This window comes from Rothia sp. P5766 (assembly GCF_048513555.1).
GTDB lineage: Bacteria > Actinomycetota > Actinomycetes > Actinomycetales > Micrococcaceae > Rothia.
The window spans coordinates 1-57,671 of record NZ_JBLXXS010000011.1 but is presented as its reverse complement, the minus strand read 5'-3'; the positions used below and the strand labels follow the sequence as shown (position 1 = coordinate 57,671).

Below are 57,671 nucleotides of genomic sequence, written 5' to 3'. Positions count from 1 at the left end.
TTGGCATGGAAGGCGTCGAGGGCGTGCTCTGGTTGGGAACTATCACCTCTGAACCCAGATAGACTTGGTTGAAATCGAGGGAGCGCGGCGGCTAAGTTGGGAACTATCACCTCTGAACCCAGATAGACTTGGCTGCGCGGCTCATACGTTTCAAGCTCAGTTGGGAACTATCACCTCTGAACCCAGATAGACTTGACCCAGGAAGGCAAGGTAACTGAGGACGGTTGGGAACTATCACCTCTGAACCCAGATAGACTTGAATTCACACTCCTAAACCGCATAGAAAGGTTGGGAACTATCACCTCTGAACCCAGATAGACTTGGCAAGGACTTCATCCAGATTGGCCATAAGTTGGGAACTATCACCTCTGAACCCAGATAGACTTGCTGGGAAAAGAACAACGATGCTGTCACAGTTGGGAACTATCACCTCTGAACCCAGATAGACTTGGGCGGCATGTTCTGGACTGATCAGGCAGGTTGGGAACTATCACCTCTGAACCCAGATAGACTTGAGTCTCTCTGAAAAATAACTGGTCAGAGCGGTTTTCTCGCCACTTTTTCGGCAGAAAAAATGGTAAGAAAACCTCTCCATCTGGAAAGATACAGTCCACTGGCGGAAAATCTGCTAGAGTAGGGAACTGTTAAGGATTCAGAGGTGAAAATTCCTAACAAGAACATGCTGAAAAGCATGATTTGACTTATCAGCCCCTGGTAACCAGCAATGGTCACCAGGGGCTTCGTTTACCCTAAAAAATAGTCAACTGCTCCGGCGGCGGCTCCGCCTTCTTCTGTTTTGGCCCCACAAACATAATCGTAGAAGCCCACTGATTATCAGAAACCCTCAAGACACGCACCTGCCCACCCACCGGCACATTAACCTTCAACATCCCCAGGTCACGCTCAGTAGAGTTCCCATTCAAATAATATTTGCAGTACACGCTCAACTGAATCCGGTCAAAACCACGGTCCTTGAGCAAATTACGGTACTGATTTGCCAACCTCATCTGAGTCTTAGTCTTCACCGGCAAATCAAACATCACAAGCAACCACACAGGCTTAGCCATCCACTCCCTCAGTTCCCCAGGCAAACTCCCGACCCTGCCAGACCGGAACCAGCAAGACCTCCCGTTCCCCCTCCGCGTACATAGCGAAGTTCTGGCACAGTTTCTCAATACCGGTACGCACAGAATACGCAGAATCCTGCCCCGAAGCGCCTAAGACAGAAGCCAGCACGGTTTTTTCGGCCTTACCCACCTCACAAGCACCACCAGCAAGCAAGCCCAGGACAGCCTCATCCACCGCAGGGCGGAAAGGCTCAATGAGATCATCCGCCAGCGCAAAAACGTTGCTCCTATTCCGGTGGAAAAGAGACAGAGTAGGAGATAAACCCGTAGCAACCAGGCGAGTCAAAACACGCCCCCGCAAAATGGTGTAGCCATAGTTAAGCAAACCATTGGCCACATCATCAGCCTGCGGGTCACGGTAGATACGCCCCTCAGGCAGAAAAGCAGACCAGTAGAGGCGGGCCGCCTGAGCCTCCATATTGGTGGGGTCCCCAGACCGCACTGCCCTAGCGCAGGCCTCTAGTTCCTGGGCTACCACAGGGTTATGCGAACGCAGAACAAAAGCCTGCCCGCGAATCTTTGCCTTAACCAGCCGCATCCACGCATTTTTGCGTCTAGGAACGCTGAGGTGAGCCTGAGCCTCGTGGCGGGCAAAAACCCTCGTGTTCTCTGACCAATGGTAGAGCACAGAGATAGGCTGATTCCGCCAATCGCACACAGCCATAGCTACATCAAAACGCTCCAGCCCAGCCACCAGCCCATAGCCCCAAGTGCACTTCTGGCCCACCAGAATAAAGTCCACCTCAGCAAGTGGCACAGACTGCTCCCCCACTTTGATACGCCCCCTCTCATAGGAAAGGAAACCCTCATAAGCCGTAAGGTCCAGAATGCGCCACTTACTATCCATCTTAGGCTCCTAGAACTTCCTGTGCCCTGCGCTCAATATCAAGTGATACAGGAACAGCACCGTTCTCACGCCAGCGAGGAAAGCCCAAATGATTGCGGCGGATGACTTTGGTTCCGTGAGCAGAAAGGACTCCACCAGCCGAAACGATAGCTCCCTTCTCAAGAATCTCCTGTACCAGTGCTAGCTCTTCATCGGTATAGATGCCCTGAGGTAGCTCCTCATAAGACAGTAATAATGGCCTCAACCGTAGCTGTCTGCTCATCGGGAGTCCGTCAACTTTCCAACGGCTCTCAGGGATAATCCTTAGGAATTGGGCAAACTTATCGGAACCGTCCACAAAGCTATCTACCTCAATCTCTAGCTCATCGCCCTGAGTAATCCACCCAATTTCCTGAGCCCTACCTGCCTCGATCTGCTTGCGCACGGTACCCTGCAAGTCCCGGTAAGACTGCGAACCAGGGTGAATAGGCACCCGCAAGGCATCCCTAGTTCCATAGAGCTTAAAGAGCCAGGGGAACTCAGCACCAAAGACACGGAGCATACCCACCTCAATGCCCTTCTTACTCGGCCAGGCATACAGGCGAGCATGGTGCAAAGAATCACCAATCTTCACGGCACCCGTACCCGCAAGAATCGAAGCAGCTTTTTCGGGGAAGATAACTACCTGCTCCTGAGCAGTTAGTTGGTGACCCCGTTCAGTGCGCAAGCAACGGTTGCTATCGGCTTCTAGTACCTTCTGCTTACCCAGTTGCTCTTGCAACGCCAGGTAAAGGTAAGGGTCAGCGACCTTGTCAATATCACCAGCCGACCACTCATCGCCCACCAGCTTATATTCCAGCCCCAACAAAGTATCCTTGTGCACAGAACCGTTGGCTGGTGTCAGACGCAAAGGATTAATAACCGGAATAGAGTCCTCAGAGATAGCCTCCCCCAGCACATCAGCAAGCGCTTGACAAGTCTCCTTCCACCTATGGAACTTCTGCTGGCTCGGTGAATCAAGACCGGTAAAATCTTTCCAATCATTATCACGGCTTGAGTAGCGCCGCTCAGTCAGCAACAGACGCCGTTGCTCCAAAGTTCTAGCAACAGAGGGGTTCAACAAGGTCATGACAGCGGCATCAATAGCATGATGGCGCACATCAAAACGGTTCTTCTCTTCCTGACCCCTCAGAAGAATCTGTTCATCAATCTGACCCGCACGGCGAGACTGGCGAGTCAAAGACCCAGAGTAAACATCAATATGAACCCGGTCCCCACCGCTGCGTGCAGTACCGGCATTAAAATAGGTCTCTAAACGGTGACGGACAGAAACCGCAGAGTAAGCTGTAGACTCCAAAGAACGCTCATCAATCGGCGGGTCTTCTTCTTTCTGCTTAAGTCTGCGGGCAATCTGCTCTTTCAAGCGGCGCCCTGATACGCCCTTGAAGACACCCACCTTATCGAACTCCCACAGGCGGCCCAGAGCCTCTTCCAGAGAAACTCCCGAACGGGTCGTTCTGGCGGCCCACACGGCAAAAGGAACCCGCCCCTTATCGGCATTACACCCACGGCATACCGCTACCAGGTTATCCACCCGGGACGACCCTCCACCGGCACGCGGCACAATATGGTCAAGTTCAGCAGTTTTGGTGGTAATCATGGCACCACAGTAGAGACACTTACAGCCCTGGTTCTGCACAATCCGGTGACGGCGGACATCAGCTCGCGTGGGGCTCTCCAACTCGCCACTGTCACGCAATTCTTGGCGCACACGGTCATTCTCAGTACGGTTGCGCGCAATCTCACGCAGAACCTCCGCACGCTGGGTGGGGCCCATCAAACCTGTACGGGCGTGCTCAATCACAATCCGATCCGGCCGCCCCCACTTACGTTCACAAGCCAGCACAAACCGCCGCACAATAGTCAGCACCCGATCCACCGCTGGCTGGCCGGTAGGCTCATGCAGATTCTCACGGGGCGGCTGCCAAGAGTCATCAACACCAAAAACAGCCTTACGCGCCGTATGCAAATCTGCCTGATGCTCAGCCATATAGCTATTCAAATCAGTCAAAGACTGCACGCTGTATGCCGCACGGCCCGACTCAAAATCAAGCCCCTCCAGCTTTTCACGTTCTTTCTCGGGCCAGCTCTCAAAGACAGCGCTCAGCCCACATTCATCGGCGGCTTCAACCGAGAACTCCGTCGGGTCGCTCAAGAGCATAATCAGCAAAGAACGAAGCGAAACATCCGCTGTCTGCCACCACTTGACCACCTGAGAGCTCTTAGGTAGAGCCTTCAACAAGACAAAAGAAGAATGGTCATAGGGTGCCTTATTCAAACGCACATCGTCAATAACGGGTGCAATCAGGGCGTGAGGTTCTACCCCGATAGCCTCAGCAACATCACCCCAAGTAGGAGGCTCTGCCTCCGAAAAGTTCATCAAATAATTGACTGCCGCCATGTACTGGCCGCTCGATAGCTCAATAGCTTGGCTCCCCTGCCGCACCCGCAAGTTACGGACAGCCTGCCGAATTCTGAACTCGGTGAACTCAAGACAGGCCCGTGGAGCGCGCGGTAGATTCCCACGCCCAGGTAACGGATCACGGCCAACGTTTTGGGCAGGAACATGAGGGCGCATCTGGTCAAAAAGTGCCTCTACCAGCACATGGTAATGACCCTGAGGCAACCCCTGGACCGCCCACATCTTCTTGACCTCAGCAAGCAAATCTTCCTGACGGACTCTGCTGTCAAGGAGTGCTTTCTGGCCCTGGTGGTGCAAACCGTTCTTACGTTTATCACTGGTGCGCGGGCGCAGAAGAATATCTTTAGAGGCTGCAAGCGCCCCAATCTCACCGACCGTAGTGTTATCTGTAATGTAGTCAGGCCAGCGCAACCGAGCCTGCTCCAAGTTCTCAAGCATAGTAACGGATGGAACCGGTGCCTGGTCCAACTGGCTCAAGCGCCACCAGGGGTTACGCCAACCACGGTGACGTGCCATGTGCCGTAAAGCCCTCACCAGGTGCTCAGCCAGCTCAACCTCATTGTCAATTTTCTGGCTGGTAAGTTTAGCCCTGGAGAACCAGGCCTGGTAGGTCTGTGGTTCTTCCGCCGCGGGCACCGGGTAGCCCAGCGAGATGAGCGTAGCATCTAGCTTCTTCAATCGTTGCACCCTACGGCGACGCATCCTCCGGACCCTGCGAGCAACACCAGCTGTCTCTTTACGAGACTTGGGGCTCTTATTCTGGGTTGGGTCAAGGCCCCCATCATGGCGGTAGGTCACCAAAGCCAACTTTTTGATGGGGTAACCAGCATCGTCAAATTCGATGGCAGCCAAACCAACTGACCGATCACCAACGTCAACACCAATACGGTATTTAAGCGCCTCAGATTGCATCATTTCTCCTGGAAAATATCTGGATAACTTAGAACCAATATACTCGCCAGTAAGGTAAGACACACCGTTGCCTATAAAAGGTGCACATCCCGCACTTTTCTTATTCCTGTAACAAACCAAGTGCGGGGTTTCTTTCCAGGTGTGAAGGTTAACCCCGCCTAGGGAAAGATAGCCCGCATCTTGGCGGTGGCAGTTGTGGACAGGCCGGTTTAGCCGCCACTGATGTCCAGTTCAGCGCCCACTAAGCCTAAACGTTCTGCGTCGCCCAGCAGGCGGGAGTCCAGCCAGCCGTCCGGCAAGTGCGGTTTCTTGGGGTTGCCCGCGCGCCCGCGCGGTCCCTCAACGGCCTCACCCGGGTAACCAATGGAATGGTCCAGCTCGGCCAGGTATTCGCGGAAGGCCTCCAGGGTAGGCACCGTGGACATCTTGGCACGCAAACGCCCGCCCACCGGGTAGCCGTGGAAGTACCAGGCCACATGCTTACGGATCTCCCGCAGGCCACGAGTCTCGTCCCCAAAGGTCTCCACCAGTAGTTCCGCGTGCCGGTAAATCATGTCGGCTACCTCAGACACAGCCGGGCGGTGGCGTTCCTCAGAGCCCTCAAAAGCGTTCTGTAGGTCGCCAAAAAGCCAGGGTCGGCCCTGGCAGCCACGCCCCACCACAATACCGTCCACTCCGGTCTGCTCGACCATGGCGATCGCGTCCTCGGCTGAGAAAATATCGCCGTTGCCCAAAATCGGCACATCGGGAATGGCCTCACGCAGGCGCGCGATAGAGTCCCAGTCAGCCTTGCCGGAATAGTGCTGGGCGGCGGTACGCCCGTGCAGGGCAATCGCGGCGACCCCGGAGTCGCGCGCAATCTTAGCCGATTCCAGGTAGGTCAGGTGGTCCTCGTCAATGCCCTTGCGCATTTTGATGGTCAGGGGAATATCCTTGCGGGAGGCCTCGCGCACAGCGGTCTGCACGATGGCGGTAAAGAGGTCAGTCTTCCAGGGAAGGGCCGAGCCGCCGCCCAGCTTGGTGACCTTGGGGACGGGGCACCCAAAGTTCAGGTCAATGTGATCGGCGCGGTCTTCTTCAACTACCAGGCGGATCGCCTTACCCACGTTCAGGGCATCCACACCGTAAATCTGGATAGAGCGAATCTGCTCGTCCCCATCGTGCTCGATGATACGCAGGGACTCCGGGTTACGCTCCACCAGGGAGCGGGCGGTCACCATTTCGGTGACGTAGAGGCCACCGCCGTACTCGCGGCAGAGCCTGCGGAAGGCCTTGTTAGTGACCCCTGCCATGGGGGCCAGAACGACCGGGGTGTCAATGGTGTGCTTGCCTAGCTGCAGGGGCGGCAGCTTGAGCTGTTTGGTGCGAGCCTGAGATTGAGTAGGGTGAGTCGTCTGGTTAGTCATAGCCATCCAATTCTTGCACATGGTATCTCCCTCTGCCTCACCCAAGGGAGTAGTTCCCGAAAAATAGAGGTAGGTTTTTATGTCTAGTTCAAGTTTGGGTCACACAGGCAAGAGGCCCGGTGGCAAGCCACCGGGCCTCAAAACCTACCTGAAGTATGACTATCAGGTGTAGAGAGGTCTACTTATCGCCCTCTACGACGATTTCTTCCTTGCGCAAATCAGCTGAAACGCGTTCGGTCTCTGAGTGTACTTCCTTACCAACGGAGACACGCTCAGTTGCAACAGTTTCAGTTGATACTACAGGGCGCTCTTCGTGAGCGGTTACAGTAACATCAGCTTTAGCTTCTGCGGAATCAAAGTCGTAGTTCTCTACAACTTCACCGTCTTTGAGGTTAGTACGCTCAACAACGATTTCTTCCTTGCGAACGGGAACCTCCACTGTCTCCTTTTCGGTGTGAACTACCTTACGCAGGCGGACCTGGCCGGTCTGAGTTGCGCTGGTGGCGTTAGAGACGTTCAGACGCTCCTCGTGAGCAACGACATCGCCTCCCTGCTGAGTGGAGTGATCGGAGGTGGATGCCTGAGCCTGGCTCTGCCCAGCTACCTGCCCGTCATGGCTTGCGCCAGTCACCTGAGCTTCATTCTGGCCCAGTGAGTAGTATTCGTAGAGGCGCTGCTCCTCTTCCGGTGACAGCTCGCCATCTTCATCTACATTAGGCGCGTCTTTAACGAAATCCTTGTCAAAGGGAACGTGAATTTCGCCGTCCTGGAAACGTGCCCTATCAACGGGAACGAATGACTGCTTAGTGCCGAAGAAGCCCGTATTGACAGTTACAAACGTTGGCTCCTGGGTTTGTGCATCGAGGTATAGCTCACCTACGCGACCGATTTTGTCGCCATCAGCGCCATATACAGTGCTGTCACGAAGAGCTTGAATTGTTTCATTGGTAGTCATTGGCTAGATGCCTTTCATTAGTAAATACCCCAAGGGGTAGGCCGTTCACTCCACCCCCTCTGAGCTCTTGGCTCAAAAAATTAATAAGGGAGCTGAACAACTTACTTAAATAATATGCCCAGAGAGGGCCCCACTCAAGCAATAAGCCTACTTTTTAACATGAAAATAAATATTGCATATAATAAATGTATTTATTTATGGAATATAAGCAATCAAGCGAACCAAGCCTGTAAGATCTTTTTGACTTGGTGAAACTTTAACTCTTGGTGACCGCGCTGAGGGTATCGGCAGGAGCTAAAGTTCAGATAGACCGCCCCCTCTAGCCAAAAATGGCTATTTCCTGGGAATTATCCAAGAAAACGCCCCAGCTATCTTCCGCCCAACCTTGAAACAAGATTGGGCATCCCCTAGAATTTTGAAAAGTCAATCTTTCTTGACAATTCCCCAGGAGGGTTTATGGATTCCAAAGACCCGCTCATGCTCGCGGTAGGCGCAGCCCAGGCCGAGGTCACCCGCGCCAACCAGGCCCTTGAACAAGCAGTAGAGGCCGCCCGCGCAGGCGGTGCCACCTGGCAGCTCATCGGCTCAGCCATCGGCGTGACCAAACAGGCCGCCGCCCAACGTTTCTCCGACTCGGTCTATAACGCACGCTCACTGCCCCAAATCGAGACAAAACTGCAACAGATAGCCGAAGCCGTCTTTGCCGCGCTCGCCCACAGCGACTACCAACACGTCCACCACCACATGACCTACACCGCCGCCCGAAAGCACTCCAAACGCAAGCTGGCTAAGGTCTGGCAGCAGGTCCTTGAGGCAAACGGTGACTTTATAGAGGTCCAAAGAACCGTGATTGAACTGGCCACCTTAGGCTATACCCTCACCTACCGGCTACGCCACCAGCGGGGCGAGCCGGTCGGCCAAATCTCCTTTAACTCAGCCCACAGGATTACAGGATTGGTGATATTCAATGATGATTCAGCCGAACTCCCCTGGTAGCGGCTCCTACGCACCCATGTCCATGGTAGCGCTCTGGGGTTTACATGGGCTTATCGCCTGGTACCTGAGCCGGGACCTCTACATGACGGCCTTTGGGGTAGGCATTTTGGCCGTGGGTACTGTACTGACTCAGTTCTTCTCCAAACCCCAAGGAGCCCAGGCTATGGTCTGGCGGCCCGGCATGATGGCCTGGAATATTGTAATCTGCTGGTGTCTCTGGGGTGCCCTCCATGCCCTCTGGAATTTTGACGCTCTCTTTGCAATAATATGGCCGGCTATTGGCTACATCGCCAACTGTTCAGGCCAATCATATTCCGGCCGGGGACGCCGCCGCGCCCAGGACATCGGAGTCTAAGACGCACGCTAACAGCAAGGCCCCGCTCTTTCGCTCTTGGGCCCGGGGTTGTTCACCGGGCCTAAGAGCGAAAGGGCGGGGCCTTACGTCATACCTCTAGTTCAGCCAGCCAAGTGGCAGATAATTGAGCCAGTTCCGGCTCGCTCACCCGAGCTTGCCGCAAGTCAACCTGCCCGTCAGCAGTCAGGGCAGTACCCTCAGCTCGCCAGCGCTCGGTAGCAGGTGCGGCATGACCGGGTATCTCACCCCGGGCATTACACACACGCCACCAGGGCACCCCACTCCCCCAGGTCGCCATCACCCTGCCAACCACACGCGGAGACTCCCCGGCAACAGCACTCACATCCCCGTAGGTTGCCACCCGCCCGAGCGGAATAGATTCAGCAACCCTCAGGACGCGCTCAACCCGTACATCCTCCATCGGTTAGGCATCCGCAATCACCAGAGTTTCGCTGGTGACCTTTGCGGAGCCCATCTTGATGAGCTGGTCAATCAGCACAGCCAGATCTTCCATCGAGTCATCCACCTCAAGGGAGACCGCGTACTGGCCGGTCATAACCGAAAGTAGCTGCATAATAGCTTCACGGGCCTGGGGGTGGCCCAGCCGGTAGCCCACGGTGATTTCGGTAGCATCGTCCTCGGAGATTTCCATGAGGCCCGCGTCAACAGCCAGGGGCCGGTAGCTAACAGCAAAGGCCAGAATGTCACCTTTTTTACCCTCGGCTTGAGCGCGCAGAATATCGTCACGCAGCACGACCGCGCCGAGCGCTTCAGCTTCATCGGACAGGAAGAGCCTGTTTACCCGCCCAATGGACAGGTCAGCGGGCTGGTCCCAGCCGTGAATGCCCCGGTAGAACTCCCAGAAGCGCTGGGTCAGTTCCACAGAGCCGGTGGCTAGGTCTTCGATGGTCTGGGTCATGCGTTCGGAGGCGTCTTGGCGCAGGGGCACCGGTGGAACAGTACCAGCTTCAATGCGAACCATCCGCGAGCGCTGGATAACTTCAAAGCCCTGGGCCTGAGCAAATTCTAGGCCGCTAGAAGCCGGCTCTACCTTGGTGCGGAAGGCGCTGACACCACTGGGGGCTGCCTGGGCAGCGTGTTTGAGGGCGGCGATTAGGTGGTTGCCGAGGCCGGTTCGGCGATGGTCGGGTGCTACTTCCAGGTAGGCCCAGAGTCGCTGTGGGTGCAGGTCGGTTTCGTAGATGGTACCTGCGGCGACCGGAACCCCCTGGTGTTCAGCAACCAGGGTGCGGCTAAAGGGCGCCTCTGTATCAGGAGAGAAGGATGAGCGGAAGGCTGCGACCTGGCGGTTTTCGGGGTCCTGCCAGTATTGGAGCATTTCCATGTCGTCGCCGGTGCGCCAGGGGCGTAGGGTGTAGCCGACGGGTAGGGGGGTCTTGGTCTCTGGTGCAGTGGGGGTGGTCTTGTCCACGGGGTTCTTGTCCTTGGCTCTTAGCGGGGTCTACCCCTCTACTCTAACGTCCCCTAGGGCTTCCCTGCCTGCCACTGAGGCGGGGTGGGCGCGCGAATGTGAGCAAGCTCCGCCCTGTAACCTTCTCTTCACCCGCTAGACTAGGAGAGCTTAAAGTTTATTTGACTCTATCGCTTAGTGTGGTTCCATGACATCCCTTTTTTCTCACAAGCCGACCCTGACCGGCTCTTTAGTTCAGTTACGCCCTTTTGACGATTCTGCTATCGATGCCATGATTGAGATTCTGCGTGAGCCCGATGCTTTGCGTAAGACGGCTTCGGCGCATTCCCGACTCATTGGTGGCACTGATGCTGATGAGCAGGCAACCCGTGACTGGTATGCACTGAGGAATACAAAAGATAACCGTCTTGATTTGGCTGTTTTTGCCCCGGCCCTGAACCGCTACGTGGGTGAGGTTGTCTTCAATGAATACAATGCGACCAGCAGGTCCGTCAATTACCGTATTTGCATCAGCTCAGCGGGGCAGAACCGGGGTTACGGTACTCAGGCAACCAAACTGATGGTGGATTACGGCTTTGAGCACCTAGATTTGAACCGAATTGAGCTGGAGGTTGTCGATTTCAATCAGCGTGCCCGCCACGTTTATACCTCCTGCGGTTTTATTCCGGAGGGGCGCCGCCGCCAGGCATTCTTCATTGATGGCACTTACCACGACGCTGTGATCAAGTCGGTCCTGCGGAGCGACTGGGAGGCCAATCGTTCTATGAGCGGTCACCTGAATGTGAACTACGCGTCCGTAGAAGTTTAGGTTCATGCCCCTAGCTAGTGTCTTATAAGGCAAAAGCCGCCCGCTCCTGGTAACAGGGGCGGGCGGCTTTTTTTGGCCTGATTTTTGCTGGTACTCCGGGCCAAATGCACTACCTTTGCCTCGGCAACTGGCTCGGAGCTGGCCTTAAGGGCCATTTCCGACCGAAGACGGCACCGCTCTCTGGCAACTGGCGGGGCTGGCCTTAAGGGCGTTGCCGAAGAGCGGTGACCTGTTTAAGGCTGGTGTTAAGGGTATTGCCAGAAACAGCAAGGTCCCAGAGAACCAGACTTACTTGGTCAGCTTGGCTGCAAGGTAGGCGGTGACCTGGTCCAGGGAGACGCGCTCCTGGGTCATGGTGTCGCGCTCGCGGATAGTGACAGCCTGGTCTTCTAGAGTGTCAAAGTCCACGGTGATGCAGAAAGGTGTGCCGATTTCGTCCTGGCGGCGGTAGCGGCGGCCGATTGCACCGGCGTCGTCATAGTCGATATTCCAGTTGCGTCGTAGCTCATCGGCCAGTTTCTTGGCGGTAGGAACCAGGTCTTCCTTCTTGGACAGGGGCAGGACGGCGGCCTTGACAGGCGCCAGTCGCGGGTCCAGCTTAAGGACGGTGCGCTTGTCTACGCCACCCTTGGTGTTGGGAGCTTCGTCTTCTACATAGGAGTCTACGAGGAAGGCCATCATAGAGCGGGTCAGGCCAAAGGAAGGCTCGATGACGTAGGGGACGTAGCGTTCGCCGGTGCCCTGGTCGAAGTATTCGAGTTTAGCGTTGGAGTGTTCGTTGTGGACGCCCAGGTCGTAGTTGGTGCGGTTGGCTACGCCCATGAGTTCGCCCCATTCGCCGCCCTGGAAACCGAAGCGGTATTCTAGGTCCATAGTGCCTGCGGAGTAGTGGGCGCGGTCTTCGGCGGGTACATCGAATTTGCGCATGTTGTCGGGGTTGATGCCGAGGTCTACGAACCAGTTCCAGCAGTCTTCGATCCACTGGTCGTAGTATTTGGGTGCGTCGTCGGGGTGGACGAAGTATTCGATTTCCATCTGTTCGAACTCGCGGGTTCGGAAGATGAAGTTGCCGGGGGTAATTTCGTTGCGGAAGGCTTTACCGATCTGGCCGATACCGAAGGGCGGGCGTTTGCGGGCAGTGGTGACGACGTTGTTGAAGTTGACGAAGATGCCTTGGGCGGTTTCGGGGCGCATGAAGTGCAGGCCCTCTTCGTTGTCAACGGGGCCCAGGTAGGTTTTCATGAGGCCGGAGAAGTTTTGGGGTTCGGTCCACTGCCCCTTGTTGCCGCATTTGGGGCAGGTGATGTCGTCCATGCCGTTTTCGGGCTGGCGGCCCTTCTTCTCAACGAAAGCTTCGATGAGGTGGTCTTGGCGGTGCCGGGAGTGACAGGACAGGCACTCAACTAGGGGGTCGGTGAAGGTGGCGACGTGGCCGGAGGCTTCCCAGACCGCCTTAGGCAGGATGATGGAGGAGTCGAGGCCGACCATGTCTGCGCGGCCGCGGACGAAGGTCTGCCACCACTGCTGGCGGATGTTTTCTTTGAGTTCGGCACCGAGCGGGCCGTAGTCCCATGCGGAGCGGGAGCCGCCGTAGATTTCACCTGCTTGGAAGACGAATCCGCGTCGTTTTGCCAGTGAGATGACGTTATCAAGTTGTGACTTCGGTGCCATGTTTTTTGGTTTCTCCTGTGAGCCTGCGCCACCGGTTGTGGCGTGCTTGGATTGTGGGGGCAGTGCCCGGTTGGGCACACTGCCTTTAAGCCTACCGCACCGCTTGAAGGCGGGGAACCAGCTGGTCGCTAGACTGGAGGCTATGAGTATTGAGTCTGTGTTTATTCGTGATGAGATGATTCGGCTGGGCCAGTTTTTGAAGCTGGCTAACCTGGTGGAGAACGGGGTTCATGCCCGTGAGGTGATCCGGGACGGCCTTGTTAAGGTGAACGGTGATATTTGTGAGCAGCGTGGCCGCCAGTTGCATGCTGGGGATAGGGTAACTCTCAATGGGGTCACGGTGCAGGTGGCGCACGACTAGGTAAGCGTGAACTCAGCACCCTAGCGGCCAAGACCCTTAACGACAGCCCCGAGCCAGTTGGTCGCTAGGGTGCTGAGCCAAGGGCCTCAGCCTAGGCTTTGGTCTTTTGTGCCCTAGTACCGGCGGGCTGTTTGGCATGATTCAGCCCGCCGGTTTTCTCTTTAGTTCAAGATGTTCTCGCGGATAAAGGTGCTCATGTGCGCTAGTTCGCTGGGGGCAATCCCGTGGCCGATGCCCGCGTAGAGGTAGTCGGTAAGGGCGGTGTGGTCTTTGACCCATTCTTGGGTGAAGCTGATATTTTCGGCGGTGATGATGGGGTCAGCTTCGTCCCGGCCCCAGAACAGTGGTAGAGGTTGAGCGGTGAGCTCGGCATCTTTGAAGTAGCCCTCTCCCCCGTCGACCACATAGCCGGACAGCCCAATCACAGTGCGCACCAGGTCGGGCCGGTGGCGGGCAATGCTGGTGGCTATGGCCATACCCTGGGAGAAGCCAAGCAGGTTGAGGCTGCGGTAGTTGGCGGCAAGGGGTTCTAGCCATTCCAGGACGTAGTCCACGGCCAGTTCGATGGCACGGAACCCTACGGTTTCTAGTTGTTGGTTGAGTGGCCACCACTGGTAGCCCAGGGCGGGTGCGCCAATGAAGGCGTCCTTGGCGTCGGCGGGCAGGGCGTAGCCTACCGGCTGGGGTGCCCGTACTGAGGCGTAGGTGATGCCCTCTTGGGGCAGGTGGTTGACCAGGCCCATGAGGTCTTGTTCGTGGGAGCCGTAGCCGTGCAAGAGGACGACCAGGTGGGTTCCCCGGCGGAAGGGCTCGGCTTTTGAATACTCAGCAACATGCTGACTCATGACACGCTCCTCGGTGAGTCTGTAAGTCCGGCTTATGGGTGAAGCGTAAGCAACCTACCCCGCCAGGCGAATTTTGCCAGCTGCTGCGATTAGCTGTTGAGTTCTAGGGGTAGCTTGCGGAGCTTGCCTCGGTCTTTTCGTACCCAATTTATCACCGGCGGAGCTTACTTTAGGCTACCGCCCACAGGTGCTTTTTGTGGGTTACTGACCCTAGCCTGTCAGCGGCGTCCTGGGCTTCAAGACTGCGGGCAAGGATGCGTTCGAGTTGCTCGTGTTCAATCAGGAACCCGTCGTACCGGCAGGGTGAGTGAATAACCTCAGGCTCAACCGGTTGCGGTAGTGATGCGGCCATAATGTGGGAGTCGGAGGGGAAGAAGAGCCTATCTGAGTCAACGTAGGCAATGGTCCAGTGGCAGGTAGAAAGCGCCAGTGCTCTCAGCAGCCCGCTCCTGTCACGGCCAAGGTCGTGAGAGAGCAGGGCTTCATTGATAGCTAGATAAGAGTTAGCGTCAAACCGTGCGGTCGGTTTCTGGCCGTGGTAGTCCAGATAGTTCTCTACCTGGTAGCGGCCACGGTCAGCCGGTAGGCAGTGGAGAATGTTCTGTTGCTCCTGGGCATCGCGGCCAAAACGAAAGTTTAGTTCGGCGGCGCAGCGGTAGGTGGTGTGGGCGATCCGGCGGGCCAGGGCCAGGGAGTCCACGAACCTCTGGGCGGTAGCGGAATCAGCGTCTTTGAGGGTGAAGTCAACGATGGCACCGGCGCCCTTGGGTAGGTACTTCTGCGCCAGGGTGTAGTAGGGGAGGTTTTTAGGCCGGAGTAAGTCACGGACTCTACTGCCGGGTGCGCCTGCAGGTAGTCTGCCACCTTGCGGGCATTCTCTACGTGGCGTTCGACGCGCAGTGAGAGGGTTTCCAGGCCGATAGCGATGTTGAAGGCGTTGGTGGGTGCGATGGAGGAACCCAGGTCACGCAGCAGAGCCACGCGGGCTTTGAGGATGTAGGAGAGGTTGACCCCAAAGGCACCGTCCTTGCCCAGGTCGCGGGCGTAGACCAGGCCCTGGTAGCCCTGATTGGGCTGGTTGAAGAGGGGTTAAAGGTTCTGATGCCCTCGGGTGAGTTAGTGAGGCACATCGGTCCCGCGCTTGCACACCCGGTTCTCGGTGAGGTGTGCCAGGTCTTTACCCAGGGCACCCCACCGCGAGTGGAGGGTTGCCGGCCAGCTAGCTGGGGCTTAGCGCTGGCTCTCATGACCTGCTTTTAGTTTTCCCTTTCGAACGGTCGTTGGTCAAGATGCTGTTTTAAAAAGTCTTCATGTGTCTGTTTATTGCGTAAGTTACGATGGGGGGGCGGGCAGGGTTGCCCGCCGAGGCTCTGATACGGGCTGCCCTGCCCCCACTTTGGGTTACTTATGGGTAACCCCCCGGGGTAAGAAAGGTGACCCAGAAGAATAACTGGCTACAATGTTCACAAGGTATTATTCCCACCGTAGGTTAAGGAGCCTCATGCCCGTACCTGTTCTTGAGTTTGAATACAGCACGCTCCAGACTCTGATTGATACTTTCAAGGCAACTAAGGAGTCTTTTGAGGGCTTTTTGGAAAGCAAGGCTCCTACCCCGGCGAGTGCACACGACCCTGTGGCTGAACATCACGCCGCGGCCCTGGGAGGGCAGGAGAGCTCTTTGCTTTCTGACGCTGCAGAATCTTTCCAGAATGCGCAGGATGGTGCACAGGCAGCATACGATGCCTTTAAGATTGCCGATGGGGCAGAAGGGTAGGTGGCATGATGGGTTCACGTCCATCGGATTGGTCTCCTCTGACAGGTGGCGACCCTTGCCCTGGTGATCCTGATTCTTGGCAAGCGACCATTAACCACTGGTCTACCCGCAAAACCGAGATTGATGCTATTAGAAAAGTTTTAAACCGCGGTAGGTGTATTGACGGTAGGAGTAACCGCATCACCAAAATTGAGCATACCTTTGAGCTGGGCGCCACGATGTGTGAGAAAATCTCCGGTGAGTTTCAGCGGGTTCACGATGTTCTGACTGACTGGCAGAAGAACCTACGAGAGATGCAGGAAAAGGCTGACGCGGCTCTTTCGGTAGCTCGACAGGCCCAAATTCACAAGGAAGAAACTCAGGATAAACTCCGCTTTTATGAACGTCATTCCCTCACTTCCGCACTGGGGCGGTTGTCCGCTGATCTAAGCGGTTCAATGATTTTTTCTCTTCGCCAGGACATCTCAGAGGCAAATGCTTGCATTGCTACCCAGCAGGCTGTGGTTGATGAGATTCGGGAGCAATACACGTCCCGGTCAGCAACCGCCGTTAATGGATACAATATTTCGGGTATTGGTGGCATCTTTGTGGATCGGTCTTCTGGTGCTTCTGGGCTGGCTCCTTTCTCGTCTGCTGATGAGGTTCTTTCTTTCTTCCTGGGTTTTGATGCTCAGGCTCTGACTCTTGCTTTCGAAACCGCTGCTGCATCCGATGAGTTTCAGCCTCAGCTATTGGATGCGCTGAGTAAGCTGACACCCCAGCAGATTAATGAGTATTTTGCGGCTCACCCGGAGTTCGCCCGTTTTCCTTTGCAGATGCAAGGTAGCAACATTGATCGGGCGGAGGCCTATAAGGCCTGGTGGGCGCAGTTGGATGAAAACCAGCAAAAGGCTTTCACTATTGCCGCCCCGGGGATTGTGGGGAATATGGATGGGGTACCGTACACGGTCAGGGATCAGGCTAACCGTAAGTTAGCGAAAACAGTAGCAGAAGACCCGAATACTGATGAAGCCACCAGAAAAGCTCTGGAAAACCTGCTCGCCGCAGCGACCATGAAAGATGACGGAATCCCCCGGTACGTTACCAGCCTCGACCTCTCCAATATTAAGCCGGAGAACGAGGACGGCTATGACTATAACAACGTGCTGGCTTCGGTCTCCTTGGGCTCGGTGGATGATGCCGATAAGGTAACCGTAGTCGTCCCCGGTATGACTAATAACGTGGCCGGTAGCATTGAAGATCTTGTTGGTACAGGAGACAACATCTATAAGGAACAATACAGAGCAGAACAACTCCATGGCACTAACGACCCCAAACTTGCTGTTGTTCTCTGGATCGGTTACGAGACTCCCCCTCATCTCGATGAAGAAGGCAGACAGCTTTTGGGTGGCAAGACCTTTACCCAGTCAAAGATGGTGACCGATATCTACCTGGCCGAACAGGGCGGCCAAAACCTAGCCGGTTTTATTGACGGGCTGAATGTTACTAAGTCCACGGCGGTTACCTGTGAAAGAGACGGTCTCTATAGTGATGCTCATATATCGGTGATTGCCCACTCCTACGGTACAACTACTACCGCCGAGGCCATGCAGGTCTCAGAGACCAAGGTTGATAATATCGTCATGTATGGATCAGCCGGTCTGGGTATTGAGAGCATTTACGATGCCAATTCAGCCGAGGGCTGGAATGTGGAGCGTGATGCCAAGGGCAGACAAAAGATTTTCTTTACCGACTCAATGGAGGACTGGACAGCCCTCGGAGGCTACCTGCCGGGCTGGCTCTTAGATTCATCGCTAATCTCGAAAGAAAACCGTCTGCTCCCCTATGCTGTTGCTGATGCCCAGCGTTTCCAATCTACTGAGGGTATATCCGCCGATGGTTACTACCTGGAGGATGTTGATATGCACGGCTTCAACATTGACGGCGACAATCAGGGCTACGCTCACAAGCAAACCTCGAGCCTGGTCTACGGTGCGAGAGCGGCACTGGGCTATACCGAAGACTTGGATCTGAAACTCTATAAGCCCTACTACTATGAGAGTGAGGGCGATAGTTTACGGTTAGTTCCAGTTACTGCTGCTGACTGCGATGAAAATGGGCGGGTACGCCCTGAAATTATGCAAAAGGTTAGGAAGGCACAGTCTTCTATGACCGGCGACCAGGTTCTGACCTTTGCCCCTCCCCTGTCTAGAGCCCCCACCCGGGGCTAGGAAGGAAGCTTCAGTCTAATGTATTTTAAATCGTCTCTAGGAAAGGTTCTGGTAATTTCTATGGTCTCGCTCGGTGCTCTGACCGCTTGCGGTGGTGGCAACACCCAACCCAACCCCACCACAAACCCCACAGCCAACGCCACCACCATCGAAGAAGAATTCAAAACCCTCACCCAAGGCACCATCACCGCCACCGGCACAGAACCCACCCTCTACACCTACCCCAGCAAACGCACCTACACCCCCGACTACCTCCAAAACTCCTACCCCATCGGCTCCTGCGGAAAAGACAAACTCAATCTGTCCGTGATGCTCAACACCAGCCAAGACCTCACCCCCCAGCAATACCAAGAAAAAATAGACAAGGTCTACACCTACTGGAAAACCCAAAACCTCCAACCCAAATACTTCAGCCCCGCAAGCAACGGCATCAGCATCATGGCCACCACCCCCACCGGCGGCGAAATCACCTACATGGCCTTCCAATACGGCGAAATGTACACCTTCGACACCGTCTGCAACGACGTCCTCCAACGCAAAGAACCCCTCGACTGGAACGCCCCCACCGACAAGGGCTACTAAACACCCATGAAAACACCCACCACCGCAGCGTAAAGGTAACTTGCCCATAAATTCCGTAATATGGCTTGGCTCAAACTCTTTAGTATCTACCGCTATATAACTTATGTAACTGAGAAATCTCTGGTCCCACTAGATAAAAGAGTCTCATTGGTCGCAAAAAAGCTATAGACTGCGTACACTCAGGATATTTGGTTCCACCAAATTACTAGAAAGTTGGTAGGCATTTTCTACCCTGACCGGGTAGCCCTACCTGCCCTGTAGCACACACCCACAGATCCGGCTGAAAGGTGACCGAGCATGCCCGTGCCCCCTCTTGCCCAACGTACCCCTCTTGAACGTACCCACCACGGTGATACTTTTATCGACCACTACGAGTGGCTCCGCGATAAAGAAAGCCAGCAGGTACTGGACTATCTGAAGGCAGAAAACGCTTACACCGAGGCCGTAACCGCCGACCAACAGCCCCTACGTGACGCTATTTTTGAAGAAATCAAGGGCCGCACCCAGCAAACCGACATGTCGGTGCCTTCACGCAGGGGGGCCTGGTGGTACTTCAATCGCACCGTCGCCGGTCAGCAGTACCCGATTATGTGCCGGGTTCCCGCTCAGACCGAGGGCAGCCTGGCGGAGCGCTACGAGCCGCCGGTCGTTCAGCCCGGCCAGCCTCTAGACGGGGAGCAGGTCGTCCTGGACTGTAACGACTTCGCCCGCGATATGGCTTTCTTCTCACTAGGCTCTTTTCAGGTCACCCGTGACGGCACCCTTTTGACTTTCGGTGTTGACGACTCCGGCGATGAACGCTACACCCAGTACTTTAAGAATCTGGAGACCGGTGACTTCCTCCCCGAAACTTTGGAGAACATCTTTTCAGGTGCTTTCTTTGCCTCCGGCGCAAGCCACCTGATCTACTCAGTGGCTGATGAGTCCTGGCGGCCCTACGAGATTCGCGCTCATGCGCTGGGCACCAGCCCGGAGCAGGACATTGTGCTCTACCGCGAGGACGACCCCGGTATGTGGCTGAGCGCGAACATGTCCTCATCCCGCACCCATCTTGTGATCACATCTGCCAACTCTGAATACTCAGAGACTCGCATTATTAACATTCACGAACTGGGCCAGCTTGAGCCCACCCTCATCCTGCACCGGGATGCTGAGCTTGAGCACACCACCGACATTATCGATGTCAACGGAACCGGCTACCTAGTACTGGGGCACAATTACCAGGCTCCTAACGGTGAGGTTGTTCTTGCTCCCCTGCATGACCGGTATCTTGCTTTTGAGTACTTCCGGGCGGGCTGGATTCCTCTGATGCCGCACAGTTCCGATGTCAGGATTGAGGGCTTCAAGTTCTCCCGTAACCACTGGGTGGTTATGGCACGTGAGAACACCACGGTCAAGGTCTTTATTGCCCCTCGGAATGCTCTAGCAGAGCAAATTGCAAACCCGCATGCTCAGGGAATTGAGCTCTATGAGCCGGGCGGTTTTACCGATGAGCTTTATACCTCGGCCTTTTCGGGGGTCAATATCATGTCCCCGGTGATACGGCTGAACTACACTTCCTATCTAACCCCCAATAGCGTCTACGATTATTTACCGGACAGCGATGAGCTCATTTTGCGCCGGCAGACCCCGGTCCTTGGCTACCAGCCAGAGCAGTACACGGCCTACCGCATGTGGGCACCGGCTGAGGACGGGGCTATGATTCCGCTGTCTGTCATGCACCGCGCTGACCTGGATCGGAGTCAGGGACACCCTGTGATTCAGTACGGCTACGGCTCCTACGAGTCCTCCATGGACCCCTATTTCTCAACGGCCCGCCTGAGTGTGCTGGACCGAAACGTCGTTTTCGTTGTTGCCCATGTTCGAGGTGGCGGGGAGCTGGGCCGCGCCTGGTACACCGAGGGCAAGAAACTGGCTAAGAAGAACACCTTTACCGATTTCATTGCTGCTACCGACTTTTTGGCACAGCAGCCCTGGGTTGATGCCTCCCGCATCGGAATTATGGGCGGTTCTGCCGGTGGTCTACTGATGGGTGCGGTGGTGAACATGGCTCCCGAGAAGTACGCCGCTTGTCTTGCACAGGTACCCTTTGTGGATGCTCTGACCACCATTCTTGATCCTAACCTGCCGCTATCGTCCCTGGAGTGGGAGGAGTGGGGCGACCCCATAACCGACCGTGAGGTCTATGAGTACATGAAGTCCTACAGCCCCTACGAAAATATCCGCCCGGTTCGCTACCCTGCTATTGCAGCGGTCACCTCGCTCAATGACACCCGAGTTTTCTATGTGGAGCCAGCCAAGTGGGTTGCCGCTCTTAGGCACACCATTGCACAGGACTCCCCCACGCCTCTCCTGAAGGTTGAGATGGAGGGCGGTCACGGTGGCGGTTCGGGGCGCTATACCGCCTGGAAAGAAATCGCCTGGGACTATGCCTTCTTACTACAAAAGTTAGGTGCTCAAGACTGAGCGGACACAGGCCGGACGGCCCCTTGCATAAGTTACGACTATGACAAACAATATTTCAAAGGTCCCTCTGAGCATCACTCAGGAGGTCTTACTCTCCATTCTCAGTAAACCTGCTTACCGGGCTCAGTGGATGCCCTATGCTCAGAGGCAAAGGGGCTCTTTGGTCAACCAAAGAGCTGTAGCCACCTTCATCGCCTATCATCTCTCTGACGAGACTGGCACAGAGGTATCAGTAGAATCGCTCAAGGACCGCGTATCACGCGCACTCACGGGCTATCTACCCTCCGATTCAACGCTTCAGCTCTTTGCGTCCGCTTTTGGTTTCACTCTCTCAGAGCGCCAGGAACTACGCCAAGCCCTTTCGGCAGATACCTTCTCTCGCAGGGCTATATCCACTATCTCGGCAGATGAGGAAGAGCCACCAGATGCCCTAGAAAGAGCACGTTCAGACTATACTTCTTTGTCCACTATCATGATCTGCCATACGGATAGGGAGGGCCTTTTAACCAGCATCGACATTACAGAAGTGATCCAAGCTGACAGGGATCATGTCACCCGTATCCTACCCCGCTTTGAGGCCCCTCAGGCAGACTTTAATCTGCTGGAGGGGGGTCAGCTACAGGTGACCCAGGCACCGGAGAAGATCAAACCCCACGGGGAGGATAACACCCTGTGGGAATTGGTTATCCGGCCTCCTAGCCCCATCCGTAAGGAACAGATCCACCAGGTACGGTATCGAATCGATATCGACCCCTCTGAAGATCAGCTCATAGATAACCAAAATTGCATCACCCTGGGGCCTTTTGAAAAGGCCCGTTACAATTTCACCTTAGTGATTGATGGACAGGCGCCCCTGAAGAACATGGTCAAAAAAATCTGGGGACCCACCATCGATGAATCCGAATTGATTGATTCTTCTAGCCTGCCCGACCAGTCCTATCATTCCCTGTCCCTACCCATTATTCAGGACACCATTGTTGCCTACCAGTGGGAGCACTCCCACTCAGATTCTTAAGGCTTTGAGAGAAAGTCACTCTAGTCATGAATCATAATCCTGATTTTCCTTCCCTGGACGAGGGTGCTCAGCTACCGGCGCCCCATTCTTTTCGTGACCAGTCGGTCAAACTAGCCAGCGCGATTCTGCGCCAGGAGCTACTTTCGGCAAGCAACCGCGCTATCTGGTCTAAGCACACCGCTTCAGATGGCGATCCGCCCTCCCAGACTCTCTCGGTCAGGGCCATATCCAGGGCCATCGCCGCCCATTGCAAACACTATTATGGTCAAGACTGCTCCAGCAGCCGCTACAAAGACCGGGTCAGCCGCGCTATTCGCGGGGAGCATATCAGTCTTGACACCCTCAACCTTTTCACCGAAACCTTTAGTTTCAGCCCCTCCGCCAGCGCTAACCTCCATGAAGTACTGACCACAGGGATCGAGACGGATGAGATGCTCGGAATGCTCAGAGTGGTGCCCCAGGCATCTATCGTCAGTTCCTTCACTAGAGTTGATTTAGCCCCCTCAGATCAGGATGGGGAAGACCATGTCATGGCTCATATCAACGCCAAGCTCCTGAGCCTAGAGACCGGTTGCTCGGCCTTACTGCTACCGCTTTCAGCTACTAGCACAGTCACCGTCCGAGAGAGCAACTTCTTACTCAGCAGGCTAGAGGGTGGCCCGGAGTGGGTTTTTACTCCCATGCAGTACATACCACCCCTGCAAACCTTTATGCTCAGGTTTTCTGTCCTTATCCAGGCTCCTGCCGGTTCCGAGGGATTCCGAAAAATCCACTTCCCCTTAGCGACGCGCGTTCATTCCACCGGGATCCGGGTTGAGACGGGAGGGCAGAAAAAAGACATCGAAATTCTACTGGAGGGTCGCGGGTCCAAAGCAGACACAACTTTAATCCATGAAACAGTGGAGGACTACTCGTCCTGTTTTATCCCCCTACTCAGCGACGACTACCTGGTGGTTCGATGGCGCTAGCAGCTGCCTTTTCCCGGTGCTACATAAGAACGACATGGGCACTTATAGAATCAAAGCACCGGTTGAGGTAAAACGGCTGAGGCCCTCTTGAGGGGTTCCTCAGCCAGCCAGGAGGGCTCTAACCAGCCTGACAAACCGCAGGTGCTCACCTCATATCTGCAGGCATGCTGGTCAGCAGGATCTCTCCCCCCAGAGATCTGGCTCTCCTAAGGGCGGAACCCACCCGGTCACTGATTCAGGTAGTTTTGGTGCGATATAGCTCCTGAATCTCTAGGGCTTGTTTTTCAAGCCCAGCTCTTGGCCCGAAAGGTCAAGATGATGCCCCCTAGGGTATAAATGGTGCGAGTCAAACAGCCCACCTGCTAGCAGGTGGGCTGTTTGCTATTGAGGCCCCTCTTAGAGTCTTTTATACGGCCAGTTTTTCTAAAATCAGCTCGCGCACACGTCCGGCATCTGCCTGCCCCCGGGTTGCTTTCATGACCTGGCCAACGATAGCGCCAACAGCCTGAATCTTGCCGGCCCGAATCTTATCGGCAACATCGGGCATAGCTGCCAGAGCATCGTCGATAGCGGCGGTCAGCGCCCCATCGTCAGAAACAACAGCAAGGCTGCGCTTCTCGACGATTTCAGCGGGTTGGCCTTCACCATCAATGACAAAGCCAAGTACCTGGCGGGCAATCTTGTCGTTGATCTTCTGAGCTTCAACCAGCTTATTTAGCTCGACAACGGTCTGGGCAGTCACACCGGTTTCCGTCAGTTCAACTTCACCTTCCTTGGCGATACGAGCGATTTCGCCCATCCACCACTTACGAGCAACGGAGGCGGGAGCACCAGCAGCTACGGTTTCCTCGATAGCGTCCATAGCACCGGCGTTTACTACATCGCGGAACTCCTCGTCCGAGAAACCCCAGTCAGCCTTCAGACGGCGACGGCGCTCGGCAGGAGGCTCGGGTAGCTCTGCACGCAGGCGCTCAATCCATTCACTGTCGGTAACAACGGGAACCAGGTCGGGCTCCGGGAAGTAGCGGTAATCGTCGGCATCGGACTTGGGGCGACCCGATGTGGTTTCGCGGGTGTCCTCGTGCCAGTGACGGGTCTCCTGAACGACCTTCTCCCCTGCCTCAAGAACAGCCGCGTGGCGCTGAATCTCGTAGCGGACAGCACGCTCAACGGAACGCAGTGAGTTCACGTTCTTGGTTTCTGAGCGGGTACCGAACTCGGTGGTGCCCTTAGGCATGAGCGAGACGTTGGCATCACAGCGCACGTTACCGCGTTCCATCTTGGCATCGGAGATACCCAGGTTTTTGACGATTTCACGGATTGCCGCAACGTAGGCGCGGGCCAGCTCGGGCGCACGCTCACCGGCACCCACAATGGGGCGGGTCACAATCTCAATGAGCGGAACACCGGCACGGTTGTAATCCACCAGTGAGAAGTCAGCGCCCTGGATACGGCCAGCGCTACCACCCTTGTGGGTCAGCTTACCGGCGTCCTCTTCCATGTGGGCACGTTCGATCTCAATGGTAAAGACGGTGCCATCTTCCAGCTCGACATCCAATGACCCGTTGGCGGCGATGGGCTCATCGTATTGGGAGGTCTGGAAGTTCTTGGGGGTATCGGGGTAGAAGTAGTTCTTCCGCGCGAAATGTGAGATAGGAGCGATTTCGCACCCCAGTGCCAGACCCAGCTTAATCGCGGATTCAACAGCCTTGCCATTGACCACAGGAAGAACACCGGGCAACCCCAGCGAAACAGGGGTGATGTTGGTGTTGGGGGTGTCACCGAACTCGTTGGGGGCCGCGTCAAACATCTTGGTTTTGGTGTTGAGCTCTACGTGCACCTCAAAGCCAAGTACGGGGTCGTACTTCTCCATGGCTTCTTCAAACGACAGGATTTCGTCAGACATTTACTTAGCTCCCTCGAAGTCGAAGTCACGGATTAGGGTTTCAGTATCGGGTAGCTGCTCGTGCAGGTAGCCACCCCATTGAGAGACAAGCAGGGCTTCCAGGCCTGCACCTGCGCGGTAGAGACGGGCGTCCTCATGGGCAGGAGCGGTGAACTGGATACCCACGGGCAGGCCGTCTTCATCTGCTAGACCGGCAGGCAGAGACAGCGAAGGAACACCGGCTAGGTTGGTGGGCACGGTAGCGATATCGCCCTTGTACATAGCCATGGGGTCGCCCTTGGTCTTCTCACCCAGCTTGTAGGCGGTGGTGGGAGCGGTGGGGCTGATCAGTACGTCTGCAAGCTCAAAGGCCTTGGCGTAATCGCGCTGAATCAGGGTGCGAACTTTCTGGGCTGAGCCATAGTAGGCATCGTAGTAGCCGGCAGAGAGTGCGTAGGTACCCAGAATGATGCGGCGCTTAGCCTCGGCACCAAAGCCTGCTGCACGAGAAGCAGCCATGACGCGCTCGATGGTAATGTTGCCTTCTTCGGGCAGCTTACGCAGGCCAAAACGAACGCCGTCATACTTAGCCAGGTTTGAAGAAACCTCCGAAGCCATAATCAGGTAGTAGGCACCGATTGCTTCCTTGACGGAGGGCAGGGACACCTCAACGATTTCGGCTCCGGCTTCTTTGAGAAGTTCCAGTGACTCATTGAAGCGAGCCATGACACCGGCTTGGAAGCCTTCGCCGGTCAGTTCCTTGATGACGCCTACGCGCAGACCCTTGATGCCACCCTCAGTGGCACCTTCACGGGCTGCCTGAGCGTAAGCAGGGACCTGAACGGGCAGTGAAGTGGAGTCCTTGGGGTCATGCCCACCGATGACCTCGTGCAGTAGCGCGGTATCAAGGACGGTGCGAGCACAGGGGCCTACCTGATCCAGAGATGAGGCCATAGCAATGACACCGTAGCGGGAGACTGAGCCGTAGGTGGGCTTGACACCGACGGAGCCGGTAAGAGCCGCAGGCTGACGGATTGAACCACCTGTGTCGGTCCCCAGGGCCAAAGGAGCCTGGAAAGCCGCAACGGCAACGGCTGAGCCGCCGCCTGAGCCGCCGGGAATGCGATCCAGTGCCCAGGGGTTGCGGGTAACGCCAAAGGCGGAGTGCTCGGTGGTGGAACCCATCGCAAATTCATCGAGATTGGTCTTACCCAGAATAGGCATGCGCGCTTGGCGGAGCTTCTGGGTGACGGTACCGTCGTAAGGGCTTATCCAGCCCTCAAGCATGCGGGAGGCGGCAGTGGTGGGCTGACCCTTGGTGACGATCAGATCCTTCACGGCGATAGGGACACCGGCCAGGGCAGGCAGTTCCTTACCAGCGGCACGGTCTTGGTCAACGCTCCGAGCAACAGCCAAAGCTTCCTCAGAGTTCAGGTGCAAGAAAGCGTTCAGGCCGCTCTTGCCAGCGGCCCGGTTATCGGGGTCAAGCGCCTGACCATCGGTAGCAAGGATATGGTCCAGGTAGGCCTGGGTCACCTCAACTGAGGTCAGCTCACCAGCGGCAAGCTTTTCAGCAATTTCGGCTGCGGACAGTTTAATAATGTCAGTCATGCCTGCTCCTTAATCTTCGTTCAAAATAGCGGGCACCTTGAACTTGCCGTCCTCAGCGTCGGGGGCGCCGGAGAGAGCTTCATCAGCGCTCAGGGTCTCCCCTACAAGGTCTTCGCGGAAGACGTTCTTGAGCGGAATCGGGTGGCTGGTTGCCGGGATATCGTCAGAGACAGCATCAGAGACAGATTTAACGGATTCAACGATGATGTCGAGTTCAGCGGCCATGGCAGCTAGTTCCTCGTCAGTCATCTCGATATGAGCCAGGGTAGCTAGGTGCGCTACCTGCTCACTCGTAATTACAGACATAATCACTTCCACATTTTAGATAGAGGTTTTCATGGTCTATCTTAGCCCGCTTGCCTGCTTAACACGATTTCCCTGCCTTACCCAGGAGCTAAGAAACCCACGACCATGGAGAGCGCAGAAAAAGCTGTGGCCTACACCCTAGGGTGTAGGCCACAGCTACAGGTTTTATAACCGCTTGAAGCTAAGAGTTGAGGTCTTACTTAGCGGGGATGTTCAGTACCCAACCGATTTCAATGACGTTTGCGTCCTTGATGAGGTCGGAGTTAGCTGCTACCAGCTCGTCCCAGCCGTTGAAGCCGTGAGCGTAGGCGATAGCGGAAAGGGTGTCACCGGCAACAACGGTGTAGGTCTGACCTGCGGGTGCAGCCTCAACAACGGGAGCTGCTTCAACGACAGGAGCTGCTTCAACAACAGGAGCAGCCTCAACAACGGGAGCTGCTTCAACAACAGGTGCAGCCTCAACAACGGGAGCTGCTTCAACAACAGGAGCAGCAACTTCGGTTACGGTGGTTGACTGTGCTGCCACTGCAGGAGTCTCAGCAACGGCTGCGGGTGCGCTACCGGTGCCGTAGGCGTAGAGGTTCAAGCGAGATGAACATGCAGGCCAGGCGCCCCAGCCCTGCATCTGCAGGAGGTTTTCAGCTACACGAATCTGCTCTGCCTTTGAAGCAAACTGGGGGCTACCGGAGCCACCTGCTGCTGCCCAGGATGAAGGGGTGAACTGCAGACCACCGTAGAAGCCGTTACCGGTATTGATTGACCAGTTACCGCCTGACTCACACTGAGCCAGAGCTTCCCAAGCTTCGAGGGGGGCAGCGTTTGCTGCGGGGGTAGCTGCCAGAGATGCGGCTGCTGCGCCACCGATTGCCAGTACTGCTGCTGAACGACGAATATTGGAAGACATGTAATGCTCCGTGAGGCCACCTTATGCTCTTTCCATCCCTGGACGTCTTCGCATTGCCGTCTACCCGTAATCGTAGTGGGATCAGTTGAGGCTATACCCTGTAGACGGCATCAGGTGTGCGGTACAGCCCAGCATGCGTTCACGGCTTCCACCGTGAACTATTGACCGCCCATTCGGACGATCGTTTATTGATTCGTAGATAACGATAACGTAACGATTTCAGCTTTGCCAACCCCAATTTGAGACACAACACAGTCAAAGGGCGCGACCCCCATCACCTCTGGAGGGTGCGATACACACACTTAAAGACAGGCTTGTATCACCCTTCACACCTTAAAAAATCCCTGATTTTTGGGGATATATAGGTTTTGTATCTGGGAGGCTAAGAGCGGGACAAGCATTTTTTAGACAGGTTAGAAGGTTCTTTTAATTTCTCAAAAAAATTTTCAACCCCTAGCCTGGCAGGTGGTTCTAGGTCACAAAAAGGTCACAAAGTCCAAAAACCCTGTGACCTTTCTGTAATTACCCTCTAGTGGGTAGGTTCGCTTGCACCCGCCAGAAGCGCACGGAACCCAGCCTCGTCCAACACAGGGACACCAAGCTGTTCAGCCTTATCCAGCTTAGAGCCAGCTGAAGCCCCTGCCACCAGGTAACTTGTCTTCTTAGAAATCGATCCAGATGCCTTGCCGCCACGAATGATAATCGCTTCCTTTGCGCTATCGCGGGTAAAGCCCTCTAGAGTACCGGTGACCACTATAGTCAGGCCCTCCAGCGTCCTCTCAATTGCGGTGTCTCGTTCGTCCTCCATGCGGACCCCAGCAGCAGCCCAACGCTCAAGGATCTCCAGATGCCAGTCCTCACCAAACCATTCCATGAGGGAACGAGCAATAATTGCCCCTACCCCATCTACATGCGCCAACTCTTCTTCACTGGCCGCCCTGATAGCATCCATTGAACCGAACTCTGTGGCCAGGGCACGAGCCGCAGTGGGCCCAACATGGCGGATAGAGAGTGCAACCAATACCCTCCACAAGGGCTGACTCTTGGCCTTTTCAAGCTGCTCGAAGAGCTTTTCAGTATTGCGAGTGGGAGCGCTCGGCTTTTTGGCGGTGCCACGAGTGTAGAAATAAGGCACAAGTTCGGTAGCACCGGTAGCAACACCCTTGACCTTCTTCTCTCGCTCAATCCGAACATCAGCTAAGTCTTCGGCGGTGAGGTCAAAAAGGAAGGCTTCAGATACCAGTGGTGCCTGGGCAGGAGCGGCAGGACTGGTCAAAGCTCGAGCGGCCTCGTACCCCAGGGCTTCAATATCAAAAGCACCGCGCCCGGCCAGGTGGTTAACGCGCTCGGTTAGCTGAGCCGGGCATGAACGAGCATTGAGACAGCGAATATCGACGTCCCCGTCCTTAGCCGGGGCAAGAGGCTGACCACATGAGGGGCAGTCTGTGGGCATCACGAACTCCCGCTCACTACCGTCACGTAGCGCAACAACGGGGCCTACGATTTCGGGGATGACATCCCCAGCCTTGCGCAGCACAACGGTATCGCCAACCAGAACCCCCTTAGCTTTCACCACATCCTGGTTATGCAGGGTAGCCATCTCAACGGTAGAGCCTGCAACCTTTACCGGCTCCATTACACCGTAAGGAGTGACGCGCCCGGTGCGCCCAACGTTGACCCGAATATCAAGTAGCTTGGTGTTGACTTCCTCCGGTGGATACTTATAGGCAACGGCCCAGCGAGGCACCCGTGAGGTATAGCCCAGGCGCTCCTGGGTAAAAAAATCATTGACCTTAATGACGATGCCATCAATCTCGTGCACCAGAGAGTGGCGCTGATCGCCGTACTGGGCAATGAAATCGAGAATCTCGGCCCTGCCAGTCAGCAGCTGGGAGTAGGGGCTCACCGGCAGACCCCAGGCTTTGAGCTGGTCGTAGGTCTCGTACTGGGTGCTGATATCAAGCCCGGTGCGCGAGCCAATACCGTGCACAAACATACTCAGGGGGCGCTCGGCGGTCAAGGCCGCATCTTTTTGACGTAGCGAACCAGCCGCCGCATTGCGGGGATTAGCAAACGGCGCCTTGCCCTGGGCAATCATCTGCTCATTCAATGAACGGAAGTCAGCCGAGGAAATAAAGACCTCACCGCGAATCTCCAGCTCTTCGGGGTGGCCCTGCCCCGCTAATTGGGTGGGGATAGAAGCGATAGTCAGTACGTTGTGGGTGACGTCTTCGCCCGTGGTACCGTCGCCGCGAGTAGCGGCACGAACCAGCTTGCCCCGACGGTAGAGCAGGTTGACAGCCAGACCATCAATTTTCAGCTCGGTCAGCCAAGCCGGGGTCTTCCCGGTCATCTGCTGAGCATTAGCCTCAGCGCGGTCCAACCAAGCGCCCAACTCTTCTAGTGAGAAAACATCTTCCAGAGAGTACATACGGGCCAGGTGGGTTACCGGGGCGAAGGCGGCTGAAGCTTCGCCTCCCACCTCTTGGGTCGGTGAGTCGTTAGCTACCAGCTCAGGATACTGGGCTTCCAGCTTCTCAAGGTCCCGGTAGAGGGTATCGTAGGCAGCATCGGAGATGGTAGGAGCATCGTTCACATAGTAGCTTTGACGCGCCTGACGCACCCGGTCCACAAGCTGGTCATACTGCTCACGAATATCTGTGGGAATCTGCTGGCGCTCACCGCCGCTTGCTTGAAGCTCGAGGGCAGTTTCTTCGACAGAGGCTAAGTCTTTATTTTCACTCACGCTTCCATTGTGCCCTATAGGAGGGCTTGACCAAGAAAACCGGGCGTAGATATGGAACAAACCCCACGCAAAAGCCCCACCTGCATCTGCAGGTGGGGCTCTGTCATTAGCCGTTTATTTCACGGTGTAGGTCTTTCTCAGAGTGGAACTGCTCTTCTTCGGTCGTGGTTGTATGGTGGTAGTCATAACCGTCAATACCGGTCACAATCTGCTGGGCGGCGCTCTCAGTTAGCTCCTTGAGCTCATCGGCACGAGCTTGGGCATCCTCAGTTGTAATCGCATCGGCTACCACAACCGTGATGTTGTCACGTCCGCCAGCACGCAGAGCCGCCATCTGAAGCACATCCGCCGCATCTTGGGGGTGCTCAACGGTAGCTAAGACACGCGCCATATAGTTATGGGACAGCTCGCCGGAAAGCCCATCGGAGCACATCATCAGACGATCCCCCTCGCGGGCAGGAATTACCCAGAAATCAGGTTCCCAGTAGTTACCGGTACCCAGCGCACGAGTAATGACGTTGCGCCGGGGGTGTGTCAGCGCCTCAAGAGCAGTAATCTGGCCTGTATCGACCAGGTACTGAACCTCGGAGTGATCCACAGTAATCTGCTCAAGCTCCAAACCGTCGACAGGGCCGTTCGAGATAGAAAGAGCATCCTCGGTTTCTACGTCTTCACTGCGCACCAGCCGGTAGGTGCGAGAGTCACCCACATTGAAAATAAACCACATCTGCTGGTCCCCTATATGGGTGAGCCAGGCACCGGTCACGGTGGTACCTGCTCGTAGGTCCAGGGCACCTTTAATGGCTTCATCGGCTTCCCCGATGATCCCTTTAATCTTGTCTAGAGTCTTGAGAATCTGACGATTAAGCGCTGAAGTTTCTTTACGACGTCGGCGGAGCAGGCGGCTACCTGCATCCCCAGAAAGAGCCTCACTCGCGACCTCGGAGTCAAAGGCTTTTTCTTCTTCAGGGGTCATGCCACCGGGCAAACTAAAGATTGGAGAATAGGCCAGAGTACGAGTGCATAAGCGCGAAGCAACCTCGCCTTTCTCGTGCCCTCCCATTCCATCAGCTACCACGCAGAGAGTGCCAGCAACGACCACGGAGTCTTCATTATTATCGCGGTACTGGCCTACGTCAGTTGACTTGCCCGCATATACGGTGAGTTGTGGGGCCGGGGTCATTCGAAATCGATCTCCAGTTCGTTGCCTATGCCCGGGGTTATTGCCACGGGCCTAACATTACCGAACCCGCGCACGTTACGTACGCCCTGCGGGATCAGCACAAATCGTTTATCGTCTTCAAGCGCCTCAGCGGTTGAAGCATCGGTGAGCACAATTCCGGGCTCAGTCAAAGCTACCAGGCGAGAAGCCAGGTTAACAGTGGGGCCGTAGATATCGCCCAGACGGGGCAGAACCCGCCCCCACACAAAGGACACTCGAGCTTCGGGGAGCAGGGGGTCTTCGCTAATGAGCTTTGAGAGCGCCAAGGCGATACGAGCACCATCTTCAGGGGACTCTACCAGGTACATGACCTCATCGCCCACGGTTTTGATGATACGCCCGCCCCCCACAGCAATAACTTCGGCGCATCGCTGCTCAAAGTTCTTCACCAGAGAAGCCAGTTTGCGCTCGTTCATCTCACGCGAGAGAGAGGTATACGAAACAAGGTCAACAAAGCCAACACCGCGCGCCAAGGGCAAATCACTATCGGCCAGTGGTGCGCCGTCTTCCTCGTTGCGCAAAGCAAGGCGCAAAATCGCAGAGTTAAGCATGCGACGGTAGCCATAGACCGTAATATCCTCGAGGTCTTCAATCAGACGCGGGAGCAGGTTCAGCAGTTCCCCCCGGGCTTGTGTATCGGTCAGACCCCCGTGGATTACCATGTCTTCAACCAGGGCCTCTACCTGCCAGACAACCATGCGGTCCATCATTTGCCCGACCGAGCGGGTAATGGAAAGAGCGGCCTCTTCGGAGAGCTGGCCTTCTTGCACTAGAGAGTTCACCGTCTTAAGCGCCTTGCTGTCGGCGTGCGTGAAGTGCTCGTCATCATCCTTGTGGTTAGGGAGCCCCAAAGACCGCCAAATTTTACGGGCGGTCAGCAGGGAAACACCGGCTTCTTCAGCCACCTCCCGGCGTTTCATGGTCAGGTTATCACCCAAGAGAGCACGCTCAAGCTCTAGCACTCCCCGGCGGGCTTCGTCACTGCGGTAGAGCAGACTCTGGACGCGATTATGGGGGCGCCTGCTCCGGCTGCTTGCACTGCCGGTTTCCTCGGCTCTTTCGCTACCGGGTGCTGACTTCTCCACTGGAGTATTCCTTCTCTTCTCTCTGGCCTGAGCTCGGTGCCTCGCCATTATTACTAGCTGGACCCCAAGGGGCCTTCTTCAAGAATACCCAAATCGGTGTGACTTGGGCTACGACCGGCAGGGGTAGAGTTTCATTTACCTGCATATTCTATGCCCCCGGTCACTTTTTCAAAAACCCTACAGCCATATGTGGGCTCATCACAGGACTTTTTAGGCAAAAACCCAAGGCAACTCCTGCCTCGCTTGGTCAAAAGGGATACCCCTTAGACGCCCAAAGGTGCTAGCGCTCTAGATACTCTTCTTGAGCAGTGCGGATACGGGCACTAAATCTCTCGGGATCAGGGACAGCCCGCAAAACATGGCTGATGCCACGCCCATACACGGTCAAAGGAGCCGCCGCCACAACCCCCATCAAAGCTTTGTACCCCACGCTCACCCTCTCAATTTCATACAGGGGGACGCAAATGTCTTTCTTGGCAGATAAGCCCCGGCGAATGACCAGCCGATCACTGGTCAGCAGGTAACTGGTCAAAATCCAGGCTGCGAGGTACCTGACGGCAAGCACAGCCAGCACCAGAGACACCATAAGGGCCGGGTATGAGATCCAGGCCTGCACCGAGCCTAGCGCCGAGGAAAAACTCCACAGTGCCATGGCTACCAGCACATAGCACAGAGGGCGCACAAGCACGATCCCGTGAGCGCGCGTAGCGGTCAGCGTGTATTCATCTGGGTTGAGTGGTCCGCGTAGTTTCATCGCCTTTGAGTGTATCGGGGAAAGCTGAAAACATACCTCAACCCACCCTGAAAAGAGCCCTGTATATATAGGTATAAGTGATTGGGAACAGACCTCCCTTTACGCTCCAGCACCGTATCCTTCAGGTCGCACATGCACCACATCACCTACAGTGAAGCTGCGTTCCTGACCGGTAGCTGAGCGAACAACCAGTTGACCTTGGTCGGTCAGGTCTACACCGACCCCTCGGAAAATCTCCTCCCCCGGAAGGTGAATGGTCAGTCTGGAACCCAGGGTACTCATGGCGTCTTTGAGTCTCTGAATCAGAGTTCCTGCTCCCCTGTCAATCCCAGCATCAAAGCCTGCCGCCGCAAAGTCACGATAGTGCTGTTCAAACCGCTGGGCCAAGATGTTGAGAGCGCGGTTAAGATTGACCTCCTGTCCGGTTGCAACAAGAGTGCTAGTGGCAGTGGGCACCGGCAGCTGTTCCTGGTTGACGTTCAGGTTCATACCAATACCCACCACTACCGAGATGTTCCCTTCTGGCTCTATGACCAGTTGAGCAAGAACCCCGCAGACCTTACGGTTTCCCAGCAAAACGTCATTGGGCCACTTGATGGAGGGGCTTAGCCCACACAGTTGCTCCAGGGCATCACAAGCCGCCAAGGCCACCAGCGAAGTAAACCAGTGATACTGATCAGGCGCTACCTTATTGGCAGGGTTGGCATGAGGGCGCACCATAAAACTCGTTGCAAGGGTTGCACCGGGCGGAGCGACCCACACCCTATCCAGACGCCCCTTACCTGCATTCTGGTCTGAGGTACTCACCAGTGAAAGTTCACCGTAGCTACGCCGAGTCAGCGCATCGCCTACCAGAATCTTGCGGGCGTATTCGTTGGTAGACCCGACCCTGGTCAGCACCTCAACCCGGTCGTACCCGGTCAGGTTAAGCTCAGTTGCGCTGAGTTTGGCGTGCATGATGGGCCCTTCTAGCTTGGGGTATCTTCTGCCCGTCATTTTACGGCTTTTGTAGCTTCCGCCGTAAGAGGGGTGAGATACTGGCTACACCATGCACCCTATGAAAGGCTATTCCCTTGGCAGTTTATGCAGTCCAGTACTCTTACGGTTCCGCCGAAGTTCAGGCTGAGCACCGACCCGTCCACCGTCAATACCTTGCCCAGCTCCATGAGCAGGGCAAGCTCTACGTCTCAGGTCCCTTGGTCGATGATCCCGCCGGCGCTCTGCTGATCTTTGAAGTACAGAACCGCCAAGAGCTCGACCAGCTTGTTGCGGCTGACCCCATGCACTCCGGCGGCGCCGTTACCGGCCACACTGTCCGCGAATGGAACCCTGTCATCGGCAAGCTCGGTTAGTAAATACAGTAAATACTGAGTATCTCCAGGGAGGGGTTAGGGCAGAGCTACGTCTCATGACATAGCCAGATGCTCTAGCCCCGTCTCTTATTTAGAAAAAATGACCTCAAAATCACAAGAATAATTGGGTGGCACAAGCGGCGCAGTCTATAGTTATTAGGAAGGACCCCACCGCCGGTCAGTTCCCATCCGCCCTACCAACCCCCGCGTGAGAAGGCCCAGCATGAGCGAGAACTCCACTTCCGAAGCCCCCGATCTGACCACCACAGCCGGTAAGATTGCGGACTTCTACGCCCGCCGCGAGCAGACCCTAGCCCCTACCGGTCAAGGCCCTATCGACCGCCAGCATGAGCGAGGCAAGCAGACCGCTCGCGAGCGCATCGAGATGCTCCTGGATGAGGGTTCTTTCGTTGAGTTTGATGCTCTAGCCAAGCACCGCGCCACCGCTTTTGGTATGGAGAAGAAGAAGCCACTCGGTGACGGTTTGGTTTCTGGCTATGGCACTATTGACGGGCGACTGGTTGCTGTTTATTCTCAGGACTTCACTGTCTACGGTGGTTCACTGTCGCAGGTCAACGGCGAGAAGATTGTTAAGGTTCAGAAGTTTGCCCTGAAAAATGGTTGCCCCATTATCGGCATTAATGACGGTGGCGGCGCCCGTATTCAGGAGGGCGTGGCTTCGCTGGCTATGTTTGCCGATATCTTCCGCATGAATGTTCGGGCCTCGGGGGTTATCCCCCAGATTTCGGTCATCATGGGTCCCTGCGCTGGCGGTGCGGCTTACTCCCCCGCTCTAACTGATTACATTGTCATGGTAGATAAGACCAGCCACATGTTTATTACCGGCCCCGATGTAATTAAGACTGTGACCGGTGAAGAAGTTGATATGGAGACTCTGGGTGGTGCCCGCCAGCACAATGCTGTCACCGGTACCTCCACTTACCTGGCTGAGGATGAAGAGGACGCCTTTGACTTTGTGCGTGAGCTGGTAGAGTTTCTGCCCTCTAATAATCTCAGCGAGCCTTTCCCGCTGGATCATGACCAGGAGCCGCAGGTTACGGTCGATGACCTTGACCTGGATTTGCTGATTCCCGATTCCGCCAACCAGCCCTACGATATGCGGGCTGTGATTGAGTCGGTCGTTGATGACGGCCACTTCTTTGAATTACAGGCGCTTTATGCCCCCAACCTGATGATTGGCTATGCCCGCCTTGAGGGTAAGACCGTGGGCATTGTGGCTAACCAGCCCATGCAGTTTGCGGGAACCCTCGATATCAATGCTTCGGAGAAGGCCGCTCGCTTTGTGCGTAACTGCGATGCCTTCAACATCCCGATTCTCACTTTTGTTGACGTTCCCGGCTTCCTACCCGGTACCGACCAGGAGTTCAACGGAATCATCCGCCGCGGCGCTAAGCTACTCTACGCTTACGCTGAGGCGACGGTTCCGCTGGTTACCGTCATTACCCGCAAGGCCTACGGCGGTGCCTACATTGTGATGGGTTCCAAGAAGCTGGGCGCTGATATTAACCTGGCCTGGCCCACTGCCCAGATTGGTGTCATGGGTGCCCAGGGTGCCGTTAATATTCTCTACCGCCGTGAGCTGGCTGCCCTTGCCCAAGAAGGTGGCGACATTGAGGCTAAACGGGCTGAGCTGATTCAGAAGTACGAGGAAGAACTGCTTAACCCCTACCAGGCGGCTGAGCTCGGCTTTATTGACGAGGTAATCGCGCCCTCCGAAACCCGCGTCCGTCTTGTAGGCGCCTTGCGTGCTCTGCACGATAAGCGGGCAGCAACCCCCGCCAAGAAGCACGGCAACATTCCCCTGTAAAGGTTTAGGTAGATATGGCAACCGCTAACCCGCTCTCCCTTCTGGGCTTCGGCAAGAAAGAGCCTGCACCCCGTTCTACCCCTGCCAAAGTAGAGCACGATACACCGGGTGCTCTCGAAGAGCCTCCCGCTCTTTTTTCTGTGGTTAAGGGCAACCCAACCGAGGAGGAACTAGCAGCCCTTGCCAGCGTGATTGTCGCAGCTCAGCAGCAGGCTGATGCGCACAAAGAAACCGCGCTGGAGCTGTGGCAACGCCGTCTGAATAAGACCCAACGGCTAGGTGTGAAGCTTCGACCGGGGCCGGGGTCTTGGAGACGGGCGCGGCCCCAGTAGCATCATATGGTGAGGGTAGCTAGCTAAGTTACCTAACCTTTACCTGTGACCGCTCCCATAAAAGCTAGGTCATACTGCCTACAATGGTAGGTATGACTATGCACCCTGAACTTCCTGAAATTTTCCGCACCGAACGCCCGGAAACCCAGATTGACCGGATCGCCAACGCTCACTTTGAGAAACTCCTAGAACTTGATCCTTCCGCCGCAACCATTGAGGGCTATAAGGGCCGGGAAACCGAGTACGCAGACTACTCCCCTGCGGGTATCGAAGAATATGTGGCTACTGTTCGGGCTACCCTTGCCGCACTTGATAGCGCCCAACCAGCAGATGATATTGATCTTGTCACTCTCGATGCTATGCGCGAGCGCCTGGGCCTTGAGATCGAACTGCACGAAGCTGGCCTCGACAGCTGGGAGCTCAACAACATCGCCTGCCCCGTTCAAATAATTCGCGCCACCTTTGACTTGATGAACCGCTCCACTCCCGAGGACTGGGGGCACATCGCAGGGCGTCTGCACAATGTTGCTGCCGCTATTTCTGGTTTTACAGAAACCCTAGAACAGGCTCGTCAGGCAGGTAAGGTCTCTGCTGTTCGCCAGGTCGATACCATTATCGAGCAGGTGGGCGCTTACGTCTCTGAAGGCGGTTTCTTTGATTCGTTGGCTCAGGAAGTCGTGGATGCCTGCCCCGAACACGCTGAGCAGGCCCGGTCCGGAGCAGAATCGGCCAAGGCCGGTTACGGTAAGTTCCTGACCTATTTGAAAGAAACTCTGCGCCCCGAAGCCCCTGAACAGGATGCCGTGGGCCGTGACCGCTACGCCTTGTACTCCCGCAAATTTGTGGGAACCGCCCTGGACCTTGAGGAAACCTACGCCTGGGGTGTGGAAGAACTCGACCGGATTATCGAGGCACAGAAGCAGGTTGCCGAGCAGATCAAACCCGGGGCCAGTATCGAAGAAGCCAAAGCACTTCTTGACGCGGACCCCGAGCGAACTCTCAAGGGAACCGATGCTCTGCAGGCCTGGATGCAGAAACTATCCGACGCCGCAGTCGACTACCTGAGCCGTGAGCACTTCACCATTGAAGGTCCCCTGCGCAAGCTTGAGTGCATGATTGCCCCCACTCAGGAGGGCGGTATCTACTACACCGGACCGTCCGCTGATTTTGAGCGGGCAGGGCGTATGTGGTGGTCTGTTCCTGCGGGCGAGGACACCTTCGGTACCTGGCGTGAGACCTCGACGGTCTACCACGAGGGAGTCCCCGGCCACCACCTACAGGTTGCTTACGCAACCGCTATGGCCGATGCCCTCAACAAGTGGCGTGCCAGTGCCTGCTGGGTCTCCGGTCACGGCGAAGGCTGGGCTCTCTACGCTGAGCGCCTGATGGATGAGCTGGGCTATCTTTCTGATTCCGGTGACCGGATGGGTATGCTCGATGCCCAACGCATGCGCGCGGCACGGGTGGTCTTTGACATTGGTTTGCACTGCCAGTTTGAGATCCCTGAGCGTTGGGTAGCTGAACTCGGTCTTGAACCGGGTATCTGGGATGCGGAGCGCGGCTACGCCTTCCTGGAAGCTAACCTGGATACCTCTGAGGGCCAGCGCCGCTTTGAGTTCCTGCGCTACCTGGGCTGGCCGGGCCAGGCTCCCTCCTACAAGGTAGGTGAGCGTGTCTGGCTCCAGCTCCGGGAGCAGGCACGAGCTGCCGGTATCTCTGACCGAGATTTCCATACCCGCGCCCTCCTTCTGGGCTCAGTAGGGCTTGACACCCTGCGCCGAGCACTAGCAGCCTAAATACAGCTCATATGCCCCGCACTCTTACCGGTGCGGGGCATGTGGCAAGGCCTCCACCGGTTAGGCCGGTGGCCCGCCAGCGCTTTAGACCTGGTTGAGAGGCCTTGACCTCTTCTTTTATAGTCATTGCGGTACTAGACTGTGATTTACCTTACCCATCGTGGGGGTAAATCCTCACCCAGCTCAAAGGAGAGCCATGACTGTCTATGCCGCACCTGGATCCAAGGATTCACTTCTTACTTTTAAGTCCCGCTACGATCACTTCATTGGGGGCCAGTGGGTAGCTCCAACCGGAGGAGACTACTTTGAGGACTACTCCCCGGTCACCGGCAAACCCTTCACCGAGGTTGCCCGAGGAAGCGCTGCGGATATTGATAAAGCCGTCGATGCTGCCGAGAAAGCCTTTATGACCTGGGGCAAGAGCTCACCTACAGAGCGAGCCACCCTCCTGCTCAAGCTGGCGAGCATCATGGAGGATAATCTAGAGAAAATAGCTGTAGCCGAGACCTGGGAGAACGGCAAACCAGTCCGCGAAACCCTTGCCGCGGATATCCCCCTGGCCATCGACCAGCTACGCTACTTCGCCTCGGCAATCCGAACGCAGGAAGGCCGTATCTCCCAGCTGGACGAGGACACCGTTGCCTACCATTTTCATGAGCCCCTGGGAGTCGTAGGGCAAATTATCCCCTGGAACTTCCCCATCCTTATGGCTATTTGGAAGATCGCCCCGGCCCTGGCAACGGGTAACACTATCGTACTCAAGCCGGCCGAGCAGACACCTGCCTCCATCCTCTTTCTCGCGGACCTTTGGAAGGATGTATTACCGGCCGGTGTGCTCAACATTGTTAATGGTTTTGGGGCTGAAGCCGGCGCTGCGCTTTCTGGGCACAAGAGAATCCGCAAAATAGCCTTCACCGGCGAAACCACCACCGGCTCCATCATCATGAAAGCCGCCTCTGAGAACATCATTCCGGTCACCCTTGAGCTGGGTGGTAAGTCACCTAACATCTTCTTTGCCGATGTGGCTAGCCAAGAGGACTCTTTCTACAGCAAGGCCCTGGAGGGGTTTGCCTCCTTCGGCCTTAACCAGGGTGAGGTTTGCACCTGCCCTTCCCGTGCCCTAATTCAGAAGCCCATTTACGATAGCTTTGTGGAAGCTGGAATTGAGCGGGTCAAAGCTATGAAGCAGGGCAACCCCCTCGATACCGAGACTATGGTGGGTGCTCAGGCATCGCGGGAGCAGTGGGATAAGATTACCGGCTACCTGCAGCTGGGTAAAGAGGAAGGCGCGGAGGTCCTCGTCGGTGGCCAGGCCTGTGAACTGAGTGGCGATTTGGCCGGGGGCTGGTATATTCAGCCCACCGTCTTTGCTGGAAATAACGATATGAGGATTTTCCGTGAGGAAATTTTTGGTCCTGTGCTGGCAACCACCAGTTTTACCGATTTTGATGATGCTATTCGCATCGCCAATGACACCGACTACGGTCTGGGCGCGGGGGTTTGGAGCCGAGATCAGTTCACCGCCTACCGTGCTGGGCGTGCGATCCAGGCCGGTCGAGTCTGGGTCAATAACTATCACAACTACCCGGCGCACGCAGCCTTTGGCGGGTACAAGAAATCCGGTATTGGCCGGGAGAACCATCTGATGATGCTTGAACACTACCAGCAGACCAAAAACCTGCTGGTCTCCTACAGCCCTGAGCCGACAGGCCTCTTCTAGGCCCTGGGTGTTCCAGGCCCTGAGCCAGAGCCGAGCAAGAATAACCCCGCCCTTTCTCTCCTCACTCCGAGCTTATTCACCGGGGCTAGGAGAGAAAGAGCGGGGTTTTATGCACTTATCAAAGTCTCTTTCCTACAAGACACTAGACTGGTCATATGCAGACCTCCACCAGCACCGATGACAACGGCCAAGACTCGCCCCGCTTGATTCTGGCTTCAGCCTCCCCAGCTCGCAAAAAACTCCTTGAAGACGCCGGCCTTGAATTCACGATCATGGTCAGTGACGTCGATGAGGACGCCGCCCTAGCGCAAGCACAAAACCAGGCTTACGCGCGGGGGCTGGGGGAGATTACTCCCGCCCAGACAGCCCAGTTACTGGCCAAGGCAAAAGCTCAGGCCGTTGCAGCGCTCCCCGAAACCGCCGGCGCCCTGGTTCTGGGGTGCGATTCCGTCTTCGAGCTTGACGGGCAGGCCTACGGCAAGCCCGGCACCGCTGAGCAAGCCCTTCAACGTATCACCGCAATGAGCGGGCGGAGCGGGCTATTGCATACGGGGCACTGGCTCATCGACAACCGCACAGGCACCCAGCAGAAACAGCCCGAAGCCAGCGAGCTCCGCACCGCAACCGTCCACTTTGACACGCTCAGCCCGGCAGAAGCTGAACGGTATGTAGCCACCGGAGAACCCATCTGGGTGGCAGGTTCCTTCACCATAGACGGCTTCGGCGCCGCCTTTATTCGTGGGATTGAGGGCGAATATCACACCGTCGTAGGACTCTCAATCCATGCCCTGCGTACAATGCTGGGCAGTCTAGGCGTTTCAATCACCGACATTTGGAAAAAATCGCGATAAATTTCAAGATGCGGCTTTTTCTGCTTGCCATCGTAAGCGTGCCTAAAAACCGCCTCACCCGCCAGCGCGCTGCACTAGGCGGGGTAAAACTACCGAGGAGCTGTACGTGACTGAAACCAAGAACCAGGATCAGCAATTTACCCCTGTTGCAGGCCGCCACACCGGCCCCGTCAGTAAGGTACTCATTGCCAACCGTGGTGAGATTGCTGTGCGCGTTATCCGCGCCGCTCAGGACGAGGGAATCGCCACCGTAGCGGTCTACGCTGACCCTGACCGCCAGGCCCAGCACGTCCAGCTTGCCGATGAATCCTATGCCCTGGGCGGCAACACCGCTACCGAGTCCTACCTGGTCATGGACAAACTCCTTGAGGTTGCCCGCCGCTCCGGTGCCGATGCGGTACACCCCGGCTACGGCTTCCTCTCAGAAAACGCCCAGTTCGCCCAGCAGGTCATTGACGCCGGTCTGACCTGGATTGGGCCCTCCCCCGAATCTATTAACCGTCTGGGCGATAAGGTAGCCGCCCGCCATATCGCGGAAAAGGTCGGCGCGCCCCTGGTTCCCGGAACCAAGGACCCGGTCAAGAGCGCCGCTGAGGTCGAGGCTTTTGCCGATGAGTTCGGCCTGCCCGTTGCCATTAAGGCAGCTTTTGGTGGTGGCGGACGCGGTATTAAGGTTGCCCGCGAGCGCCAAGGCATTGGCGAGCTTTACGACTCAGCGGTGCGCGAAGCCCTTGCGGCCTTTGGGCGCGGTGAATGTTTTATCGAGCGTTTCTTGGATTCCCCACGCCATGTGGAAACTCAGTGCCTGGCCGATGCGCACGGCAATGTTGTGGTGGTTTCCACCCGCGACTGTTCACTGCAGCGCCGTAACCAGAAGCTGGTTGAAGAGGCACCTGCTCCTTACCTGACCGATGATCAGAACAAGCGTCTCTACGATGCTTCTAAGGCAATTTTGCGGGAGGCTGGCTACCAGGGCGCGGGTACCTGCGAGTTCTTAGTGGGTACCGACGGTACAATCTCCTTCTTGGAGGTCAACACCCGCCTGCAGGTGGAGCACCCGGTTTCTGAGGAAGTCACCGGTATTGACCTGGTACGTGAGCAGTTCCGGATTGCGCGCGGCGAAGAAATTAGCCCGGTTGACCCCCAGGTGCGGGGCCACTCCTTCGAGTTCCGTATCAACGGTGAGGACGCCGGCCGGAGCTTCATGCCCTCCCCCGGCACTATTGACAGGCTGGTTGTGCCCCAGGGGCCTGGCGTGCGCTGGGATTCCGGGGTCATTGCCGGCGATACCGTCAGTGGCAACTTTGACTCTATGATTGCCAAGCTCATTGTGACCGGTGCTGACCGTGACCAGGCTCTTGCGCGCGCCCGCCGTGCGCTGGGTGAACTGGTGATTGAGGGTATGCCCACGGTCGCCAACTTTCACGCTGCCGTTCTTAATGACCCCGCTTTTGCTCCCGGTGAGGGCGGCACCTTTGCTGTGCACACCCGTTGGATTGAGACCGAATTCAAGAATAATCTGCCCGCCTACGATGGTGCTCTTACCCTGGCCGAGGCTGAGGACGAGCGCCAGAAGATTACCGTTGAGGTCAACGGCAAGCGCATGGAAATTACCATGCCCTCCTTAGCCGGTACCGGTACTAAGCCCGCCTCTGCGGCTAAGGCCCGTAAGTCCCGTTCGGCTCGTGGCGGCGCAAGCGGCCCGGCCAATAGCAATGAGCTGACCAGTCCCATGCAGGGCACTATCGTCAAGGTGGCGGTCAAGGACGGCACTAAGGTCGCTGAGGGTGATCTGATTGTTGTTCTTGAAGCCATGAAGATGGAACAGCCCATTACGGCGCACAAGGCAGGTAAGGTAACCGGTCTCAAACTCAAAGCAGGCGATACCGTTTCTGCTGGGGCCCTTGTTGCAACCATCAAATAGGTAGCCTGCCCTAGGTTTATGCCGGGGCATGCCCGCTGCCTGATACCCGCCCAAGGGCTATCTGGTAGGTAGGGTATGCCCCTGTCTATTTGCCACCAGTGAATAGCGCTCTCAGAATATGAAACACAAGTTTCAGAATGAGAACCGGAGTCTTACATTAAAACCGTAGGCATACACCCATATACCCCGAGAGAAAACCATGTCCACCTCCACTAGGCCTCGTAGAGACTCCGCAGATATCACGGTGCCCCGCAGTCGGGTCATTCTGGCCTCGCTGATTGGTACCACCATTGAGTTCTATGACTTCTACATCTATGCCACCGCAGCTGTAGCTGTCTTCCCCGCACTCTTCTTCACCGGCAACGATGACACCGCCAAGCTACTAGCTTCTATGGCAACTTTTGGTGCCGCCTTTATTGCCCGTCCAATTGGCTCTGTCGTCTTCGGTCACTTCGGCGACAAGGTAGGCCGCAAGGCCACCCTGGTGGGCGCGCTACTGACCATGGGTATCGCAACCTTCCTGATCGGTCTGCTCCCCACCTACTACCAGATTGGCCTGTGGGCCCCTACTCTGCTAACTATCCTGCGCTTCTGCCAGGGCCTGGGCCTGGGCGGTGAATGGTCAGGTGCGGCCCTGCTGGCCACCGAGTACGCCCAAGAAGGTAAGCGTGCACGCGCAGCTATGTGGCCCCAGCTTGGGGCACCGTTTGGCTTTATTCTGGCTAACGGTTTCATGCTGCTTCTTACCCTGTCGATGGGTTTCACCTCCCTAGCGGCCGGTGACAGTCTGAACCACGACTTCCTGGTCTGGGGCTGGCGTATCCCCTTCATAGCTTCTATCATCATGGTGGCGGTTGGGCTCTACGTGCGTTTCAAACTGGAGGAAACCCCGATCTTTAAGCAGGCACTAGAGCAGGAACAGAAGGTTAAGACCCCTCTGGCTGAAGCTTTCCGTGTTGCCAGGTGGCCCATGATTCAGGGGACTTTCATTATGCTGGCTACCTACGTTCTCTTCTACCTGATGACCGCCTGGATCCTCTCCTTCGGTATCGGCAAGATCGAAGACGGCGGCCTGGGCATTGCCTATCGCACCTTCCTGGTTATCCAGATCATCACCATTCTCTTCTTTGCCGCAATGGTTCCTGTATCGGGCTGGCTGGCAGATAAGTATGGCCGCCGCTCCTCCCAGCTGGTGATTACCGCTTTCATCATGATCTTCGGTATGTCTTTCGGCTTCCTGATGGACCCTGCCAGTGTTGGTACCGGGTCCAACGCTAACATTGGGCGTATTATCCTCTTCATGGCCATCGGAATGACCCTGATGGGCCTGACCTTTGGTTCCATGTCGGCCTACCTGCCCGAGCTTTTCCCCACCAACGTTCGCTATACCGCTAGCGGTATCAGCTACAACGTGGCCTCCATCCTGGGCGCGGCGCTAACCCCCTACGCAGCGGTTTGGCTCAACGCCCACGGCGGCGTTGGCGCAGTGGGGCTTTACCTGGCCGGTGCAAGCTTGCTCACCCTAATCTTTATGGCTATTACCCATGAGACCAGGGACGTTAACCTAACTACCATGGAGCGAACCCAGTAGGTTCTATAAAAATCCAGCATCACAGAGCGCCGCCGGTCTTTCCCACACTGGAAGACCGGCGGCGCTTTTGGTATATCTATGGGTTTTTATTTGGTGTGAAGCTGACGGGCGGCTTCTGAGATAGAGCCGGTCAAGGAGGGGTAGACCGTGAAACACTCGGCAATATCATCGACGTGCAACTTCTTATCCACAGCCAAGGACAGCGGGAAGATGAGCTCCGAGGCTCGCGGACCAACCACAACACCACCGATCACGGTGCCCGAATGTTTGCGAGCAAAAATCTTGATGAAGCCATCCTCAACAGCCATCATCTTGGCACGCGGGTTAGTGGCCAACGGTAGCATGACCATATCGGCCTGGTACTTGCCCTGCTCGATTTCGCGCTGGCTGACGCCAACAGTGGCGATCTCGGGGGCGGTGAAGATATTAGCCGCTACCTGATGGGTTCGCAAGGGCTTAACGGTGTCCCCCATCATATGAGACACAGCTACTCGGCCCTGCATAGCCGCAACTGATGCCAGCGGGTAAACACCTGTGCAGTCACCGGCGGCGTAGATATTGGAGATATTGGTACGAGAGACGCGGTCCACGTTGATGTGCCCGGTCTCGTTGACCTCAACCCCTGCCTGAGCCAGGCCCAGGTCCTCTGTATTGGGGATCGAGCCCACGGCGATCAAAACGTGGGAACCAGAGACCTTACGCCCGTCCCCCAGGGTTACGATAACGCCGTCCCCCGCCTCGTTGTAGCAGGCGGCGTCGGCCCGCGAACGCGGCATAACTCGGACGCCGCGGCGTTCAAAAACATTTTCAAGAACGGTTGCGGCGTCTTGGTCTTCGCCGGGAAGAACCTGGTCACGCGAGGAGATCAGTGTAACCGATGAGCCCAGGCCCTTGTAGGCTGAAGCGAACTCAGCACCGGTGACACCAGAGCCAACAACGATTAGCTCTTCGGGGAGCTTTTCAAGCTGGTAAAGCTGGGTCCAGTTAAGGATTCGCTTACCATCTGGCTGGGCAGTGGGTAGCTCACGGGGGTGAGTTCCTACTGCAAGGAGGATAAAATCTGCTGCAAGCTCATAGACCAGGCCGGTCTTGTCGGTGACTTCAATGGTGTGCTTGTCAACGAGCTTACCCCTCCCATGGATAATCTTGACCCCACTACGTTCCAGGGTTCGTTTGATGTCCTGGGACTGCTGGTGGGCCAGAGCAAGTAGCCGCTCATTGACCTTTGCCAGGTCAACCGAGATAGGGGGCGGAGAGTCGTCCTCCCCCACCGAGATAGCTAGTTCTTGGGCCTTACCGAAGCGGTTGCGAGCATCTGCGCTTGCAATCAGTGTTTTGGATGGCACAACGTCGGTAAGAACGGCCGAACCGCCCATACCTTTGTCTTCAATCAGTGTTACATCGGCACCGTGGCTTGCGGCTACCAGGGCAGCCTCGTAACCACCGGGGCCTCCACCAAGAATGACGAGTTTGTGTGATGCGTAGTCTGTTTTTAGAGTCACACCTTATATTGTGTCCTACATCGCAGGAACCCTCAACTTAAGAGGTGCAGGCGGTTGCGGTAGCCCGCTGAGTGTTCACTGCTTACCGGGTAAGGCTACTTCTTTTGTGCTCGCAGATATAGGTGGGTGGCGGGCGGGTTTGGTACCGTAGATAGGGTGTTGAATGATTCAAATATTTCCTCCGTATCCACCGCTGACCCCTCGCACCCGGCGCTTGTTCGCGCCCGCGAAGCAGCTGACTTTATTGCCGAGAAAACCGGTGTAGAAAAGCATGATCTGGCACTGACGCTCGGGTCAGGCTGGGCTCAAGCCGCCTCCCTGATTGGTGAGGCAACCCACGTCCTCTCCGCCGATGAGGTTCCGGGCTTTCACAAGGCCGCCGTGGTTGGCCACCCCGGGACCATTACCTCAATTTTGACCCCCGGCGGTCAACGTGCCCTGGTCATCGGTGCCCGCACCCACTACTACGAGGGGCGCGGTGTTGAAGCCGTGGTCCATGGTGTTCGTACCGCTGCTGCAACCGGTGCCCGGACCATGATTCTGACCAACGGCTGCGGTGGCCTCAATCCGGCCTACTCAGCCGGTGAGCCTGTGCTGATTGCCGATCACATCAACTTCACCTCAGCGTCTCCACTCACCGGTGCCCACTTTGTTGATTTGACCGACCTATACTCACCGCGTATCCGCGACCTGGCAAAAGGTATTGACCCCAGCCTGCAAGAAGGCGTCTACATGCAGTTCCCTGGCCCCCACTACGAGACTCCTTCCGAAGTTGGCATGGCCGGTGTCCTAGGTGCTGATCTGGTGGGTATGTCCACCGCTCTTGAAGCCATTGCCGCCCGCGCCGCAGGCCTTGAAGTCTTTGGTATCTCACTGGTTACCAATCTGGCCGCAGGTATCCAGGAGACCCCTCTGAGCCACGCTGAGGTTATTGAGGCTGGCCAGGCCGCTGGCCCCCGCATCTCGCGCCTGCTGGCAGATATTATTGCGGCCCTCTAAACCCGGGCTTATCCCATCACCGGCCCCGGCATACTTTCTGCCGGGGCTTGACACCTCTCACCTTGGAGAACACACATGACCCCAGATATTAACCAGCTTCTTGAGCAAGCCCGCGCCTGGGTAGCTCTTGACCCCGACGCGGAGACCAAAAGCCAGCTTGAGGGCATCATTGCGCAGGTAGAGGCCGGCAGCCAAGATGCTGCCGCTGACCTGGCAGACCGCTTTAGCGGGACTCTACAGTTCGGTACCGCTGGTCTACGTGCTGAGCTGGGGGCAGGTCCCATGCGTATGAACCGTGTGGTTGTTCAGCGGGCTGCCCAGGGGCTAGCTAACTACGCGGTAGCACGAGCACGGGCGGAGGGCTGGGAGAAGATTTCGGCCGTCGTGGGCTTTGATGCCCGTAAGAACTCCGATATCTTTGCCACCGATACCGCCGCTATCTTCACCGCCGCAGGCATCGAGACCCACCTCATGCCCAGCGCCCTGCCCACCCCTGTTACAGCCTGGGCCACCCGCGAATACGGGGCAGAAATAGGGGTCATGGTCACGGCTTCCCACAACCCGCCCAACGATAACGGCTATAAGGTCTACCTCGGTGGGGCCGCCGTTGAACCCGGTGCGCGCGGTGCCCAGATTATTCCGCCCTATGACGGTGATATTGCCGCCTCCATCGCGGCGGTTGAAGCCCCTGTGCTGGCTGCTGAGGGCTGGAATGTACTCCCCGCAAGCCTTGCCACCGACTACATCAACAGGGTCACTCCCCTGGTGGAAACCAAAGAACGGGACCTCAAGATTGTTCTGACCCCCATGCACGGCGTGGGCGGCAAGACCGCTCTTGCTGTGCTGAACCAGGCCGGTTTTAAGAATGTCACTCTGGTCCCTGAGCAGGCTGACCCGGACCCTAACTTCTCGACCGTGGCCTTCCCCAACCCAGAAGAGCCCGGCGCCCTGGACCTAGCGATGGCCCTTGCCCAGCACATTGATGCCGACCTGATTATCGCTAACGACCCAGACGCTGACCGCGCCGCCTTTGCCATCAGGCAAGAGGGCACCTGGCGTATGCTCCGCGGGGACGAAACAGGCACTATTTTGGCCTCTCGTCTGCTGGCTCAGCTGACCAATCCGGCACAGGCAACCTTTGCTAACTCGATTGTCTCCTCCCGCCAGATGGGCGCCCTGGCCCGCGCCGCGGGAGTCAAGCACGTTGAAACCCTCACCGGCTTCAAGTGGATTGCCCGTGTTGAGGACCTAACCTTTGGCTACGAAGAAGCCCTGGGCTACTGCGTCGATCATGCCCAGGTCCGCGATAAGGACGGCATCTCTGCCGCCCTGGTCATGGCCGACTACGCCCAGGAACTCAAGGATGCTGCTTCTTCTTTCCCCGCGCTTCTCGATGAGATCGCCCGTGAACACGGTGTCTACGCTACCGACCAGCTTTCGGTGCGCGTTGATGATTTAGCCCAAATTCCGGCCATGATGAAGCGCCTGCGCACCGCGCCTCCTCAGGACTTGGCAGGTTCGCCGGTGACTGTCAGTGATGACCTGACCCAGGGTAGCGAGGCTCTGCCCCCGACCGACGGCATGCGCTTCTATACCGAAGACTCATCGCGCGTCATTGTGCGCCCCTCTGGCACCGAGCCCAAGCTCAAGTGCTACCTTGAAGTCCGTGTGCCCGTTACCGAATCCGTAGCAGAGGCCCGTTCGATAGCCGCAGACCGGCTTGCCCGCATTACCGAAGATATGAAAATCGCGCTGGGCCTCTAAGCCCACGTTGCAAGGAGAAACCATGACTCTTGAACTTACCCAGGCCGAGCTGGCCGCCATGATTGACCACACCATTTTGGCTCCCAGCGCCTCCGAAGAGGACGTCCGCCGGCTCTGTTCCGAAGCCAAGCGCTACGGCTTCGCCAGCGTCTGCGCTAACCCCGTTTGGGCACCGGTCCTGGCTGAAGAGCTAGCCGGCTCTCAGTCCCTTCCCTGCGTTGTAGTGGGCTTCCCCTTCGGCGCTTCCGCCACCGTGGTTAAGGCTTTTGAGGCTAAAACCGCAGTTGAGGCAGGTGCCGCTGAGGTAGATATGGTCATCAACATTGCCGATGCCAAGGCCGGCAAGAAGGAGGCCCTGGTTGCAGATATTAAGGCTGTAGCCGATGCCGTCCACGCAGGTGGCGCCCAGCTTAAGGTCATCATTGAAACCTCTGAGCTCACCGATGAGCAGAAGGTTCTGGCTTGCCAGGCTTCTGTTGAGGCAGGTGCTGACTTTGTGAAGACCTCCACCGGCTACTCAGCGTCGGGTGCCACCCTTGAAGACATTGCCCTCATGCGCAAGACCGTTGGCCCCGACCTGGGTGTTAAGGCTTCTGGCGGTGTGCGCACCCGCCAAGATGCGCTGGCCATGATTGAGGCTGGCGCTACCCGTATCGGTGCTTCTCAGGGTATCGCTATCATTGAAGCGGGGCAGGAAACACCTGGGGCCTACTAAAAGCGCGGGGCCCCGTAGGGGTGCAAACCTCTAGCTGAACACCTATACTATCTATAAAAGCACACACATCCCACTAAAGGATTTCTCATGGATAATGCCACTGAGCAGCAAGAAGCCGAGAAGCGGTCCAACGTTGAATCGTTGGGCCTGGAATCTGGTAATCGCAAGCGGAGCGGCGCCCCCCAGTACTCCGGCACCAAGGAGCTTGGCTCAAACATCGCCCTTTTTGTTCTCTGCTTTGTTATGCTCTTGGGCTGCCTTTATACCCTGGGCATGTACCCCGAGGGCGGCTGGGTCTGGTGGATGGTTGCCGTTATTCTCTACGGTGTAACCTTCATGGTTCCGCTTTGGATTCTTCCCTCTAAGACCAATGAGCGCGTGCACACCGGCGGTAGCGACCTCTTCCTTAAGTAGGTTCGGCTAGCACAAGGCAAGGCAAAAGGGGCTGGCCCACCGTCATGGTGGGCCAGCCCCTTTTATTACAGCTGCCCCAGCTAGGGGTTAAGCCGTACCTGCCTCAAAGATGGCGTGGATAAACTGCTCAGTCCACTCCACGATGGCTTCATCTACCAGGTCTTTGCCACCAAGCCGGGCTGTCTTGGGGCGGGGAACAAGAATCTGCCAGTTCTCTGTACCGGGAATCTGCCGGTAGGTTGAGCCGGGGTACATACGCTCTAGGCGCATCTGGCGGGACTCTGGCAGGTCATTGACCGGGAAAAACCGTATCTTGGGTCCCATAGCGACGATTTCCTCCAGACCCACAGCCCGAGCACGGTGGCGTAGAGAGGCAACTTTAAAGAGATTCTCCACGGGGGCCGGGGGCTGGCCGTAACGGTCAATGAGTTCTTCCCGGGCTTCGCCCAGTTCCTCAGCGGTCTGAGCCTGAGCAATCTGACGGTAGGCAGAAAGACGCAGGCGTTCGGAGGAAACGTAGTCGTGGGGCATGTGAGCGTTGACGGGTAGGTCCACCTTGATGTCGGCGGGTGTTTCTTCTTTATCTCCGTGTTGGAAGGAGGCTACGGCCTCCCCCACCAGGCGCAGGTAGAGGTCAAAGCCAACACCTGCAATATGCCCTGACTGTTCACCACCGAGCAGGTTACCAGCCCCGCGAATCTCAAGGTCTTTCATGGCAAGGCGCATACCCGCGCCCAGCTCGTTATGGGTAGCAACAGCTTTAAGGCGCTCATGGGCGACCTCGCTCAGCATCTTCTCTACCGGGTAGAGGAAGTAGGCGTAGGCGCGTTCGCGGCCACGGCCTACACGCCCGCGCAACTGGTGAAGCTGGGACAACCCGTAGTTCTGGGCTTGGTCCACAATCAGGGTATTGGCGTTGGAGATATCCAGGCCGGTCTCCACAATGGTAGTTGAGACGAGCACATCGAACTTCTTTTCCCAGAAGTCCACAATGATTTTTTCCAGCCGGGACTCGCTCATGCGCCCGTGCGCAACGGCAATACGGGCTTCGGGCACCAGTTTCTGAATCTCGTTGGCAGTTTCTTCGATAGTGGCGACCCGGTTATGGACCACAAAGACCTGGCCTTCGCGCATGAGCTCCCGGCGGATAGCGGCGGTTACCTGTTGATCGGTCTTGGGGCCAACAAAGGTGAGAACCGGGTGGCGTTCCTCAGGCGGGGTGGCCAGGGTGGAGGTCTCCCGGATACCGGTCAGTGACATCTCCAGAGTGCGAGGAATGGGGGTGGCACTCATGGCTAGCACGTCCACGTTGGTACGCATGGTTTTGAGCTTTTCCTTATGCTCCACTCCGAAGCGCTGTTCCTCGTCAATAATAACCAGGCCCAGGTCCTTCCATTCGATGGACTCGGACAGAATCCGGTGGGTGCCCACCACAAGATCGACGGAGCCGTGCTTGATTCCCTCGATGGTTTCGGCAGATTCTTTAGCTTTTTGGAAGCGGGAGAGCACCTTGATAGAGACGGGGAAGCCGGAGAAGCGCTCGGTGAAAGTCTCGTAGTGTTGCTGGGCCAGCAAGGTGGTGGGGACCAGAACTGCCACCTGCTTGCCATCTTGAACGGCTTTGAAGGCGGCACGCACAGCGATTTCGGTCTTGCCGTAGCCCACATCCCCCGAGATCAGGCGGTCCATGGGGATTTCTTTCTCCATGTCGGCCTTGACCTCGTTGATAGCCGAGAGCTGGTCGGGTGTCTCGTTATAGGGGAAGGCTTCTTCCAGTTCACTCTGCCAGGGGGTGTCGGGCCCAAAGGCATGACCGCGCGAGGCCTGGCGGGCAGAATACAGTTTAATGAGATCAGCGGCGATTTCCTTGACCGCTTTGCGGGCCTTTGACTTAGTCTTGGCCCAGTCGGAACCGCCCATTTTAGAGAGTACCGGAGCGTCACCGCCCACATAGTTAGAGACCTGGTCCAGCTGGTCGCTGGGCACAAAGAGCCTGTCCTTGGGGCCACCCCGCTTAGAGGGGGCATACTCCAGTACCAGGTACTCTTTCATAGGCTTGGGCTGGCCCGGGGTGACTGTGGCCCCGGCAATGGGGCGCTGAATCAGCTCCACGAACTGACCGATACCGTGTTGTTCATGCACTACGTAGTCCCCCGCACTCAAAGACATGGGATCTACCGCGTTCTTTCGGCGGCGCACCGGTAGCTTGCCACTGCGCAAATCGCGGGTAGCGTAGGGGCTGGTACGGCCCAAGATATCCGCCTCGGTGAGCAGACCGAGCCGCTCGGTGTCCATCATGAAGCCGCGCCCCATGCTAGCGGTTGTCATCTCGATCAGGCCGGGCTCGGGTGGATTGGTCAGGTCTTGGACGCGTGATGCCGGAATCTCAGCCTGCTGGAAGAGGTCGAGTAAGCGGGCTAGCGGGCCGGGGCCGTCCGTCACGACGGTGATCCGCCAGCCGGCCTTAATCTTCTTACCGACCTCGGTGAGCAGTTCGTTGACGTTGCCCGCGTAGGTGTGCGGGGCACGTGCAGCAAGCTGAACGGAGTCAATGCCGTCATCGACCGCATCATCTACACCCAGTGCAGTCATGGCCCACCAGCCAAAGCCTCGGGCAAGGGCTTCATCACGGATTGAGGCAACGGTCCTGAATCCACCTTGGCTCAGCTCCTGGGGGCTGCGGTCAGTCAGGTCAATAGGAGCCTGGGAGGTTTCGGTAGCTGAGTCCCAGGCAGCAAGGAGGAACTCTTCGTTGGTTGCTACCAGGTCGTGGGCTCGCGAGCGCACCCGCTCAGGTTCGAAAACAAGGGGCAGGGAGCCAGCAGGCAGGTGATCGAGCAGGGTCACCATGTCGTCAACCAGTAAGGGGATGAGGGACTCCATACCCTCTACGTAAATACCGCCTGCAATTTTTTCAAGCATGGCGGCTGCCCCCGGGAAATCGGCTTTGAGACGGGCTGCTTTGCTCATAACCGCCGGGGTTATAAGCAGTTCACGGCAGGGTGGTGCCACAAGTTCTTGGGGGTGCTCCTGTCCGGGGAGGGTTCGTTGGTCAGCTATCGAGAAGTAACGGATGCTCTCCACTTCATCGCCGAAGAATTCGACGCGTACGGGATGGGCGGCAGTAGGGGAAAAGATGTCGATGATTCCGCCTCGAACAGCGAACTCTCCTCGCTTAGAGACTAAGTCAACCCGTGAATAGGCGGCGTTTGCCAGGGTTTTGATGAGCTCATCGAAGTCTTGTTCTTGGCCTAGCTTGAGATAAACCGGGCGCATCTTTTCAAGACCAGCAACCAGCGGCTGGAGGACCGAGCGAATGGGTGCCACCACGATACGGGGGGCCTGAGGGCCTCCTTGATCGAGCGCACGCAAAACGGAGAGCCTTTGCCCTACGGTATCGCTTCGGGGTGAGAGCCGTTCATGGGGCAGGGTTTCCCATGCAGGAAAGAGCTGGACTGCCCCGGGCTCTACCAGAGCGCCAAGAGCTGTTGCGGTGTCTTCAGCTTCTCGATCGGTGGCTGTAATTGCGAGCAGGACAGGCTGAGTAGCTTCTGGTGCGGAGGCACTCAGTTGGTCAGCCAAACCCGCTAGCACAAAGGGGCGGGCTCCATCGGGAGCACCGATGATGAACTCATCAACACGTGATGATGGGCTTGCAAAAGCCTGATTGCTAATAGCCCGATAACTCGGTTCCTGGCTCAGGGCGGCGGTGATACCACGCAATGACATGTTCGCTCCATCGATCAGACCTCTAGTGCAGCCCCCATTATCCCATAGGCGGCCCCCTGCCAAGGTAGGGTGATGTGGGCCATTGAAGGGGTCTCAGCAGGCAGTAACTCTTGCCCCCACATTTGGGGATTTTATCCCCAGCATTGACATACTTTAGATAGATTCCCTGGTGAGGAATTTATTGCCTTGTCCCCACAAGTTACTACCAAGTAACCTGATTTTTTACAGGGGTTATACCGATAAAATTGAAGTATCTAGCTCACCTCCGGTTTCCTATAAATCTTCTCGCACAAGTCCCGGGGGCGCTAGCTTATTTCGCACCATCTTAAGGGACTACATGAACACATTAGGGACCTCTCTATCCTTTTTCCCCGCTATATCTCCCTTTCGGACTATAGCCCTCACCGCATCATTAGCAGCCAGTTTGGGATTGACGGCCTGCGGGTCAATGACCACCCCTGAAACTTCAGGCAGCAGTTCAGCTACGGCATCTGCCACCAAGGCCTCAGGAAATGCTACAAGCGCACCCGGGAGCGCTTCTGCTTTGGCACAGCCATCTGCTAGCTCAAATAGCTCGGAAGATGCTCTGCCCGAAAATAACCAGGCAGCAAGTGCTCTAGCCCAGGCCACTGAAGCGAAGTCGGATGCAGACGAGGTAAAGAAAACCGAAGAGCTCTACAACCAGGTTGAGGAGACTCTCTCCAAGGTCCCGCCCCTTGATGTGTCAGGAGCAGAAGAGCTCTCTCCCGAGGGTTCAACCGCACAGGACGACAAGGCCCTGGCCGAGCCTAGCTCCTATGTCTCTCCTGAAACCATGTCGCAGCTAGAAACCATCACCACCGGTAGCGCCCTCGACCAGTACATTGCCACTGCCACCGAATACGCAATGAGTGGCTGGCATGTAGAAGGTAGCTCCAAGGTCATCGGTACACCCAAAATTGCCGACGGCGAATATCAGGGCCAGAAAGCAAAGATTCTCGAAGTCTGCCTTGATTCATCCCAAGTCAAAGTATTTGACTCCTCCGGAAACCTCATGAACTCGGCCCAGGCCACACGCTCCCTGAACATCTTTACCCTGATCGAAGACAAAGGGACTTGGAAAATAGCCTCCCAAGATTTCCCCAATAACGCAGATTGCTAACAGACATGAAAAAACCATCACTCATCACCAAGATCTCAGTAGGAGCTCTTGCCTTAGGCCTAGGTGTCTCCCTACTCCCCGGAGCAACAGCCACCAATGATTTTGCCCCTAACGGCCTGTCTTCGGAAACCGCCGCTGCCTCCTGCTGGGAGGTCAAACAAAACGACCCCACAGCAAAGTCAGGAACCTACTGGCTCTATACCCCCTCCATGGACGCCCCAGAAAAATTTTACTGTGACCAGGAAACAGACGGCGGCGGCTGGGTTCTCATCGGCCGAGGACGAGAAGGCTGGGCTGAGGACTACTACGGTCGCGGCGATGCCTCTGAGCTCTATACTCAGCCTGAAGGCTCAACTGCCTTCACCCCCGTCCAGCTCTCATCAGAAAAAGTGGATCAACTTCTCAATGGACAAAGAGTTGATTCTTTACAGGATGGAATCCGCTTCCGTCGCGCAGCAGACATGAATGGTCGTAGCTGGCAGAATACCTACGCCAAACGATCACAGACAGAAAAGTGGAGTTGGGCCCTACGCGCCACAGCCAACTGGTCAGACATTCGTTTTGAGAATCCCCCCTTCACCAGTTCTAACTACAGCACACCTGCCTCACTAGGTAGCGTAGGCAGTTGGGGTTCTTTCAACACTCTTGATTTCACCACCTCTAAAACCTATGGGTGGAAGAATGGTTTTGCCTACAAGGCCGGTGTGTGGGGTAGCTCATCAGCCACCTCCTACCTCTGGTCACCGAGCTACGGCACCCCGCCCATAGCCTTCACCCAGGTCTTTATCCGCCCCCGAATTACTCAGAACACGGCGGGTTTTAAGGCCATCGGTGATAGCGGATTACCCGCTGAGACCAACCGTCAACTGCCCAACAGCTACACGGCTTCTATGCGTTGGCGAACCTCCGAAGACTCAGGAACCGGTGTTGTCTCTGAACTCAACACCCGAGTCCAGGCCATTGCTCAGGTCGGCAACACTGTCTTTACCGGAGGGGACTTCAAGAATGTTGTCAGCGCCAACGGCGAAACCGTTAACCAGGCTTTCATCGCGGGCTACGACGTCAACACAGCCGAATTAGTCCGCACCTTCACCCCCACCTTCAACGGGCAAATCAAGTCTTTGGCGGCCCTACCCAATAACCTGCTGGCCGTAGGTGGCGAGTTCAGCCGAGTCAACGGAAAACCAGCCAACGGGTTTGTCATTTTAGACCCGGTTACAGGTCAAACAGATACCTCCCTAGACTGGGATATTGAAAATAGGCTGGCCTCCGGAGTTCCCGTAGTCAAAACCATTGAAGTTCACGGCGATTATGTTTACATCGGTGGTTCTTTCACTCACGTCAAGGGTGCCAACCGCCTCAGCTACGCATATTCTCGTAACGCCGCCAGGTTCTCCTTGAGCGACGGGACAGTTGATATTAGCTGGCGCCCTGCCACTAACGGCACCGTTAACGGCATCTCAGCCAGCGATGACGGGGTAGCCCTTGCTGGCTACTTCACCACAGTCAGCGGCCAGCCCTCTCGAAAGCTGGCCTACCTAAAAACCACCGAGGGCACCCTGGCTAAAAGCTGGAATTGGGCCTTGTCCCACCGGGCAGATAACCCCTACCCCAGCGACGGCTTCCAGTTTGATGTTCAGGATGTAGGGGACTCCATCTGGGCCGGTGGTGCTGAGCACCTCATTGCCCAATACGATAAGTCCGATCTTTCTCGACGCTCATCCTCTATCGCCAAAAAGGGTGGAGACTTCCAAGATCTGAGCTTTGACCCGCAGGCTAACGTTATCTACGGCTCCTGTCACTGTGGTGACTGGATTTATCAGGGAGGCCAGCAGTACAGCACCCCTTGGGAAACCTCCTCTAATATCCACCGGATCCGGCTAATCGCCGCCTTTGATGCCCAGTCTGGTCACCTGCTACCAGAGTTCGCACCCGATCTTGCCGGGGCAAGAGGGTATGGCGTTTGGGCCTCCTTCCTCGATTCCACCGGTGTCCTATGGGTGGGTGGGGATATCACCCGTTCCCGAGGCGCAAACGGTACCCAAGCAACGGTGGGCTTCGCTCGCTTTACTCCCCAGGATGTTACTGCAGCTGCTGCACCTAGCAACCTGCAGGTCACCTCAGACGGAACTAACGACCAGCTCACCTGGGACAGCAACACTGCTGGCCGCACCGATTACCAGGTACTGCGCAACGATCGCGTGATTGCTACAGTCACTAAGGGCACCTCCTACTCGGTTGCTCACACAGATGATGCTCGCTACTTTGTACGCTCAGTCGATAACGTAGGCAACTACTCTGAGACAACC

At 56.4% G+C, this 57,671-nt stretch carries 44 protein-coding genes, 1 pseudogene, 1 CRISPR repeat array and 1 riboswitch (1 of these 47 running past the window's edge); of the genes and pseudogenes, 24 read left to right on the top strand and 21 right to left on the bottom strand.

Annotation, left to right across the window (positions count from 1 at the left end; all coding sequences use genetic code 11):
• Positions 1-515: direct repeats of the CRISPR family, unit length 36 nt; unit sequence GTTGGGAACTATCACCTCTGAACCCAGATAGACTTG; it reaches 1,633 nt to the left of the window's first position.
• A gap of 234 nt (positions 516-749) precedes the next feature.
• The 5 genes from cas2 to ACN08V_RS07140 all read right to left on the bottom strand — a co-directional run bounded on the left by cas2 (position 750) and on the right by ACN08V_RS07140 (position 7,708).
• On the bottom strand, positions 750-1,067 hold the full coding sequence (gene cas2, locus ACN08V_RS07160; RefSeq protein WP_419105038.1) for a CRISPR-associated endonuclease Cas2: 318 nt from the start codon (positions 1,065-1,067) through the stop codon (positions 750-752).
• Positions 1,060-1,974, bottom strand: a complete 915-nt coding sequence (cas1, locus tag ACN08V_RS07155) for a type II CRISPR-associated endonuclease Cas1 (RefSeq protein ID WP_419105037.1) — start codon at positions 1,972-1,974, stop codon at positions 1,060-1,062. Before cas1 ends, cas2 begins: the two co-directional genes overlap by 8 nt.
• A 1-nt stretch (position 1,975) precedes the next feature.
• Positions 1,976-5,350, bottom strand: coding sequence for a type II CRISPR RNA-guided endonuclease Cas9 (gene cas9 / locus ACN08V_RS07150; protein WP_419105036.1), 3,375 nt, complete (start codon positions 5,348-5,350; stop codon positions 1,976-1,978).
• 206 nt (positions 5,351-5,556) lie between these two features.
• Positions 5,557-6,753: a tRNA dihydrouridine synthase DusB gene (gene dusB / locus ACN08V_RS07145; RefSeq protein ID WP_419105090.1), complete on the bottom strand. Its 1,197-nt coding sequence runs from the start codon at positions 6,751-6,753 to the stop codon at positions 5,557-5,559.
• Between the two features lie 178 nt (positions 6,754-6,931).
• Complete coding sequence (locus ACN08V_RS07140; protein WP_419105035.1) at positions 6,932-7,708, bottom strand: PRC and DUF2382 domain-containing protein; 777 nt, start codon at positions 7,706-7,708, stop codon at positions 6,932-6,934.
• Between the two features lie 456 nt (positions 7,709-8,164).
• Between ACN08V_RS07140 and ACN08V_RS07135 the strand changes: the two genes are divergently transcribed.
• The gene (locus tag ACN08V_RS07135) at positions 8,165-8,704 is read left to right on the top strand and encodes a hypothetical protein (protein WP_419105034.1); all 540 of its coding nucleotides are present in this window, start codon (positions 8,165-8,167) and stop codon (positions 8,702-8,704) included.
• Positions 8,676-9,059: a hypothetical protein gene (locus tag ACN08V_RS07130; RefSeq protein ID WP_419105033.1), complete on the top strand. Its 384-nt coding sequence runs from the start codon at positions 8,676-8,678 to the stop codon at positions 9,057-9,059. Before ACN08V_RS07135 ends, ACN08V_RS07130 begins: the two co-directional genes overlap by 29 nt.
• Positions 9,060-9,147: 88 nt before the next feature.
• On the opposite strand, the gene ACN08V_RS07125 is transcribed toward ACN08V_RS07130, so the two are convergent.
• Together ACN08V_RS07125 and ACN08V_RS07120 are read right to left on the bottom strand one after the other, a co-directional pair.
• On the bottom strand, positions 9,148-9,480 hold the full coding sequence (locus ACN08V_RS07125; protein WP_419105032.1) for an MGMT family protein: 333 nt from the start codon (positions 9,478-9,480) through the stop codon (positions 9,148-9,150).
• A gap of 3 nt (positions 9,481-9,483) precedes the next feature.
• Positions 9,484-10,491: a GNAT family N-acetyltransferase gene (locus ACN08V_RS07120; protein ID WP_419105031.1), complete on the bottom strand. Its 1,008-nt coding sequence runs from the start codon at positions 10,489-10,491 to the stop codon at positions 9,484-9,486.
• A gap of 187 nt (positions 10,492-10,678) precedes the next feature.
• On the opposite strand from ACN08V_RS07120, the gene ACN08V_RS07115 reads away from it, so the two are divergent.
• A complete protein-coding gene (locus ACN08V_RS07115; RefSeq protein ID WP_419105030.1) occupies positions 10,679-11,299 on the top strand; it encodes a GNAT family N-acetyltransferase in 621 nt (206 codons plus the stop codon).
• A 288-nt stretch (positions 11,300-11,587) separates the two neighbouring features.
• Here the strand turns inward: ACN08V_RS07115 and ACN08V_RS07110 are convergent, their stop codons facing one another.
• Positions 11,588-12,970 carry a glycine--tRNA ligase gene (locus tag ACN08V_RS07110; protein WP_419105029.1) on the bottom strand — a complete coding sequence of 461 codons (1,383 nt, stop codon included), beginning with the start codon at positions 12,968-12,970 and terminating at the stop codon, positions 11,588-11,590.
• Positions 12,971-13,112: 142 nt separating this feature from the next.
• Here ACN08V_RS07110 and ACN08V_RS07105 point away from each other — a divergent pair, with 142 nt between their 5' ends.
• A complete protein-coding gene (locus tag ACN08V_RS07105; protein ID WP_419100238.1) occupies positions 13,113-13,331 on the top strand; it encodes an RNA-binding S4 domain-containing protein in 219 nt (72 codons plus the stop codon).
• A gap of 161 nt (positions 13,332-13,492) precedes the next feature.
• On the opposite strand, the gene ACN08V_RS07100 is transcribed toward ACN08V_RS07105, so the two are convergent.
• A complete protein-coding gene (locus ACN08V_RS07100; RefSeq protein WP_419105028.1) occupies positions 13,493-14,176 on the bottom strand; it encodes an alpha/beta hydrolase in 684 nt (227 codons plus the stop codon).
• Between the two features lie 664 nt (positions 14,177-14,840).
• A pseudogene (locus ACN08V_RS07095) lies at positions 14,841-15,265 on the bottom strand (PLP-dependent transferase); the annotation flags it as partial.
• Positions 15,266-15,308: 43 nt separating this feature from the next.
• Positions 15,309-15,427, bottom strand: a riboswitch (SAM riboswitch).
• A gap of 250 nt (positions 15,428-15,677) precedes the next feature.
• On the opposite strand from ACN08V_RS07095, the gene ACN08V_RS07090 reads away from it, so the two are divergent.
• The 6 genes from ACN08V_RS07090 to ACN08V_RS07065 all read left to right on the top strand — a co-directional run bounded on the left by ACN08V_RS07090 (position 15,678) and on the right by ACN08V_RS07065 (position 23,191).
• On the top strand, positions 15,678-15,950 hold the full coding sequence (locus tag ACN08V_RS07090; RefSeq protein ID WP_419100240.1) for a hypothetical protein: 273 nt from the start codon (positions 15,678-15,680) through the stop codon (positions 15,948-15,950).
• A gap of 5 nt (positions 15,951-15,955) precedes the next feature.
• Positions 15,956-18,160: an alpha/beta hydrolase gene (locus ACN08V_RS07085; RefSeq protein ID WP_419105027.1), complete on the top strand. Its 2,205-nt coding sequence runs from the start codon at positions 15,956-15,958 to the stop codon at positions 18,158-18,160.
• A gap of 18 nt (positions 18,161-18,178) precedes the next feature.
• Positions 18,179-18,742 carry a hypothetical protein gene (locus ACN08V_RS07080; protein WP_419105026.1) on the top strand — a complete coding sequence of 188 codons (564 nt, stop codon included), beginning with the start codon at positions 18,179-18,181 and terminating at the stop codon, positions 18,740-18,742.
• A gap of 297 nt (positions 18,743-19,039) precedes the next feature.
• The gene (locus ACN08V_RS07075) at positions 19,040-21,208 is read left to right on the top strand and encodes a S9 family peptidase (protein WP_419105025.1); all 2,169 of its coding nucleotides are present in this window, start codon (positions 19,040-19,042) and stop codon (positions 21,206-21,208) included.
• Positions 21,209-21,248: 40 nt separating this feature from the next.
• A complete protein-coding gene (locus ACN08V_RS07070; RefSeq protein ID WP_419105024.1) occupies positions 21,249-22,223 on the top strand; it encodes a hypothetical protein in 975 nt (324 codons plus the stop codon).
• Between the two features lie 26 nt (positions 22,224-22,249).
• Positions 22,250-23,191, top strand: coding sequence for a hypothetical protein (locus tag ACN08V_RS07065; protein WP_419105023.1), 942 nt, complete (start codon positions 22,250-22,252; stop codon positions 23,189-23,191).
• A 406-nt stretch (positions 23,192-23,597) separates the two neighbouring features.
• Here the strand turns inward: ACN08V_RS07065 and gatB are convergent, their stop codons facing one another.
• The 9 genes from gatB to ACN08V_RS07020 form a co-directional block, all read right to left on the bottom strand.
• Complete coding sequence (gene gatB, locus ACN08V_RS07060; protein ID WP_419105022.1) at positions 23,598-25,097, bottom strand: Asp-tRNA(Asn)/Glu-tRNA(Gln) amidotransferase subunit GatB; 1,500 nt, start codon at positions 25,095-25,097, stop codon at positions 23,598-23,600.
• The gene (gatA, locus tag ACN08V_RS07055) at positions 25,098-26,687 is read right to left on the bottom strand and encodes an Asp-tRNA(Asn)/Glu-tRNA(Gln) amidotransferase subunit GatA (protein WP_419105021.1); all 1,590 of its coding nucleotides are present in this window, start codon (positions 26,685-26,687) and stop codon (positions 25,098-25,100) included.
• 9 nt (positions 26,688-26,696) lie between these two features.
• Positions 26,697-26,993, bottom strand: a complete 297-nt coding sequence (gatC, locus tag ACN08V_RS07050) for an Asp-tRNA(Asn)/Glu-tRNA(Gln) amidotransferase subunit GatC (RefSeq protein WP_419105020.1) — start codon at positions 26,991-26,993, stop codon at positions 26,697-26,699.
• A 196-nt stretch (positions 26,994-27,189) separates the two neighbouring features.
• On the bottom strand, positions 27,190-27,897 hold the full coding sequence (locus ACN08V_RS07045) for a transglycosylase family protein (protein WP_419105019.1): 708 nt from the start codon (positions 27,895-27,897) through the stop codon (positions 27,190-27,192).
• A 529-nt stretch (positions 27,898-28,426) separates the two neighbouring features.
• Entirely contained in the window at positions 28,427-30,565 is a 2,139-nt protein-coding gene (ligA, locus tag ACN08V_RS07040) for an NAD-dependent DNA ligase LigA (RefSeq protein WP_419105089.1), read from the bottom strand.
• 184 nt (positions 30,566-30,749) lie between these two features.
• Complete coding sequence (locus ACN08V_RS07035; protein ID WP_419099820.1) at positions 30,750-31,826, bottom strand: PP2C family protein-serine/threonine phosphatase; 1,077 nt, start codon at positions 31,824-31,826, stop codon at positions 30,750-30,752.
• Positions 31,823-32,950: an adenylate cyclase regulatory domain-containing protein gene (locus ACN08V_RS07030; protein ID WP_419099821.1), complete on the bottom strand. Its 1,128-nt coding sequence runs from the start codon at positions 32,948-32,950 to the stop codon at positions 31,823-31,825. Before ACN08V_RS07030 ends, ACN08V_RS07035 begins: the two co-directional genes overlap by 4 nt.
• Positions 32,951-33,230: 280 nt before the next feature.
• The gene (locus ACN08V_RS07025) at positions 33,231-33,704 is read right to left on the bottom strand and encodes a PH domain-containing protein (RefSeq protein ID WP_419105018.1); all 474 of its coding nucleotides are present in this window, start codon (positions 33,702-33,704) and stop codon (positions 33,231-33,233) included.
• 99 nt (positions 33,705-33,803) lie between these two features.
• Positions 33,804-34,661 (bottom strand): biotin--[acetyl-CoA-carboxylase] ligase, encoded by an 858-nt coding sequence (locus ACN08V_RS07020; protein WP_419099823.1) that lies wholly within the window; start codon positions 34,659-34,661, stop codon positions 33,804-33,806.
• Positions 34,662-34,777: 116 nt separating this feature from the next.
• Here ACN08V_RS07020 and ACN08V_RS07015 point away from each other — a divergent pair, with 116 nt between their 5' ends.
• The 8 genes from ACN08V_RS07015 to ACN08V_RS06980 all read left to right on the top strand — a co-directional run bounded on the left by ACN08V_RS07015 (position 34,778) and on the right by ACN08V_RS06980 (position 45,098).
• On the top strand, positions 34,778-35,056 hold the full coding sequence (locus ACN08V_RS07015) for a YciI family protein (protein WP_419105017.1): 279 nt from the start codon (positions 34,778-34,780) through the stop codon (positions 35,054-35,056).
• Positions 35,057-35,279: 223 nt separating this feature from the next.
• Positions 35,280-36,884: an acyl-CoA carboxylase subunit beta gene (locus tag ACN08V_RS07010; RefSeq protein WP_419105016.1), complete on the top strand. Its 1,605-nt coding sequence runs from the start codon at positions 35,280-35,282 to the stop codon at positions 36,882-36,884.
• A gap of 14 nt (positions 36,885-36,898) precedes the next feature.
• On the top strand, positions 36,899-37,216 hold the full coding sequence (locus ACN08V_RS07005; protein ID WP_419105015.1) for an acyl-CoA carboxylase subunit epsilon: 318 nt from the start codon (positions 36,899-36,901) through the stop codon (positions 37,214-37,216).
• Positions 37,217-37,308: 92 nt separating this feature from the next.
• Complete coding sequence (locus ACN08V_RS07000; RefSeq protein WP_419105014.1) at positions 37,309-39,012, top strand: DUF885 domain-containing protein; 1,704 nt, start codon at positions 37,309-37,311, stop codon at positions 39,010-39,012.
• 196 nt (positions 39,013-39,208) lie between these two features.
• A complete protein-coding gene (locus ACN08V_RS06995; protein WP_419099828.1) occupies positions 39,209-40,732 on the top strand; it encodes an aldehyde dehydrogenase family protein in 1,524 nt (507 codons plus the stop codon).
• Between the two features lie 155 nt (positions 40,733-40,887).
• Positions 40,888-41,583, top strand: a complete 696-nt coding sequence (locus ACN08V_RS06990; RefSeq protein WP_419105013.1) for a Maf family protein — start codon at positions 40,888-40,890, stop codon at positions 41,581-41,583.
• Positions 41,584-41,689: 106 nt separating this feature from the next.
• Entirely contained in the window at positions 41,690-43,507 is a 1,818-nt protein-coding gene (locus tag ACN08V_RS06985) for an acetyl/propionyl/methylcrotonyl-CoA carboxylase subunit alpha (RefSeq protein ID WP_419105012.1), read from the top strand.
• Between the two features lie 199 nt (positions 43,508-43,706).
• Positions 43,707-45,098 (top strand): MFS transporter, encoded by a 1,392-nt coding sequence (locus tag ACN08V_RS06980; RefSeq protein WP_419099831.1) that lies wholly within the window; start codon positions 43,707-43,709, stop codon positions 45,096-45,098.
• 86 nt (positions 45,099-45,184) lie between these two features.
• Here ACN08V_RS06980 and ACN08V_RS06975 read toward each other — a convergent pair whose 3' ends face one another.
• A complete protein-coding gene (locus ACN08V_RS06975) occupies positions 45,185-46,600 on the bottom strand; it encodes an NAD(P)H-quinone dehydrogenase (RefSeq protein ID WP_419105011.1) in 1,416 nt (471 codons plus the stop codon).
• Between the two features lie 174 nt (positions 46,601-46,774).
• On the opposite strand from ACN08V_RS06975, the gene ACN08V_RS06970 reads away from it, so the two are divergent.
• The 4 genes from ACN08V_RS06970 to ACN08V_RS06955 all read left to right on the top strand — a co-directional run bounded on the left by ACN08V_RS06970 (position 46,775) and on the right by ACN08V_RS06955 (position 50,492).
• A complete protein-coding gene (locus ACN08V_RS06970; RefSeq protein WP_419105088.1) occupies positions 46,775-47,599 on the top strand; it encodes a purine-nucleoside phosphorylase in 825 nt (274 codons plus the stop codon).
• 75 nt (positions 47,600-47,674) lie between these two features.
• The gene (locus ACN08V_RS06965) at positions 47,675-49,363 is read left to right on the top strand and encodes a phospho-sugar mutase (RefSeq protein ID WP_419105010.1); all 1,689 of its coding nucleotides are present in this window, start codon (positions 47,675-47,677) and stop codon (positions 49,361-49,363) included.
• A gap of 22 nt (positions 49,364-49,385) precedes the next feature.
• Entirely contained in the window at positions 49,386-50,078 is a 693-nt protein-coding gene (gene deoC / locus ACN08V_RS06960) for a deoxyribose-phosphate aldolase (RefSeq protein WP_419099834.1), read from the top strand.
• 87 nt (positions 50,079-50,165) lie between these two features.
• Positions 50,166-50,492, top strand: coding sequence for a hypothetical protein (locus tag ACN08V_RS06955; RefSeq protein WP_419099835.1), 327 nt, complete (start codon positions 50,166-50,168; stop codon positions 50,490-50,492).
• Between the two features lie 87 nt (positions 50,493-50,579).
• On the opposite strand, the gene mfd is transcribed toward ACN08V_RS06955, so the two are convergent.
• Entirely contained in the window at positions 50,580-54,221 is a 3,642-nt protein-coding gene (gene mfd / locus ACN08V_RS06950; protein ID WP_419105009.1) for a transcription-repair coupling factor, read from the bottom strand.
• Between the two features lie 544 nt (positions 54,222-54,765).
• On the opposite strand from mfd, the gene ACN08V_RS06945 reads away from it, so the two are divergent.
• Both ACN08V_RS06945 and ACN08V_RS06940 read left to right on the top strand, forming a co-directional pair.
• On the top strand, positions 54,766-55,362 hold the full coding sequence (locus ACN08V_RS06945; protein ID WP_419105008.1) for a hypothetical protein: 597 nt from the start codon (positions 54,766-54,768) through the stop codon (positions 55,360-55,362).
• A gap of 5 nt (positions 55,363-55,367) precedes the next feature.
• On the top strand, positions 55,368-57,671 hold a 2,304-nt coding region (locus ACN08V_RS06940; RefSeq protein ID WP_419105007.1), incomplete at its 3' end, for a fibrinogen-like YCDxxxxGGGW domain-containing protein.

Coding starts and splice junctions, on each gene's coding strand:
- ACN08V_RS06980 (WP_419099831.1), top strand. CDS start 43,707: ATGTCCACCTCCACTAGGCCTCGTAGAGACTCCGCAGATATCACGGTG.
- gatC (WP_419105020.1), bottom strand. CDS start 26,993: ATGTCTGTAATTACGAGTGAGCAGGTAGCGCACCTAGCTACCCTGGCT.
- ACN08V_RS07125 (WP_419105032.1), bottom strand. CDS start 9,480: ATGGAGGATGTACGGGTTGAGCGCGTCCTGAGGGTTGCTGAATCTATT.
- cas9 (WP_419105036.1), bottom strand. CDS start 5,350: ATGATGCAATCTGAGGCGCTTAAATACCGTATTGGTGTTGACGTTGGT.
- ACN08V_RS07140 (WP_419105035.1), bottom strand. CDS start 7,708: ATGACTACCAATGAAACAATTCAAGCTCTTCGTGACAGCACTGTATAT.
- gatB (WP_419105022.1), bottom strand. CDS start 25,097: ATGTCTGACGAAATCCTGTCGTTTGAAGAAGCCATGGAGAAGTACGAC.
- ACN08V_RS07110 (WP_419105029.1), bottom strand. CDS start 12,970: ATGGCACCGAAGTCACAACTTGATAACGTCATCTCACTGGCAAAACGA.
- ACN08V_RS07025 (WP_419105018.1), bottom strand. CDS start 33,704: ATGAAACTACGCGGACCACTCAACCCAGATGAATACACGCTGACCGCT.
- ACN08V_RS07105 (WP_419100238.1), top strand. CDS start 13,113: ATGAGTATTGAGTCTGTGTTTATTCGTGATGAGATGATTCGGCTGGGC.
- ACN08V_RS07045 (WP_419105019.1), bottom strand. CDS start 27,897: ATGTCTTCCAATATTCGTCGTTCAGCAGCAGTACTGGCAATCGGTGGC.
- ACN08V_RS07020 (WP_419099823.1), bottom strand. CDS start 34,661: ATGCACGCCAAACTCAGCGCAACTGAGCTTAACCTGACCGGGTACGAC.
- ACN08V_RS07130 (WP_419105033.1), top strand. CDS start 8,676: ATGATGATTCAGCCGAACTCCCCTGGTAGCGGCTCCTACGCACCCATG.
- ACN08V_RS07005 (WP_419105015.1), top strand. CDS start 36,899: ATGGCAACCGCTAACCCGCTCTCCCTTCTGGGCTTCGGCAAGAAAGAG.
- ACN08V_RS07070 (WP_419105024.1), top strand. CDS start 21,249: ATGACAAACAATATTTCAAAGGTCCCTCTGAGCATCACTCAGGAGGTC.
- ACN08V_RS07090 (WP_419100240.1), top strand. CDS start 15,678: ATGCCCGTACCTGTTCTTGAGTTTGAATACAGCACGCTCCAGACTCTG.
- ACN08V_RS07000 (WP_419105014.1), top strand. CDS start 37,309: ATGACTATGCACCCTGAACTTCCTGAAATTTTCCGCACCGAACGCCCG.
- deoC (WP_419099834.1), top strand. CDS start 49,386: ATGACTCTTGAACTTACCCAGGCCGAGCTGGCCGCCATGATTGACCAC.
- mfd (WP_419105009.1), bottom strand. CDS start 54,221: ATGTCATTGCGTGGTATCACCGCCGCCCTGAGCCAGGAACCGAGTTAT.
- ACN08V_RS07075 (WP_419105025.1), top strand. CDS start 19,040: ATGCCCGTGCCCCCTCTTGCCCAACGTACCCCTCTTGAACGTACCCAC.
- ACN08V_RS07085 (WP_419105027.1), top strand. CDS start 15,956: ATGATGGGTTCACGTCCATCGGATTGGTCTCCTCTGACAGGTGGCGAC.
- ACN08V_RS06990 (WP_419105013.1), top strand. CDS start 40,888: ATGCAGACCTCCACCAGCACCGATGACAACGGCCAAGACTCGCCCCGC.
- ACN08V_RS06965 (WP_419105010.1), top strand. CDS start 47,675: ATGACCCCAGATATTAACCAGCTTCTTGAGCAAGCCCGCGCCTGGGTA.
- ACN08V_RS07080 (WP_419105026.1), top strand. CDS start 18,179: ATGTATTTTAAATCGTCTCTAGGAAAGGTTCTGGTAATTTCTATGGTC.
- cas2 (WP_419105038.1), bottom strand. CDS start 1,067: ATGGCTAAGCCTGTGTGGTTGCTTGTGATGTTTGATTTGCCGGTGAAG.
- dusB (WP_419105090.1), bottom strand. CDS start 6,753: ATGACTAACCAGACGACTCACCCTACTCAATCTCAGGCTCGCACCAAA.
- ACN08V_RS06955 (WP_419099835.1), top strand. CDS start 50,166: ATGGATAATGCCACTGAGCAGCAAGAAGCCGAGAAGCGGTCCAACGTT.
- ACN08V_RS06995 (WP_419099828.1), top strand. CDS start 39,209: ATGACTGTCTATGCCGCACCTGGATCCAAGGATTCACTTCTTACTTTT.
- cas1 (WP_419105037.1), bottom strand. CDS start 1,974: ATGGATAGTAAGTGGCGCATTCTGGACCTTACGGCTTATGAGGGTTTC.
- gatA (WP_419105021.1), bottom strand. CDS start 26,687: ATGACTGACATTATTAAACTGTCCGCAGCCGAAATTGCTGAAAAGCTT.
- ACN08V_RS07035 (WP_419099820.1), bottom strand. CDS start 31,826: ATGACCCCGGCCCCACAACTCACCGTATATGCGGGCAAGTCAACTGAC.
- ACN08V_RS07135 (WP_419105034.1), top strand. CDS start 8,165: ATGGATTCCAAAGACCCGCTCATGCTCGCGGTAGGCGCAGCCCAGGCC.
- ACN08V_RS07100 (WP_419105028.1), bottom strand. CDS start 14,176: ATGAGTCAGCATGTTGCTGAGTATTCAAAAGCCGAGCCCTTCCGCCGG.
- ACN08V_RS07115 (WP_419105030.1), top strand. CDS start 10,679: ATGACATCCCTTTTTTCTCACAAGCCGACCCTGACCGGCTCTTTAGTT.
- ACN08V_RS07010 (WP_419105016.1), top strand. CDS start 35,280: ATGAGCGAGAACTCCACTTCCGAAGCCCCCGATCTGACCACCACAGCC.
- ACN08V_RS07065 (WP_419105023.1), top strand. CDS start 22,250: ATGAATCATAATCCTGATTTTCCTTCCCTGGACGAGGGTGCTCAGCTA.